This is a genomic window from Yersinia sp. 2541 StPb PI (assembly GCF_052217145.1).
GTDB lineage: Bacteria > Pseudomonadota > Gammaproteobacteria > Enterobacterales > Enterobacteriaceae > Yersinia > Yersinia enterocolitica_E.
The window spans coordinates 3,343,832-3,401,502 of sequence record NZ_JAZGQB010000001.1; the positions used below are offsets into that span (position 1 = coordinate 3,343,832).

The following is a 57,671-nucleotide window of genomic DNA, read 5'->3' on the forward strand; positions in this document are numbered from 1 at the left end:
TCTATTTCTCTTGAAACTAGGGGATATCAGCACCCTCAAGCAGCCCCAAATGCCTTTGGGGCTGTCCGGTCTACCCGGAAAGTTAGATGCTGGCATCCCTGCCCGCTAACGCAAGAAAATCCCTTTGATATCCTCTGGTGTTGACGCTAGAAATAATAAAAAATCAGATTATTTTCATTAACTACTTGAACATAAACATTTTAATCAACTCAACGTCAGTACGAGCACCTAGCTTCTTCATAGCAGAACGTTTTTGTCCGCTAACTGTCTTCTCACTTTTCTTCAAAATTCTGGCGATATCGCCGCCTGAAAAACCTTCATTAAATAGTTTCAACACAATATTTTCATTTGGCGTCAAATATTGCCGCTCTGATGATGCCAGCCCCAACACCTTGGTAACTTTACGTTCGACCAGATTCTCTTTAAGTCCGCGCAGTTTTCGTTTAAATACAGAGGTAATCTTGTTGATTACTGTATCAACCGAATCTTCTCTGAAGATCATGGTTACATTGCTGAACCTAGGAATACCTTGTAAAAAGCTATTCAGTCTGGCATCACAAATCAAAAAAACATCGGCTTCAGAAGGAGCCTTATCCAAACGTTTCAGCGCTTCGAAAAAGCTGAATTCATCAACACCAATAAAAATCACATCTGCTGAATAAAATGCTTTTCGATAGAATTTAATCTCTTTTTTAAAACCTAACGATGCAAATATTTTTTTTACGACAGTTACCATACCCAGTGTTTGATATTTATCGTTATCGACTATCATACAGCTTATCATATTGGCCACACCCGTTAGCGCTTCAGCACCCCATGAATGGTTAACTCATATCTGTTTGCAATGAAATAAATATCATTATAAATCAAATAGATAACACAATATACTTTCCTACTTGTTAGTAGAACATAGGGAAAAGGAGAGCGATATAGGATGTCAACACCGGAGGGTGTAGGAAACGTCTGTTTCTCTGTGGAATATTTCCTTATTTTTTATTTTTGTTTCAGTTTGCCAAACGTGACAGCATTCAGATTGTATGCAAAAATGTAAAAATATTAGTAGTCTGAATAGGAAGGTTCTGATGCAAACCATACACCCTATGAAGCTGCATCTCTCATTTAACCTTATTTTAAGTCAAACTACTTTATGAGAAACGTCGGTTTACATGCCCTAAAAACGTTAAGCTGCTTTTCTGCCGTTACTTTCTACTCTGCAAGTAAAACCTGTACTGACCAGTGTTTTTTAGGCGGCGAAGTAATGAGTGTTCTATACTTTTTATCGATTATTGCTACCCCATTATTTTTCATGATCATCGGTTATATCGACTCTAATGATGAGATAGATCAAAAGGATATCCTCAGTAAATTAAAATCTATAATAACGATTATTATCTTTTGGAACGTCCTTTTCTATTTTATCAATGAGGATGGCTTCAAACGAGGGTATTTCCTACAAAGTTGGCTTTTGTTCAGCATTGCCATTATTTATCTGCTTAACCCGATAATCTCGAAGGTTTTGAAAAGCAACAGAACGGCCATCATAACCCTTTCGTGTCTGGTTATTTTCTCGATTACGATCGATCTGATCAGCGCCTTCACTGAAAGGCCATATTTAATTGATTTCCCACAATATTTTAGATTATGGACTTGGGTTTTCTATTATATAACCGGTAGGTTCCTCTGCTCAAAGATGTGCCAGAAAATAACCAAGTTACCGAGAGTGCGTCTCATCGCTAAAGTGCTGCTGCTGCCAACAGCAATCTCAATGTATTTTTACGAAAGTTTTATGTCGATACATGTATATAAAACAGTGAATGCAGGTTATTTCCTTGATAACTTACACGTTTTAATACTAAGTTTATGTTTATTTGTCATATTTGATAACTTTGACACTAAACACCAATGGATAAAGAAAACATTGGCCTATATCAGCCCCTCAATGATCGGGGTGTATATACTGCATGATGGAATTTTCTATTTCATTGCCAGTGCATATAACTTATCCGACGTCACGCTGAGATTTACGTTACTACTGTCAGTGTTTGCTGCTTCTGTATTATTGTCGCGTATCCTATTACTCAATAAGTACACATCCCGCTTTATCTCATTTTAATTGCTATCGGCTGGCCGACCAAACGTGATAATAGGCCAGCCAGAGCTTTTGATTATGCCTGGTTGTATCTCGTCTTGAGGTCGTTAAGAAGGCAGCAGTGGGGTTGACCGGCTACTGGATTTGAATCACGGTTAGCGTATTGCCAAATACCGCACCGGTATCGATATAAAGCTGATTTTTAAATAGTGAGGGTTTCACCAGCGGTGTATGACCGAAGATAAATTTATCTGCCCCTAAAATTTCGTGGTTTTCCCCTTTCATCGATGCGTTAAGACGCTTACGGTTCCAGAGCACTAATTGCTCACTAACAGCTTTGCCGTAGACATATTCATCTGAAGGATAATCAGCATGAGCAACAACATATTTCGCCTGGTCAGTGTTAACCTCAATAATTAAAGGTAATTGTTCTGCCCGCCTAATGAGTTGTTCTACCAGATGTTTATTACTTACATCTAGTAAAAAAAACCATCGCCCACCATTTGCTATCCAAGTGTCAACCTCTCCACCCGCTAACACATCAATTGCCATCTGTTCATGATTACCACGCACCGCATGAAACCAGCGGCTATTAAGCAGTTCATAACATTCAATATTCTGCAAACCCCGATCAGCCAAGTCTCCGACAGAGACCAGTAAATCAGTCGAACGCTCAAACTGAACACGTTCCAAGGCATCCATCAGTTTTTTATAGCAGCCATGAATATCTCCAACCACGAAGATACGTTGGTATTCGCTGCCGTCTATTTTATGGTACATACCAGGCTCCACAGTCAGTGTATGGCCTGTATTAACCTTAGCTTACTTGAATGTTTTTTGAGCAGTAAATATCTCTATTTTCTGTGGTTCAAGCCGTTACCGCCAACAGGCTGGCACTTATTTCAGTGATTACCAATGAAAGTCTTGAGGAAATGGCGTTGGTTGTAAGAAGTGAGGTAACTGCTCTTTTTAAAGCATCAAGTGTGATCCTCGCCACCAAGCAGACGTAATCACCGATTTGCTTGGTGAGAATGGCATATCATGATCGAATAAGCCGCCCTTAGGCGGCTTATTTAGCATTGAGGCACTGTTACAAAGGCCGGTATATGCCCCTGTAATGCGCTAATCTTTCGTGGAAATAGTCTCGTTCGTCCAACGAAAGGCTGGCCTCAACTTCATCAACATCAATGTTCTTCTTTTGGCTTTCCATAAAAGCAACCGTGGATGCCACAAAGTCCAGGCTGGTATGGCAATATTCAGAAACCAGTTTCTCTAGTGCTGACATTTCACACCCCCTACTTCGCTACCACACAAATATAATTAACACAAATCATCACGCCAATACCGTGAACAAGATCACTAAAAATGACATGCGCATGTTTACTTCAATTGAAACTATCTATCACTATTTTGGCGGCACAGGTAATACCATACTTAAATAGCATCGCTGGGGTGACAGCGATGCCATCCACAGATCAATTTTTCGCAGGGATCATTTCTCATATTGAACTGCACATCAGTGTCTTTTAAGCTATTTTCCGTTATCTTGTTGGATTAACCTCAAAACAAAAACAGACCACAGAATCGGAGCAGGAATGAGAAAGACAACCATGATTATGATAGCCATTGCACTGGCGGTATTCGCTTATACCTACTTTACCGGGGCGTAGCCATCATCCAACAATGAGACAATTGCCAGAGAGCGATCTCTACATAACATTTTCTGGCACCGCGCGTTATTTATCTCCATTGAATCGAGGTTACATAAGTAAAAAATGCTAAAAGTTATTGCCCAAGATTTTATAAAACCGGAACACATTATCGATGTTATGCCGCTGTATAAACAATTAGTGGCCAGTACAAAGCGTGAACCACTTTGTATATCCTATGACTTATGTATCAACCATAAAGACCCTGGCCATTTTATTTTTGTTGAGGAATGGCCAGATCAAGCCGCTTTAGACATACATTGTGCCACTGCGCATTTCAGAGAATTGGTTCCACAAATCAACCGATACCAAAGAAGCGAGGGCACCTTCATCTTAATGCACTCTTTTGAATAACCCTTACGGGCGGCGAGTTACACTACGAGTTGCTCCTCCTCATGATATTGATTTTGCCACATAGCGGCGTAACGCCCATTGGTCAGTAATAGTGCGTCGTGGCGGCCTCGCTCTACAATTGCGCCAGCATCCAATACAATAATTTCATCCGCATCAATGATTGTTGATAGGCGATGGGCAATCACCAACGTAGTATGGTCGCGACTAACTTCTCGCAGATGAGCCTGAATTTCGCGCTCAGTTTGCGTATCTAACGCACTGGTCGCTTCATCGAATACCAATATTGCGGGGTTTTTGAGAATAGTGCGCGCAATGGCTACCCGCTGTTTTTCGCCACCGGAAAGCTTCAACCCCCGTTCCCCTACCCGCGTATCATACCCATCTGGCAGGCTAGTAATAAATTTATGGATATGTGCCAGTTTTGCCGCGCGTTCTATCTCTGCAAAAGTTGCAGACGTTCTGCCATAAGCGATGTTATAACGCAATGTGTCATTAAACAGCACGGTATCCTGCGGTACAATGCCAATCGCTTCGCGCAAACTTGACTGGGTAACCGCCCGAATATCCTGATTATCAATATAAATCGCGCCGCCCGTCACATCATAAAAACGGAACAATAAACGTGAAAGCGTTGATTTCCCCGCACCGGAGGCCCCCACTACAGCGACTGTTTTACCTGCAGGGATGCTGAAACTCACGTTATCCAGAATAGGTCTGCGAGGGTCATAACCAAAGCTGACCGACTCAAAACGGACTTCACCTTGTGTCAGTTTCAAAGGTAATGCATCTGGTCTATCAGTCACTTCTTTCTTAACCATCAGCAGATCGAGCATATTTTCCATATCAATCAGGGCTTGTCTGATCTCAGAATAGATAAACCCAAAGAAATTAAGTGGTTGATATAACTGAAGCAGATAGGCATTAACTAATACGAAATCACCGATAGTCATGTTGCCCTGCGTGATACCTTGCGCCGCCATCGCCATCATGACGACCAATCCAATTGAGATTATTGCAGTCTGCCCAAGGCTCAATGCAGTAAAACTGAATTGATTTTTGATTGCCGCATGTTCATAGAGTTGCCGTGAGGTGTTGAAACGCTGCGCTTCAAACGCTTCATTACCAAAATATTTCACTGTTTCATAATTGAGCAAGCTGTCGATAGACTTAGTGTTAGCATCGGCATTGGCTTTATTTAGCTCACGCCTGAAGCGGGTTCGCCAACTGACGGCCATAACCGTAAACAAGATATAGCACCCAACCGTCACCAAAATCGCGATAGCAAACCAGCCATCTAATAGATGCCACATGATCAACGAAACCAGTGTTATTTCAAACAAAATTGGGAAGATAGAGAACAGCAAGCGCGAAAGTACAGTAGCAACGGCTTGAGTTCCTCGCTCAATTGACAGTGATAAACCACCGGTTTGTCGGTCCAGATGAAAGCGCAAACTTAGTTCATGCAATTGTTTAAATACACGTAAGCCGAGTAACCGAGTCGCATTCTGGCTAACATGTACAAACATCACGTTCCGCAGTTCCTCAAATAAGGAGGCGCTAATTCTGGCGATGCCGTATGCAATAATGAAACCAATTGGAATAGCCAGCATCTTGGCGTTCTCACTGCTTAATGTATCAACCATTGCCTTATAGGCCAGTGGGACCAGAGTGGTACTGACCTTGGAAACCACCATAAATATCACCGCAGCAACCAAATAATAGCGAAGCTTAGGGTTATTTTTAGGCCACAGATAAGGCAGCAGGAACTTTAGTAAGCGTGAACGATCCATATTTATCTATTTGTCATCTCAGGTGAAATAGTTGTATTTATTTTTTTATATTCTGCCACGTATAAGTGGAATGGCCTAATGAGGCTATCAATATCTTGTCGCCGTAAAATTTAGCGACCTATGCTGAGTTGTCCTGCCCCTAGGATGATAGGGAATCAATGGGGGGACTCACTTCACTTGCCCCTCTTTTTTTGATTAACAGACGAGTCTTATAAATCATAAATATTTGTGCACTATAATTAATGCAAATTTACTTAATTTGAGGTTATCTGATGGTGTGGCTGGAACAAGGGCTGTATCTAAGAGTCAGTGAAATGGACAATGGGCCAAGGCCACTACCACTTCAGAGCGGCTTTAATGAAACATCTGCCTATCGAGCATTAGGTCTATTCAATCCATCAGAAACCTCAGATGCTTACTATATATTGTCTAATGACCGCGATGAGATATGGTTTATCTGTAATCGCCATTTACGAACAGTGGCGTTATCCCCACATCCTGAAGATTTTAGAAGACCACTTTCCTCATTCATTGATATGCCTGCGTAAGTACCCTGTTGAGCAACGGTAAAGCAGATGAAACTCATCAATAGTTAGCGAGTTGCGCAACCGCGCGCCTCTTGTTTCTGTGCAGTGATAAATTATGCTCATTATAACAAAGGGTCCATCGCCCTTATTCATTCATTTTTTTTGAACAAGATGAACAATTCTCTTTAGTATTCAAATTCTGTGATCGGAGTAACATTATTCCTATCGAAAGCAACCCGCTTTCACATACACAAATAGAAGAGAATTTATTATGAAAACTACCATCGCAGCAATCGCACTTATCGCAGCAATCCTGGCACCAACTGTTTCAATGGCAAATATCGGCGACAGTGATAGCTATAAAGGGACCTACTCTATCAGCCAGGGCCAGAATACTACCACCACTGATCAGACAGCCAAAAACTAAGACAAAATAATAGCATAAAGTCCCACTTAGATTAAGTGGGGCTATTTATTAATGCCTTTACATTTATCCCTGTAGTATTAAACATCCCCTCAGCCATCCATAATTTATTTTATTATCGTTAAATTATTTCTTATCTTATTCCCCTTCAAATCAAATTAACTTTATAAAAAATCGCCAATAAAAGATCGGTTATAGCCATAAAAATGCCCCGGCTTGATTAATCGTTTGGTTTGTATACAAGGTGGGAAAATCACTGCGGCCTCCGAATCTCATCATGATATTCGCATTCGGAAGCCACTCTTGATTGCATTTTTATTCGTCGAAGAACCAGTAACCCTGATTAATCAATTCGGTTAACTCAGCCATGAAAGCTGGGTTATTTAGTGCCTCACCTAGCTCTTTCTTGCCAATCATGGTGTAACGACACAGTGCGTCAGCAGCTTTAGCATCGGTCGTTTCCAGCCGTTCACTGTTGATAAAGAAACTGTCGCCAACTTGCAGAACACGTAAGCCACTCAGGCGCGTCAAGATCTGACCATCCATCAAAGCACCCACAATTTCATCCTGCTCGTAGGGTGGTTGCGCGGCAGAAATATCCAACTCATGGCGCGGCGTGGTAGCAAAGCGGCCGAACCACTGCTTAAAATCTTCCGGCTGATTAATCATATCAACCATCATCTGGCGCAAGCGATCAAGCTCGTGTTCCTCAACCCGCCCCGGATGTTCCCGGCAGGTTAAATCAGGATCACTGTAGTGCTCACCGCCGAGATCTTTCTCCAGCGCATAGTCAGCAAAACTACTGATCAGATCCCTGCCATTCGGCCCGCGAAATCCGACAGAGTAATTGAGCGCCGTCTCATGGGTGAAACCGTCGTGCGGAAAGCCCGGCGGGATATATAAAATGTCACCCGGTTCGAGGTCTTCATCAATGATTGGTGTGAAAGGCTCAACGTGGAGCAGCGCCGGATGTGGGCAAAACTGCTTCAATGGTAATTTGTCACCCACGCGCCAGCGGCGGCTGCCCATCCCCTGAATGATAAAGACGTCGTATTGGTCGATATGCGGTCCAACACCCCCACCCGGTACGGAAAAAGAGATCATCAGATCGTCTAAACGCCAGTCCGGCAGCACGCGAAATGGGCGCACCAGTTCGGCAGACGGAGCATGCCAGTGGTTAACTGCCTGAGCCAACAACGACCATCCGGTCTCACCCAGATTATCAAAATGCTCAAACGGCCCATTACTGGCCTGCCACTGACCATTACTATGGCTGACTAGGCGGCTATCTACCTCCGCTTCCATCGCCAAACCCGCCAGTTCGTCTGGCGTAATAGGATCAATGAAGTTAGGGAAGGCATTTTTTAATATAACAGGTTGTTTTTGCCAGTATTTCTCTAAAAATTCGGGCCAATTAAGATTAAGTTGATAAGCCATGCTTTAACACCAGTGAGAAGACAAACGGCCCTGATTATAAAGTGGCTGCCCCATAGGCCGCCTTGTCATTGGTCAAGGCTATGTCGAGCGCATCAGCAAATAAGTCTATCCCCCCTCGCAAGATGGGGGGATAACGAACCCTTTCTACATATCGACAGGAATAGTGGTCGGTCTTATTACAATGCGTTAAATCGTGTTTCCACCTCGGTTATGGCGTCTACCCGTGTTTGATGTCGCCCCCCTTCAAATTCTGCATCAAGCCAGGCATCCACAATCATCTTAGCCAGTTCCAACCCTACGACCCTAGAGCCAAAAGCCAGTACATTAGTATTATTATGTTGTCGGGAAAGCTGTGCCGAATAAGGTTCGCTGCACACTACCGCGCGGATACCGGGATGTTTATTTGCCGTAATCGAGATGCCTACGCCCGTACCACAAATCAAGACGCCACCATCAACTTCCCCAGCCGTCACCGCCTCAGCAACTTCATTGGCATAACGTGGATAATCCGTACGTTCTGTAGACCACCAACCTTTGTCAATCACCTTGATGCCACGCGTTTGTAAGTGAGCAACAATATCCGCTTTCAGAATAAATCCAACATGATCGCAACCCAGAGCAATACTTTTCATTGAATAACCTCTCATTCGTCAGTAAGCCAAACTTCACAAATTTCATTTTTATGTGAGCTAAAACGATACTTTTAGTTAAAAACCCCGACAATGGCGCGCAGCAATGTGTCCATTTTACGCACAATAATCATCGAATTTAAATAACTTGTGTAGTAACCATAAAGAACATCCCGTTAAATAACCTCTACGCAATACACACAACCAATTGATTTTAATTATAATAAATTGATTTATAATATTTAACCCCGCCAATGAGAAACTACACAAACCATAGTTACTTTATAAATTATCAAATTCTGTGAAGTTGATTGCATATTTCGTCAACACATTGTGGTGATATAGTGACGTCTTCAATTTTTGGACATGGGACCGAGATGAGTCAGTCAGAGTTTGATCAAGGTATTCCTAACGGGATCGGTATCGCCCCCTACCTACGAATGAAGCAGGAGGGGATGACGGAAAATGAAAGCCGTATTGTTGAATGGTTTCTTACACCTGGGAACTTGAGTGCCGCACCGGCGATTAAGGATGTTGCCGAGACCCTCATGGTGTCGGAAGCAATGATTGTTAAAGTTTCAAAACTGCTGGGTTTTAGTGGCTTTCGCAATCTGCGCAGTACGTTGATTGATTACTTCTCGCAGTCTGAACAGGTGTTACCGGCTGAGTTATCGTTTGATGAAGCGCCAGAGGATGTGATTAATAAGGTATTTAACATCACCCTGCGCACGATTATGGAAGGGCAATCGATCGTTAACGTCGATGAAATCCACCGTGCTGCACGCTTTTTCTATGGTGCCAGACAGCGTGATTTATACGGCGTGGGTGGCTCGAATTCGATTTGTGCCGATATCGCGCATAAACTACTGCGTATAGGCGTGCGTTGCCAGGCTTACCAAGACGCACACATTATGATGATGTCCGCTGCATTACTGAAAGAAGGTGATGTGGTGCTGGTAGTGTCCCATTCCGGGCGCACCAGTGATTTAAAAGCCGCTGTAGAATTGGCAAAGAAGAATGGAGCGAAGATTATATGTATTACTCATAGCTATCACTCCCCTATTGCCAAACTGGCTGATTTTATTATTTGTTCGCCAGCACCAGAGACCCCTTTATTAGGGCGAAACGCCTCAGCGCGTATATTACAACTCACATTATTAGATGCATTTTTTGTTTCTGTAGCACAACAAGATATTGAACGAGCCACGATTAATCTGGAAAAAACCGGCGCTATTGTCGACTTTTTCCGGCGAGATAAATAATAGTAATAAAAAACCGGCATGTCTCTATTTTAAGACATGCCGGAACTCTCTCCCTACAATGAGAAATGAGCCATGAATAAACTTCTAAAACTCTTTAGTGGTGCAGCCATAGGTATGATGTTATCCACCAGTGCGTTCGCTGCCGCAGAGTATGCGGTTATTTTAAAAACGCTCTCTAATCCTTTTTGGGTGGATATGAAAAAAGGAATTGAAGAGGAGGCAAAAGTATTAGGTGTCAGTGTAGATATATTTGCGTCCCCCTCTGAAGGTGACTTTCAGTCTCAACTGCAATTATTCGAAGATCTGAGTAATAAGAATTACAAAGGTATAGCCTTTGCGCCACTGTCTTCAGTTAACCTGGTTATGCCTGTGGCTCGTGCCTGGCAAAAAGGAATTTATCTGGTCAATCTCGACGAGAAAATTGATATGGATAATCTGAAAAAAGCTAAAGGCAATGTCGAGGCCTTTGTCACGACCGACAATAATGCGGTAGGTGCCAAAGGAGCGGCTTTTATTATTGATAAATTAGGCACTACCGGTGGTGAAGTCGCTATTATCGAAGGTAAAGCGGGTAACGCTTCTGGTGAAGCACGCCGTGCGGGAGCAACCGAAGCATTTAAGCAAGCCAGCCAAATCAAATTAGTTGCCAGCCAGCCTGCTGATTGGGATCGTATTAAAGCGCTAGATGTCGCCACCAATGTTTTGCAGCGCAACCCCAATCTGAAAGCTATCTATTGTGCCAATGACACCATGGCGATGGGGGCAGCACAGGCAGTCGCCAATGCAGGTAAAGTTGGCAAGATTCTGGTTGTCGGCACCGACGGAATACCCGAAGCACGTAAGATGGTAGATGCCGGGCAAATGACCGCCACGGTTGCACAAAACCCAGCGAATATCGGTGCTACCGGGTTGAAGCTGCTGGTGGAAGCGGTTCAACGGGGGAAAGTGATCCCATTGGATAAACAGCCGCAGTTTACGCTAGTGGATTCTGTACTGGTCACCAAATAGCATTATAGCCGTACCCACCCGGCTAATATCCGATTAAAGAGCAGAGCCACTCACTCGGTTTTCCTCTTACGGGTTAGGTCGGGTAAGGGTAGATTTCGGTAGGAATAAAAAACTAAGGTGATTATATGGTCACGCCTTATATCTCTATGGCGGGGATCGGCAAATCCTTTGGGCCGGTTCATGCCTTAAAGTCCGTTGATTTAACTGTTTTTACACATGAAATTCATGCGTTATTAGGTGAGAATGGCGCAGGTAAATCAACGTTAATGAAAGTATTGTCAGGTATTCACTCTCCAACGAGTGGCTCAATAACTATTAATGATATTAATTACGACAAACTGGACCATAAACAGGCAGCGCAATTAGGTATCGGAATCATTTATCAGGAACTTAGTGTTATTGATGAATTGACAGTATTAGAAAATCTTTATATTGGCCGTCACCTGACGAAAAAAGTCTGCGGTATAAACATTGTAGACTGGAGAAAAATGCGTATCCAGGCAGCAATAATGTTATTGCGCGTGGGTTTAAAAGTCAGCCTTGATGAAAAAGTGGCTAATTTATCTATCAGTCATAAACAGATGTTGGAAATTGCTAAAACATTAATGCTCGATGCTAAAGTTATTATTATGGATGAGCCAACCTCATCACTAACTAATAAAGAGGTGGATTATCTCTTCTTAATTATGAATCAGTTGCGCAAGGAGGGCACAGCCATTGTTTATATCTCTCATAAACTGAATGAGATCCGCCGTATTTGCGATCGCTATACAGTAATGAAAGATGGTAGCAGTGTGTGTAGCGGCATGATTCAGGATGTCACTAACGACGATATTGTGCGCTTGATGGTCGGGCGCGAATTACAAAACCGCTTTATTGCCTTCAAAGAAAATACCGGCAACGTAGTACGCGACACGGTGTTTGAGGTGAAAAACCTGACCAGTCGCGATAAGAAAAAAGTCCGCGATATTTCATTTGCTGTCAACCGGGGCGAGATCTTCGGGTTTGCCGGTTTGGTGGGTTCTGGCCGCACCGAATTAATGAATTGCCTGTTTGGTGTCGACAAAACCAGCCATGGCGAAGTCTGGCTGAATGGCAAAAATATCACCCCCCGCTCCCCGCTGGATGCACTGAAAAAAGGCATGGGCTATATCACTGAAAGCCGGCGTGAAAACGGTTTTTTCGGCAATTTCTCTATCGCTGAAAACATGGCTATCAGCCATAGCTTAAAAGAAGGGGGTTACAAAGGTGCAATGGGGTTGGTTAAGCCACAGCTTGAGCAGGAAATTGCCGAAGAACAACGAAGCCTACTGGCACTAAAGTGCCATTCGGTGTCGCAAAACATCACAGAACTGTCTGGCGGGAATCAGCAAAAAGTATTGATTTCTAAATGGTTATGCTGTCATCCCGACGTGATTATTTTTGATGAACCCACCCGAGGCATTGATGTGGGTGCTAAAGCCGAGATCTATAAAGTGATGCGCACCCTTGCGGATGAGGGGAAAGTCATTCTGATGGTCTCCTCTGAGCTTCCCGAAATTATTACCGTTTGCGACCGTATTGCGGTGTTTTGTGAAGGACGATTGACGCAAATCCTGACCAACCGCGATGACATCAGCGAAGAGGAGATTATGGCATGGGCATTACCACAAGAGTGAAATCGGATACGGCTGGGAAAAAGCCGTTTAACTTCGCCGCTTTTTGGGATAAATACGGCACTTTTTTCATTCTGGCGATCATTGTGGCTATCTTTGGCTCTATTTCGTCGGAGTATTTCCTTACTACCAATAACATCACGCAAATATTCGTCCAAAGCTCGGTCACCGTATTAATTGGGATGGGGGAGTTCTTTGCCATTTTAGTGGCGGGGATAGACTTGTCTGTTGGTGCGATTCTGGCGCTGTCTGGCATGGTTACCGCAAAATTGATGCTGGCTGGGGTCGATCCAATATTCGCAGCACTGATTGGTGGTGTGCTGGTAGGTGGCGCGCTGGGGGCCATCAATGGCTGTCTGGTCAACTGGACCGGCCTGCACCCTTTCATCATCACTCTTGGCACTAATGCCATTTTTCGCGGTATCACCTTGGTGATTTCTGATGCCAACTCGGTGTATGGCTTCTCGTTTGAGTTTGTAAATTTCTTTGCTGCCAGTGTGTTAGGCATTCCAGTACCGGTGTTATTCGCCCTGTTTATCGCCATAGTACTTTGGTTTCTGACCACCCGTACACGCCTTGGTCGCAATATCTACGCCTTGGGCGGCAATAAAAACTCAGCTTTCTATTCCGGCATCGATGTGAAATTTCACATGCTAGTCGTGTTTATCATCTCGGGTATTTGTGCCGGTCTTGCTGGCGTGGTTTCGACAGCCCGCCTTGGCGCGGCTGAACCGCTGGCCGGGATGGGGTTTGAAACCTATGCCATCGCCAGTGCCATTATTGGTGGTACCAGCTTCTTTGGGGGCAAGGGGCGCATCTTTTCTGTGGTTATTGGTGGCCTGATTATAGGCACCATCAATAACGGTCTAAATATTCTCCAAGTACAAACCTATTACCAACTGGTGGTGATGGGCGGCCTGATTATTGCCGCTGTCGCCCTCGACCGACTTATCAGTAAGTAAGGACTCGATAATGAAGATATCTCCCTCCCTGATGTGTATGGATTTGCTGAAATTTAAAGAGCAAATTGAATTTATTGACCAAAATGCGGACTATTTTCACATCGACATTATGGATGGCCATTTTGTGCCTAACCTGACACTGTCCCCCTTTTTCGTCAGCCAAGTGAAACGTATCGCTAACAAACCACTGGACTGCCACTTAATGGTGACGCGCCCGCAGGATTACATTGCGCCTTTGGCAAAAGCGGGCGCAGACTTTATCACGCTGCACCCAGAAACCCTCAACGGGCAAGCATTTCGCTTGATCGAGGAGATCCGCAGTTTAGGGATGAAAGTCGGCCTGATCCTCAATCCAGAAACACCGGTCGATAGCATGAAATATTACATTCATAAAGCAGATAAAATAACCGTCATGACGGTGGACCCTGGCTTTGCCGGACAGCCATTTATCCCTGAAATGTTAGATAAAATTGTTGAACTGAAAGCCTGGCGTGAAAAAAACCAGCTTAATTATGAAATTGAAATTGATGGTTCTTGTAATCAGGCAACTTACCAACGTCTGATTGAGGCTGGGGCCGATGTGCTAATTGTTGGCTCTTCTGGGCTGTTCAATCATGCCTCTGATATCGATAAAGCCTGGGCGCTGATGTCGCAACAAATCATTCATGCCAAGAGTGAGGTGTTACAGCATGCCTAAATATGACGTGGTGATCGGGGTCGATATGGGGGCGACCCATATCCGCTTTTGTTTACTCAAGCGCGATGGTGTGATGCTTCATTGTGAGAAGTTACGTACCGCTGATGTCATTGCCTCGGGGTTAGTTGCTGGATTAAGCGCCCGACTGCATCAATATCTTGAACGTTATAATGCATGCTGCCAAGGGCTGGTCATGGGGTTCCCGGCACTGGTAGAGAACGACAAAAAGAGCATTATTTCCACGCCAAATTTACCGTTAACCTCGACTGACCTGGCGGGGCTGGCCGATAAGCTGAGTGCGGCGCTACACTGCCCGGTTCAATTCGAGCGTGATGTTAATATGCAACTCTCCTATGACGTACATGAACATCAACTTGAGCGGCAATTGGTGCTCGGTGCTTATCTTGGTACCGGCATGGGGTTTGCTATCTGGATGAATGGCGCCCCCTGGACTGGAGCACACGGCGTAGCAGGTGAATTGGGGCATATCCCCATGGGAGATGATGAAAAGCAGTGTGGATGCGGCAATTACGGCTGTTTGGAAACCACCTGCTCCGGCTTAGCATTACGCCGATGGTATGACAGCACGCCGCGCGAGTTTGAGCTAAGTGAACTGTTTCTCTATGCCACCGGGCAGCCGTTTATTGTGCAGTTTATGCAACGAACGGCGAAAGCCATTGCCACCAGCATTAATCTGTTTGATCCCCATGCGATAGTGCTCGGCGGCGGGGTGATGGATATGCCGGGTTTCCCACTAGAAGCATTGATCCGGCAAATACGAACTTATTTGCGCCGCCCGCTTTCCCATGACGTAGTGCGCTTCGTGCAAGCTTCATCGTCAGCATTTAACGGTGCCAGCGGCGCTGCGACAATAGCCAGTAAACAGTGGTTTATTTGACTGAACCCACGTGTTCTTAAACGATGTCCTCTGCACCAGATATCGGCATATTGAGTCGCATGCTGATTATCTGCCCCGCAGCAGACCGGATTTCAAGTCGCCAGTGTTACCCTCCCTGACTCAGGGCTGCCCACCGCCCATACCGGTTTTAAACAATATTCTCCGTTGCCGACCGGTATAATTTTAACATGCTGGTCTGACTTATTTTAATATCTTAGCTGCCTGTGCAAGGTAGTCGCTCTTCGACAGTCATATTATCAATATATTCTTTAGCTAATTATTTGCTGAAATTGATATTCTATTTTTCGCATATTTAAAGACGAAATTATTCTGTAGAACTGCCATTTCAAATAGTCATCCTCATGATATAGTCAAATCCTATTATTTCACCAATAAGATTCACAATAAGTGTAATTAACCACTCTTTTCATGTTGTTTTTACAAAAAACTATATATTAGATAATTTTATATAACGGGGAAGTACTATCTTATGCGCAAAATAACTTATTTAATAACAACATTAGCTATCACACTGAGCACCTTTGCATTGTCAGCTAATGCTGCGCCGAAAGGCAAAGACGCTCCGGTGACGATTTTAGTTTCAGCATTAACATACAGTTTTCCTCATTTTGTTTTTCTACAAGAGCAACTTGAAGATGAAGCTAAAAAATTAGGTAATATAAAAATCATTCGCTCTGATGGCCAATTAAGCGCACCTAAACAAATTGCCGATATTGAAGCAGCAATTGTTCAAGGGGTTGATGGCATTATTATTGCCCCAGCCGATGCAACCGCTCTGGCTCCCGTATTACGTAATGCGATTAAAGAAGGTATTTCCGTGGTCACTATTGACCGCCCGGTAAATGGGGTACCCGAAGTTATTGCCAATGTAGCCGCAGATAATTTGATTGGTGCACAGCGCCAAGGGGAAGCCGTAGCAAAATTATTCCCTCAAGGAGCCACTATTATTAACTTACAGGGCATTCCGGGCGACAAAACAGCAAATGATCGTAATAAGGGTGTGCATGACACGTTGGATAAGCAGCCTGAACTTTACAAATTTGTTGCCGAGCAAACCGCACGCTTTAACCGTGACCAGGGCTTATCTGTTACAGAAAATCTGTTAACTGGCCTGGCTGAGACCCCAACAGTTATTGTTGCAGCTAATGATGACAGCGCATTAGGGGCCGCCCAAGCGGTTGAAGCTCGAGGCTTAAAAGGCAAGATTGCTATCTTTGGTTACGATGGTTCAACTGATGCATTGAAAGCGGTACGAGACGGTGTACTCACCGCGACAATCGATCAGTACCCAGGGAAACAAGGCCGAGAGGCAGTAAAAATTCTGACCGATTACATCCGTACAGGTGCTCGCCCGGCAACAGCAGATGTCTTGGTTAGCCCTGTCGCAATTACCAGCAAAAATCTTAATGATGCAGAACGAATCGGGCTCGTAAAATAATGTCGTCCGCTATGTTATCACTCTCATCGCCACCCGATTCTCCGGAAATCAATCGGGAAATAGATGAATATATTAGTGTCAGGAATCTGACCAAATTATTTTTTGGTCAGACGGTGCTTGATAACGTCTCTTTTTCTTTGCAGGTGGGGGAAATAAGAGCGTTATTAGGCGAAAATGGGGCCGGTAAATCAACACTAATTAATATATTAAGTGGCGTGCACCAACCTGATGGCGGCACTATTATTTTGCAAGGTCATACGGCCTCATTTAATAAACCACTTGATGCCTGGAAGGCGGGTATTACAACTATTCATCAGGAATTTAGCCTGTTCCCTGATTTAACGGTGGCCGAAACTATTTTCACCGGACATTTACCGGTGAATCGATTTGGTTTTGTCCGTTGGAACACCATAGTGAAAGATGCGCACCACGTATTGGCATTACTTGGCGTGACTATCAATCCCTTACGCAAGATTGCTGAATTAAGCATTGCTGAACAGCAGTTAGTTGAAATTGCACGGGCGCTAACCTCCAAACCCCGATTAATTATTATGGATGAGCCAACCGCTGCATTAAGTCCAACGGAAGTGGATAAATTACAACAGGTGGTACGTACCATTGCTAAAAGCGGAGTGGCTGTTATTTACGTCAGTCACCGCCTTGAAGAAATTAAAACCTTATGCCAAACCTACAGCGTGTTAAGAGATGGTCTACTGGTCGGAGAAGGAGACGTCAAAGATATCTCTATTGAGAGTCTGGTCCGTTTGATGGTAGGGCGCGATTTAGCACAGTTCGACCGCAATGCGAGCCATATTACAGGTAGCAATATTCTGGAAGTCGAAAACCTGTCGAGTGCAGCGACGGGAGCTGAACGTGTCACCGTACGTAATGTCAGCTTTACGGCCAGGGCGGGTGAAATTGTCGGTTTTGCCGGGCTGGTAGGGGCCGGAAGAACTGAGATTGCCCGGCTGTTATTTGGCGCAGACCCAATAGGAAGCGGGACATTACGTATTAAGGGCAAAGCCTACCACCCGGCCTCCCCCCGTGATGCAATTGCTGCCGGTATTGGTCTGGTGCCGGAAGACCGTAAGCAGCAAGCCTTGTTTATGTCGCTCACGGTGGAAGAGAATTTCGCGATTATCTACTCCCCTTTACGCACGAACCGCCACGTCATTGATCGTCAACGTGAACGGATTTCCTTTCTTGATTTTAAAAAACAGCTAAACCTGCGCGCCGTCAGTTTAGGGGCCAATATTGCCACCTTATCAGGGGGCAATCAGCAAAAGGTAGTACTGGCACGTTGGATGGCTCAGCACCCAGCGTTGCTGATTGTCGATGAGCCGACGCGCGGCGTCGATATTGCCGCAAAAGCGGATGTCCACCGGTTGCTACGTGATATGGCGGCAAAGGGTGTCGCTATCATTCTGATTTCCTCGGATTTACCTGAAGTCCTTGCCGTCAGTGACCGTATTCTCACTCTGCGCGCCGGTCAATTGACCGGGGAGTTGTCGGCACAGGAAGCGAATGAAGAAAACGTTATGCAATTAATGACGCGCCCTATTGCGCAAGTGTGAATTAATTTATTGGATTAGAGATATGACTATGAGCTCGACAATCCTGATTAAAAATCAAAACAGCAATAAGAAAAAAGCTCTTCTGGCGCGTTATGCCCCACTTATTTTTCTTGTGTTGCTGATGGCGCTATTTACGTTATTGGCTCCGCGTTTTCTCTCATCAATCAATCTTTTTAATATTGTCAGGCAAGTTTCTATCTACGGCATTATCGCGGTGGGAATGACATTTATTATTCTGACCCGTGGCATTGATTTATCCGTCGGGGCGATTGCCGCTTTATCGGGAATGGTCGCCGCGGTAGTCGCCAAAGGCGGTATTGAAGGCCAGTTTATGCTGTTCTCTGATGGGCGGGAAATTGCCTGGCAATGGGCAGCATTGGCCGCAATTATCACCGGCGGACTAGCGGGCGCATTACAAGGATTGATTATTGCCCGCCTGACTGTACCCGCCTTTGTCGTGACCTTGGGCGGGCTGACCGTATTTCGCGGGCTAACGCTGATGATAAGTAATGGCAGCCCGGTCAGTGGGGTTGATGAAGCCTTTGGTTGGTGGGGGCGTGGCATGGTTGGCCCGGTTCCGGTGCCAGTCATCGTCTTTGCGCTGGTCGCGATTATTGCCTCACTCACGTTGCACTTTACCCGCTATGGCCGATCCATTTATGCCATTGGATCGAATCCTGAAGCGGCACGTTTATGTGGCCTGAATGTGAAAGGCGTGGTGACCAGTGTTTATGCGCTAACCGGATTATTCGCCGGGCTAGGCGGCTTTTTACTCACCGCACGCCTGAATTCGGCAGAAGCCGTGGCGGGTAACCAGTATGAATTGTATGTGATAGCGGCGGTAGTTATTGGTGGCACCAGTTTGTATGGCGGAACCGGCAGTATTTGGGGAACGGTAATTGGCACACTGCTGATTGGTGTGTTGTTAAACGGACTGGTCATTCTAAATATATCCCCATACATACAGCAGTTGCTGATCGGCATCATTATTGTTGCCGCCGTGACATTTGATATTTTCATCAAGAGGCAAAAAAGATGAGCAGAGCTATCTTCCTTACCGGCACCTCTGTCATCGAGGCGGCCAAACAAACTCTGTCCGCAACCTCTTTATCCGCTGAATTTGACAATGGATCTTTACGTTGGATTCGCTGGCATGGCGTAGAAATTTTACGGGCGGTGACCTTCTTGGTTCGCACTCCGGGATGGGGAACGCCAGAACCGCAGATTAGTGGGTTGGATATTCATCAGAGTGATGATGCCTTTGAAGTGAACTATCAGGCACATTACGTTAATGGCAGCGAACAACTCAGGGTCAATATCCACTTTGCAGGCCGTAGCGATGGAACATTGTCAGCAAGCGCCCGTATTGCTGCCGACACCTCTTTTGAAACCAATCGTACCGGTTTTGTTGTACTGTATCCCTTGGTCGGGTTTGCCGGTACCACCGTTCATGTCGAACATGCGACGGGAGAAAGTACCGATTTAACCATCCCTGATGCCATCAGCCCTGGGCAACCTATATTCAATATTCGGGCAATTACCCATCGGCCGATTGAGAATATCTCCGTTGTCACTCGATTTGATGGTGATATTTTTGAAGCCGAAGACCATCGCAATTGGTCGGATGCCTCTTTTAAGATATACAACCGCCCGATTGGTTTGCCTTATCCCTATCGCTTGCTACCAGAGCAGGTGTTGCATCAATCAGTCATCATTCATATCAGCGACAACACCAACCGATCACCAGATAAACCGGTCATTGATGCGGCACCCATTGCCCGCGTGGATGTTGGCGCGCTAACCCAACAATCCATGCCAGCCATTGGCTTGGGGCTGTCTGCTGATGAGAGTGCACAGGCTATCGCTTATACATCACAACTGGCCAATATTGGCCCGGTACATTTTTTGCTGCGCTATGACCCCTCCTCGTCACACAATATTGAACATCTCGCCGCCGCAAGCCAACTGGCTTCCCGCACAACGTTTCCGGTAGCGGTTGAATTACTGTTAACCGCCAGCCATGACCCGGCACCGGAGATAGCACAGGCAGCAAAACTGTTGCAAGATGTTGGCATCTCGCCGGTATCAGTGGCTATTTTCGCCAAAACGGATGAACGCTCATTCCAGCCCGGTGAGGTTCGCCCACCATCCCCCACTGATACCACTATCTATGCTGAAGCTAAAAACGCCTTCCCTGGTATTCCGGTAGGGGGCGGAAGCCCTGCATTCTTTACTGAATTCAACCGCAAGCGCCCTTCTCTTGGTGCATTTGATTTTATTACACATGCGACAACACCCACCGTTCATGCGGCGGATGATGCCTCAGTAATAGAAACCTTGCAGTCATTACCACACATCATTCGCTCCGCTCGGCACATCGCTGGCAATGTGCCATATCGCATTGGCCCTATTGGGATTGGCGCGCGGTTAAACCCATATGGCGAGGGTCCGGTCGTTAATCCGAATTCTGCCCGCGTGGGGCTGGCCGCGAATGATCCTCGCCAGCGCGGCCTATTTGCTGCGGCGTGGCATGTTGGCTACGCCGCCGTAATCGCAAAATATGGCATTGATAGCTTGGTTCTGGCGGCACCGACCGGGCCGTTTGGCGTGATTTCAACTAAACAGCGCTATGCCCGCCAGTGGTGGGATGAACAGAGTCAAGGTAGCGTGTATCCGTTATTTCATGTGGTGGCTGATTTGGCTTCCGCCAGTGGTAAACCGCGCCTTGAGGTGACATCAAGCAATGAAAAACTGGCCGTTATTGGCTGGCAGGAAAACCGTGAAAACATCTTGTTGATTGCCAATCTTGCCAGTGAACCGGTGAATGTCACGGTGGCAGATGTGGATCTTGTAAAGGTTCGTATCCTGGATGTTGCTCACAGTGAGCAGGCCGCACTATCACCACAGCTATTCCGCCAAGCAAGTGAGGCACGGGATATTGGTCAGGGCATCAGTCTGGATGCCTATGCGGTCGCAAGAATCAGTTATCAGAGACCATTAAATAAATGACTTCAAAACTGAAAGGGGCCGTTATTGGCTGTGGCTTTTTTGCCCAAAATCATCTGGCCGGTTGGAAAGATATTGAAGATGTCGACATTGTCGCGGTATGTGATCTGGATATTGAGAAAGCCAAAGCAGCGGCAGAGAAATTCGGCATCGCGCATTATACCGACGATGCTAATGCGCTGTTGGCGGCACAAACATTAGATTTTGTCGATCTTCCCACCACGATGGAAACCCATGAAGCCTTGGTTCGCACTGCGGTGTCACACCATATCGCGGTGATTGTGCAAAAACCGTTTGCGCCCGACCTTGCGGGATGCCGACGGATGGTTGCCATGGCACAAGCCGCGAATGTGCCGCTGATGGTCCATGAAGACTTTCGCTTTCAGAATGTATTCAGGGCCGCCAAAAAAATTATCGACCGTGGTGAATTGGGCCAATTAACCTTTGGCCGGCTCTCCTGGCGAACCGCCATTGATGTCTATTCGAACCAACCTTATCTGATAAAAGTTAAACGTTTCATGATCATGGACGTCGGGATCCACTTATTGGATCTGGCGAGATTCCTATTTGGCGAGGTTCAGGGGGTGTTTTGCCGCACGCAGCAAATCAAGGTGGGTATTGCCGGTGAAGATGCTGCCACCCTCTTGCTCTCACATGAGAATGGCGCAACGACAGTGCTCGATTTCAGCTATGCCTCACAACGCTATCCAGACCCCTTCCCACAAACATTGGTCGAGATTGAAGGTACCGCAGGCACCTTGTTAATTGGCGCCGATCAGGTGCTAACCCTCCATACCCAGGGTGAGTCCCGGCAAGAAAAGATCGAACATGACGCGCGTTCATGGACGAGTGAGCCATGGAAACAGATTCAGGACAGCGTGGTGCATACGCAACGCCATTTTATTGAGTGTTTGCGCCAGAATCGCGAACCGGAGACGTCGGGGCGGGACAGTTTATTAACCTATGGTTTGCTTGAGGCGGCCTATTTGTCAGCGGCCACTGCGCAGCAAGTTCTGCCCGAGAGAGATTAAGTATCACGAGGTGAAATGATGGGATTAGAAAATACACGGCCGCTGGGAAGATCAGGGTTTCAAATACCGACCATTGGGGTAGGAACATGCCCACTCGGCGAATTGTTCGAAGAAATTACTGAACAGGATGCGCAAGCAACACTAGAAACCGCATGGAATAGTGGTATCCGCTTATATGACACCGCACCTTGGTATGGGCGCGGCCAAGGAGAGCATAGAACCGGGCGATTTCTGTATAGAAAGCATCGTGGCGATTATGTGCTGTCAACCAAAGTAGGCCGACGCTTGTTAGCGCCCCGCTCGCGTGACACCTTCCAAACAGCACCCTGGCAAGGTGGCCTGGCCTTTGACCATGTCCATGATTACACCTATGACGGCATCTTGCGCTCGTATGAAGACAGCCTACAGCGATTGGGGATCAATAAAGTCGATATTTTATATATCCATGACTTAGATACTGGCTATTTCCCCCATGAGCAAGCGTTACTTGGCAAGTTAAAAGAGTTGGAGTCTGGCGGTTTCAGGGCATTGGAAGAGTTGAAAGCAGCCGGTGAGATTGCCGCGTTCGGGGCTGGAATTAATGAGCCGGGTATGATTAACCGCTTTCTGGATCGCTATCCCTTAGATGTGTTTCTGGTAGCGTCTCGCTACACCTTACTGGAGCAAGAGATCTACGCTGACGAGCTATTGCGGGCGCAACAACAAGGGGCCGGCATTGTCATTGGCGGCGTATTTAACTCCGGTGTATTGGCGACCGGCATCCATGATGGCGCACGTTATGACTATGGCAAATTACCGGTTTCTGTTGCTGATAGAGTCAAAAAACTGCAAGCCGTCGCGGCTGACTTTGCGGTGCCACTCGCGGCGGCCGCCTTGCAATTTCCGTTAGGATTCAGTGCCGTCACTAGTGTGCTGTACGGCCCCTCCAGATTCGCTGAAGTTACGCAAAATTCATTGAGTTTTCAGCATCCTATTCCAACAGCATTTTGGCATACCTTAAGAACGCAGGGGTTGATTGCGGAACATATTCCACTACCCGGCCTGCCGGTATAAACGCAGACCCGTTATTTTTACCAGGGGGTTTTATGACATACAAAACAATAATTTCTGCCAAAGAATTAGCTGAACATCTACATGATACCGATTGGGTCATTTTGGATGCACGCTTCACACTGGATGATGAAAGTTGGGGGCAAAGTCAGTACTTGGTGGGGCACATCCCCGGCGCTCACTATGCAAATTTGGCCACTGATTTATCTGGCACCGTCATTCCAGGGCATACCGGCCGGCGACCACTGCCACAAATTGATGTGTTTGCAAAAACGCTGTCTCAGTGGGGAATTGGCCCCAACACCCAAGTTATTGTGTATGACGCAAGCGGGGGATTGATGGCTGCATCACGAACATGGTGGATGTTGCGCTGGTTGGGACATGATGCGGTGGCGGTATTGGATGGCGGCTGGCCTTTATGGCTTAAGTCCGGTTACCCAACCACCATCGAGATTCCGCCACCGGCTTTTGCCACCTTCGTTGCGCAAGAGCGCCCTGATTATATCGCGAACGTAACGCTGGTCGATAACGTTCGCCAGAACCCTGAGTGGGCGGTGTTTGATTCCCGCTCGGAAGAAGGTTTCCATGGCGGGGGGGTCTATCATGATCCCGTTCGTGGCCACATTCTTGGCGCCAGGTTGGCTGACCGTGCGAACACGCTCGATAGCAATGGGCAATTTCGCTCACCACAAGAGTTACGCCAGCATTACACCCGCTTATTGGGGGATGTGCCGATTGATCGCACAGTATTTTACTGTGGATCTGGGGTCACTGCGGCACAGAATCTGTTGGCTGTAGCGCATGCCGGTCTGGGGGATGCCAAACATTATGTAGGTTCTTGGAGTGAATGGATTATTGATCCCACCCGTGCCGTTGAATTGTAGCTTTTCGTGGAGATACGGCGTTTAACATTTTATCTCAATGCTGGCTGTCGCGTCAGCAGGTCACTATCTGAAGGTATCTATGAGTAATATTATTGATAAGTTGTTTTCTTTACAGGGCAAAGTGGTGCTGGTTTCTGGGGCTGGCGGAGCGATTGGCAGTGTGCTGAGTAAGGCGCTGGCAAATGCTGGTGCGACCGTGGCATTACACGATATTGACATCGCACGTATCAAACCGGTGCAAGAAGCGATTGAAGCTGAAGGAGGCAACGCCTTATCGATTACCGCTGATTTGAGTGATGTCGCGGCTTGCCGACAGTTGGTCGATACCGTGTATGACAAACTGGGGCAGATTGATGTTTTGCTCACCAGTGCTGGTGTCAATCGCAGAAAACCTATTAAAGATGTCACTGCTGAAGACTTTGATGCCATCATTGATATTAATTTACGTAGCGTCTACTTTTTGGCACAAGCCGTCCAACCCTATATGGCGAAACAGGGTGGCGGTAAAATCGTTAATATCAGCTCACTTAGCGCGAAACATGCATTCAATACGATCTCTGTTTATGCCGCATCAAAAGCAGCCGTCAGCCAATTAACCAAGGCGATGGCCCGCGAATGGGTGGGTGACAATATTCAAGTTAATGCGATTGAACCTGGTTTTATTAAAACCGAATTTACGCGCCCCTTGTGGGATGACGAATATCGTTCAAAATGGTTCCAGAACTTTATTCCGCAAGGGCGTTTAGGTAACCCAGATGATTTGATTGGCGCGGTACTCTTTTTAAGCTCGTCTGCCTCGGCCTATTTGACCGGGCAAGCGATTACCATTGATGGTGGCGTGTTATCAGGTTCTTCATGGGTGAATCCAGAAATAGCCTAAATACCCGCCATCCTTACCAGCAATAAATCTGGTGTTATTTACAAGAATAGTTTTGATGTTATTTGAGACTTTTCTTGATCGTAATCAAGAAAAGTCTCACACAATAGGAACTCACTTCATTCTTTGCCGCATCTATCAAAAAACAGCTTTAATCCTATTATAGTTCCAAGAGAAAATGTGATACCTTCATCGCGCAAAAATATAAGGTAATATTCTTTTATCTGGAGTAAATAACTCTTGAGACTCAGCGTATTTCCTCCCAAGGCATATCACCACGGATAAACATTATATTTAATCTGTTCCAAGGACAGAGCCTCTCTTTTTGCAACGGGTTACATAACATCATTACATTACGTTTAATCTTTTTGAGGTTTTATGGACAAAACATTTTTGGCCGGAGCAATTAGTCTGTCTTTGATTACATTACCTGCTCAGGTATTGGCTTTTACACCGATTGTAGAGGGAATAACCGTCAACAATGAAGTCGTCGATAGTGGCGAACAAATTGTACGTAACGGTGGCGTCATTAATAATGGCTGGGTTTATGGCTCCACCAATAATGGAATAATGACGAGAGTCGCAATTGCTATCACCAACGGGAGCAGTGCCGGTACAGCCAATAATACCACCGTGGGTGATGGCGGTTGGTTACAGGTTACCGATGCTTTTGCAACCGGTACTGTTGTTAATCAGGGCGGGTTGCTTGAGGTTAAAACCGCAGGGATCGTGACAGATAGCCAGATAAATAATGGCGGCTATATGACCCTGGGACTCAATAGCCAGTCGAAAGGTTATCTTAATATCGCGGCGGGTGCGGAACTGTTTATTACCAATAACGATACCTATACCAGCGATGTGACCACCAACAATCCCGCCCTGCCTGCCAATGTCACCATTGAGAACCTCAATGTGGCTGGCTTAGTCGACATTGGCCCTTCCTGGATAGGAGCAAGTGTGGTGCCGGTTTCTCCTCCTGAAGTCTTGGGACCGGTGCTGGTTACCCGCATCAATAATGTGACGATGCAAGGGGGGGATATCAACCTGCTGCCCTATTCTGCCGGCGGGCAATTTAACCGGCTGGAGATAGAGAATCTGTCTGGTCAGGGTAATTTTGCGATGACTACCCAGCTTGCCAGCAATGCCGGTGATTTTATTACGGTCTCGCAGCAGGCGACCGGCCAATTTGGTATTACCGTTCAGGACAGCGGTAAAGAACCGCAATCTGCCAACAGCCTGGCCTTGGTGCATATTAATCGTGGCGATGCTCAGTTCCGTTTGCTTAATGCGGGCGGCGTGGTGGATTTAGGCGTTTACCAATACGGGCTATACAGTCAGGAAAGCAATGGCAGTACTGACTGGTATTTAGCTACCAAGGCAGCCGACCTCCCCGGCATAACGCCGAACAGGCCAAACACGGCGGTTCCCGTGCTCAGCTCTGCGGCACAAGGTGTGTTGAATATGGCGGCAGCACCACGGCATATCCTGAATGCGGAATTGAGTACCTTGCGCCAGCGCCAGGGCGAGTTGAAAACCGATGCTGATGGCACCGTCGGCGTTTGGGCGCGTTATCTCACCGATGATAGCCGCTTGTCCGACAATAAAAACGTCGCTTTCAAGAATACCTTGAACGGTATGGAGATCGGGGCAGATAAACAATTGGGATTGAACCGGGGTAATGTGCTAATTGGGGCATTTACCGGCTACAGTTCATCCGATGTCAAAGCCACTCACAGTGCGGGGGCCAATGGTGATATTCGCAGTTACAGTGGTGGCCTCTACCTAACCTACCTGGATAAAAGCGGACTTTATATTGATACGGTGTTGAAAGCTAACCGTTTTAATAATGAACTGAGTACGCAAAGCGCGCGGGCGGAATACAGCCAGAATGCGTTTACCGCCTCGGTAGAAAGTGGCTATCAGTTACCTGTTTATAACAACCTGGTACTGGAACCCTATGGCAAAGTGAGTTATTCACGTATAGGTAGTGCAGATTATACCCTCAGTAACGGAATGGCTGCGGACGTGGCGAAAGCAGACAGTGTGCAAGGTGAGTTAGGCACGATATTGTCGGCTTCTTATACCGTCAATCAAATGGCAGTCAAGCCTTACGTTAAACTGGCTATTGCCCGTGAATTTATCAAAACGAATACCGTCGCCATTAACGGTATTGGCTTCGATAACAATTTCTCCGGTAATGTCGGCAAATATGGTGTGGGTATTGATGCCACCGTTGCCAGTAACACTTCTATTTTTGCTGAAGTGAATTATCTCAATGGTTCAAAAATTGAAACACCGGTAACAGCTAATATCGGATTCCGCCTACGGTTCTAATTTTTCTGCCCCTCCTCTGAGGGGCATCTTATTTACGGCGATATTTATTACTCCCTCTCTTTTATTTTTTATTCAAAAAAAGACAATCAACAAGATATTTCCCACAAAAACGCCTTTTTGTAGGATATTTCCCATGAATCACACGAGTTATTTCTCATATTTTCTTATATTCTGAAAATAGATTGAAAATAACGTTTACCTAGGCATAATGCGGCGAAATTTTATTCAGCCCTTTTATTCTGCCCCAGCCGGGCAAAGAGGATATGCCCTGTGCTGCGCGCCTGTTATTTCTCCTTTATCGCGAGTGTGTTATTCCCGTTACTGGCTATTTCGCCTGTCAGTTATGGCGCGGAATTCCCCCCCGTTGAGCAAAGTATTCATCAACAGGCCCGGCAACGGGCACTGGAAGAGCGTTTGGCCCCCGCAACACCGGATGTGCGCTTATCAGCGCCAGCGGCCTCTTTGGGCCGTATTGTCTTCCCGGTTGAGCACCCCTGCTTTGCCATTGATCGTATAAAAATCAGTGGCGCAGAGCCATTACCTCGCTGGTTGCCACTGCAACGTATCGCCAATCAGGCGCAAGGACAGTGTTTGGGCGGCCAGGGCATTAACCTGCTGATGAGCCAGATGCAAAACCGCCTGATCGACCATGGCTATGTCACCACCCGGGTACTGGCCCCGCAGCAGGACTTAAACCGCGGCACGCTGGCGTTACACGTGGTGCCCGGCAAAATACGCCATGTTGAGCTGACGCCCGGCAGTGACCGCCATGTCACGTTGTTCAGTGCCTTCCCTGCCCGCCCTGGTAACCTGTTGGATTTGCGTGATATCGAGCAAGGACTGGAGAACCTACAGCGCGTCCCCACCGTGCAAGCCAGCATGGAATTGGTCCCGGGTGATGCCCCCGGCGAGACCGATATCGCCCTGAGCTGGCAGCAGAGCAAAATGTGGCGGCTGGCGGCTTCACTGGATGACTCCGGCACCCGCAGTACCGGCCGTTATCAAGGGGGCGCAACCCTGTTTCTGGATAACCCGCTTTCGCTGAGTGACCTGTTTTATGTCTCGGCTGGCGGTTCAATAAAGAATCGCGGCGATAAAGGCACCAATAACCTGACCGGCCACTACTCGCTGCCGTTCGGTTACTGGACCGCGGGCATCACCGCCAGCAGCTATGACTACCACCAGACGGTGGCGGGCCTCAATGGCGATATCCATTACCGGGGGGAGACGGAGAACGTCACGCTGCAACTCAGCCGCCTGCTGCACCGCAATGCCAGCCAAAAAACTACCCTGACCTACGATGTGCTGACCCGCTCGTCGAAAAACTATATCAATGATACCGAAATTGAAGTGCAGCGCCGCCGTACCTCGGCCTGGCGTGTCGGGCTGGAACATCGCCACTTTATCTCGCAGGGCACACTGGACGCAGGTATCAGTTACCAGCGCGGCACCCGCTGGTTGGGTGCAGTACCGGCACAAGAAGAGTATTTCGGCGAAGCCACTGCCCTGAGCAAAATTCTGCGTTTGAATGCGCAACTGGATATTCCTTTTGTGGTTGCGGCGCAAAACGTCCATTACAACCTGCAATATCAGCGGCAAAGCACCAACACACCCCTGACACCACAGGATCAATTCTCCATCGGCGGCCGCTGGTCGGTGCGCGGATTTGATGGCGAACGCACGCTGAATGCCGATCGCGGCTGGACAGTGCGCAATGATCTCGGCTGGTATACCCCGCTACCAGGCCATGAACTGTATGTCGGCGTGGATTACGGCGAGGTCAGCGGTCGCAGCGACCCTTATCTGCTGGGCCACCATCTGGCGGGCAGTGTCGTCGGTGTGCGCGGCACTGTGCTCAATACCCGTTATGACCTGTTTGCTGGCAAGCCGCTGTCAAAACCTGATGGCTTCAAAGCCGACTCAGTGACGGTGGGCTTTAACCTGAACTGGCAATACTGATGCACCTTATTAACCCTTTAGCTGTTGAGAGTCACCATGAATAAGAACCTGTACCGTATCGTATTTAACAAGGCGCGTGGCTTATTAATGGTGGTAGCCGATATCGCCGCCTCCGGTCGGGCCGCCTCGTCGCCCTCGTCAGGTCTTGGGCATACTCAACGCCGCCGTATCAGTGCCTTATCGTCGCTGAGTTTTAGTCTGTTACTGGCCTTGGGCTGCGTCTCGTTATCCGCGCAAGCCAATATTGTCGCCGATGCCAGTGCGCCGGGTAACCAACAGCCGACCATTATCAGCAGTGCCAACGGTACGCCACAGGTCAATATCCAGACACCCAGTAGCGGTGGGGTTTCGCGTAACGTTTACAGCCAGTTCGATGTTGATAATCGCGGGGTGATCCTCAATAACGGCCACGGTGTCAACCAGACCCAACTCGGCGGTTTTGTCAACGGTAACCCGTCGCTGGCGCGCGGTGAAGCCAGTATTATCCTCAACGAAGTCAACAGTCGCGACCCGAGTAAACTTAACGGTTATATCGAGGTCGCTGGCCGCAAAGCGCAGGTGGTTATCGCCAACCCATCAGGCATTACTTGTGATGGCTGCGGCTTTATCAACGCCAACCGTGCGACCTTAACCACCGGTCAGGCACAGCTCAATAACGGCCAACTCACTGGCTACAATGTGGATCGCGGTGAGATTGTTATTCAGGGCAAAGGTCTGGACAGCAGCCGTCAGGACCATACCGACCTGATTGCCCGTTCGGTTAAAGTCAATGCCGGTATCTGGGCCAATGATCTAAAAGTCACCGCCGGACGCAATCAGGTTGACGCCGCGCACCAAAATATTACCACCAAAGCCGACGATGGCAGCGCCCGCCCTACCGTGGCGGTGGATGTCGCCAATTTGGGTGGCATGTACGCCGGTAAAATTCGCCTGATCGGGACTGAAACCGGTGTCGGGGTGCGCAATGCCGGTGAGATAGGGGCGTCAGCCGGTGATATCACTATCACGGCGGATGGCATGCTGGTCAACAGCGGTCAGATCAACAGTGCTCAACATTTGGCGGTGAATACCGCCGCCGGTATAGCGAACGCAGGTGTGCTCTATGCGCAGGGCAATACCCAGCTCACCACCGCAGGCAAGTTGAATAACACCGGCACTGTCGCGGCGGCGGGTGATACCTCGCTGCGCGCGGCAGAAGTCAATAGTAGCCGCAACTCGGTACTGGGTGCCGGTGTCAAGTCCGACAACAGCGCGATCACCAGTGGCACCTTGCGCGTTGATGCCAGCGGGATGTTAACCGCCCAAGGCAAAAATATTAGCGGGACGGCGCAAGTGCTTAACGCGCACAGTATCGATCTGAGTGGCAGCCAAACACAGAGCCGTGACCTGACACTCACCGCACAAGGTGGCGCTATCGATCTCACCGGCGCTGAACTGTTAGCCAGTGGCAACCTGTCTGCGTCGACCGCCGCGCTGTTACGTACCGACAGCGCCAGACTGATTGCGGATCAAGTGACGCTGAACGCCCAATCGCTCTCCAATGTTGGCGGCGTGATAGCGCAAACCGGTACCACGGACTTCAACCTGAATCTGCCGGGTGATGTCGATAACCGGGGTGGCACCCTGCTCTCTAAAGGCAATGTGGCGGTCAATGCACAGCGCCTGGATAGCAACGGGGGCAGCCTGTTAGCGGCGGGCGTACACAGTGATGGCCGCCTGATGGATAGCGGTGACTTGAGGGTAACCACCCGTCAGGAGCTGATCGCGCAAGGGCAGACCCTCGCCGCCGGTGCAATGACGCTAACCGGTAGCCGGGTTGATTTGACCGACAGCCATACCCAAGCCCGAGAGATAGACATCACCGCCAACAGTGGCGATATCAGTACGCAGCGCGCCAATATTCTCGCCCTTGGAACGCTGACCATTAATGCGGGGGCAAGTGCCGAGCAAACCCTCAATAACCAGAGTGGCACACTGGCGGCGAATAACATCGCATTGAATCTGGGCCAGCTTGACAATAACGCAGGCAAGATAGTTGCCAGTCAGGATCTGACCCTTGATTTACAGCGTGATTTCAGCAATCTGGCCGACTCGACACTGCAGGCCGGACATGATTTAACCTTAACCACCCGCGGCGCGTTAACCAATGACGGGCAATTATTAGCGGGTGGCAAACTCAGCACCGGCTCAAGCAGCTTGCTCAATAGTGGCCATATTATTGCGACGCAAGCCAGCCTCAGCGCAGCGGGCGCATTAATTAACCGTGGTGAGATATTAACCCGCGGGCGACTTGATACCGACTCCAATACCCTGTTCAACACCGGCACCCTGATCAGTGCCGAAGCCACGCTTAAAGCACGGGAGCGTATTACCAACTCCGGCCCTGGTGCCCTGATCGGTGCCACCGATGAAAACGGCACCTTAGCCTTGTTGGCACCGGTAATTGAAAACAGTGATACCGTCACCAACACTGATTCCGCCCCAACCACCACCCTTTTAGGCATGGGCAAGGTTATCTTTGCCGGTGCGTTGGACAATAGCGGCAATTATCTGGCGGCGGCTCAGGTGCTCAATATTTCGGGTTTGATTGAATCCGGCAAAGATATGTTGATTTACGCCACGACGCTGACCAATCGCCGTCATATTCTCACCGCCAATAGTAACTTTGTTGTGGCCGACACCGTGAATGGGTCGGCGGTCTGGACAGAAGAAAACCCTGATATTCCAGGCGGACGCTACAGTGAACCCGAACATGGCGGGGCAAATAATAGCGATTATATCGGCACCGATTATACGTCGACTATTGCCTATAACAGCATTGATCAAATCAGCCCAGAGGCACAACTGCTGGCCGGCGGGAACCTGACGCCGCAGGTCAGCACGCTGGAAAACTTCTGGAGTAAAGTGAGCGCACAGGGCGAGATTTCACTCTCTGGCGTCACGTTGCAACAGGATGGCTGGGGCAGCGCACAACGCCTGATCGAACGCACCACCTCCAGCGGTCAGTGGAATTACCGTAACTATAAAGGCGGCTTGTGGAGCAGAAGTTGGGGGCCAGAGGTCAAAGAGCACGCGACTAACCAATATGCCGCCAGTATTACCGCACAAACCCTCAGCGGCAGTGGCACCACGATCAATAACGGTGCCAACCCCGGTGCCATTGCGCCTCCCCAGAGTAGCGACAATAGCGGAAAAGATCTGGCCATCGAGTTTAACGGTATCTCGCTGACACAGCCCAACGGTGGACTGTATAAGTTCAATACCGACTACACAGTCAGCGGCGGTTATCTGATTGAAACTAACCCGGCGTTTGCCAATCTGAATAACTGGCGCGGATCAGACTACGTGCTCCAGCAGTTGAATAGTAACCCGGATGTGATATTCAAACGCCTGGGGGATAACGCCTATGAACAGCGTCTGGTGCGCGATCAGGTACTGGCACTGACCGGTCAGGCGGTCGCCAGTGATTACCGCAGTGCACAAGAACAGTTCGAACAACTGTTTGCGGCGGGACTCGAGTACAGCAAGACGTTCAATCTTGCCCTTGGCACCCACCTCAGTGCCGAGCAGATGGCGGCATTGACCCGTAACATTGTGCTGATGGAAAGCCGCGAAGTCGCCGGGCAAACCGTGCTGGTGCCGGTGGTCTATCTGGCGGGGGTCAAGCCGGGCGATTTACAGGCCAACGGCGCATTAATTGCCGCCGAGAATATCAGCTTAACCGAGGTTCAGGGGTTCACTAATCAGGGCGCGATGAAAGCCGGCAATAACCTGAGCATTAGCATGGCGCAAGGCATCACGCTCAATAACCGCGGCGGCTTACTTCAGGCCGGTGGCAATATGCTGCTCAGTACACTGAACAGCGATATTGACCTGACCAGCGCGCGGTTAAATGCCACCAACCTGCAACTCGATAGCGGCCGCGATGTGATCCTACGCACCAGCAGTGAGCAACTCACCAGTGATAATGGTGCGGTTCAGCGCAGCCAAACCGTACTGGGGCCGCTGGCGAGTATCAATGTCAGTCATAACGCGACTATCAATACCGAACGTGATTTTATCATGCAAGGTGCCAGCCTCAATGTCGGTCAGGATCTTCAAGTCAATACGGGCGGCGACTGGCTGCTGAATACGGTACAAAGCAGCGACCAGATCAGCACGAATTATGGCAGTGGCAGCGCCACCAGTGAGCATATCCGCCAACTGGGCAGCGAGGTGAATGTCGGTGGTGCGCTGACGGCCAACGTCAACAACCTGACTGCGGTGGGGGCTAACATTAACGCCGGCACGGTGGATGTGCAGGCGCAGAACATTAACCTGAGTGCAGCGACCGACAGCCTGCACGTCACCGGCGAATCGTCGAGCAAGCGCCATACCAGTTCAGTGGATCTCTACGATGAAACGCTGCGCGGCAGCCAGTTGAACGCCACCGGCGATATCAATTTGCAGACGGCAAAAGACATCAATATCAGTGCCAGTGCGGTACAAACCCATGGCGCACTGAATCTGGCGGCGGGCGGTGATGTCACCCTCACCACCCAGACTGAACAGCATGATGCGCAGCGCACTCATACCGGCACCAAAAAAGGGCTGGCCTCCAGCACCACCACGCGTACCGAAGACAGTATTAGCCAGACGCTGGCGGTGGGCTCCATGCTGTCAGCCGGTTCTATCGATGTCAGTGGCAAAAATATCGCGGTCATCGGCAGTAACGTGGTGGCCGATAACGATATTAATCTGCGTGCAAAAGAGAACATCACCGTCGGCACTGCGCAACAGAGCGAGAGCGAATCTCACCTGTTCGAGCAGAAAAAATCCGGCCTGATGAGTACCGGCGGGATTGGTGTCACGGTGGGCAGCAACAGCCAAAAAACCACCGACACTGGCAAATCTATCTCCAACGTGGGCAGCACGGTGGGCAGTGTGTTAGGCAATGTCAGCATGACCGCCGGTGAAGATCTGACGGTGCAAGGCTCTGATGTGTTGGCCGGGAAAGACATCAATCTGACCGGCAAAAACGTCGCTATTTTGGCGGCGGAGAATCAAAGCAGCCAGACCCATACCGTTGAGCAAAAAAGTAGCGGCCTGACACTGGCACTGTCTGGCGCGGTTGGCAGCGCCCTCAATACCGCGGTCACCACCGCCAAAGATGCCCGCGAAGAGAGCAATGGCCGACTGTCTGCGCTGCAAGGGGTTAAAGCGGCACTCAGTGGTGTTCAGGCGGTGCAAGGTGGGCAACTGGCCGCAGTGAATGCCAGTGACCAAAATGCTATTGGCGTGAGCCTGTCTTATGGCAGCCAGTCGTCAAAATCAGAACAAGCCGTCAATCAAACCACCCACCAAGGCAGCAGCCTGACGGCGGGTAATAACCTGAATATCACCGCCACCGGTAACGGCGTGAAAGGGGCGGATGGCGATATTGTGGTGCAGGGCAGCCAGTTACAGGCGGGCAAAGACACCAGTCTGACGGCCAATCGCGATGTGATATTGCAATCAACACAAGAGACCCAAACGCTGGACGGCAGTAATAGCAGCAGCGGCGGTTCATTGGGGATAGGAATAGGTGCCGGTCAGGGCGGTTGGGGGATTAATGTCTCCGCCAGCCTGAACAAGGGTAAAGGCAGCGAAAGCGGCAACGGTGTGACTCACACGGAAACCACGATTAACGCCGGTAACCAGCTCAACATCACCAGTGGCCGCGATGCGGTGCTGCAAGGCGCGCAGGTCAGTGGGGAAACCGTCAAGGTGGATGTGGGGCGTGACCTGCTGCTGCAAAGCCAGCAAGACAGTGACCGTTACGATTCGAAGCAGCAAGACGCCAGTGTCGGTGGCAGCTTCAATTTTGGTTCGATGACCGGCAGTGCCAGCATCAATGCCAGCCGCGATAAAATGCACAGCAACTTTGACTCGGTGCAGGAGCAGACGGGTATCTTTGCCGGTAAAGGTGGCTTTGATATCACCGTGGGCGAGCATACTCAGCTCGACGGTGCGGTGATTGGCTCGACAGCCACTGCCGATAAAAACACACTGGATACCGGCACGCTGGGGTTCAGTGATATCGGGAATAAAGCGGACTTCAAGGTAGAGCATCAAAGTGTGGGCATCAGTACCGGCGGTAGCATCGGCGGTCAGTTTGCCGGGAATATGGCCAACGGCTTGTTGGTTGGCGCTAACAATGAAGGCCACGCCGACAGCACCACCCATGCCGCAGTCTCCGATGGCACTATCACGGTGCGTGACACGGATAAGCAACAGCAAAATGTTGATGACCTGAGCCGTGACGTCGAACACGCCAACAATGCGCTCTCCCCTATCTTTGATAAAGAGAAAGAGCAAAACCGCCTGCGCGAAGCGCAACTTATCGGTGAAATCGGCAGCCAGGTCAGTGATGTTATTCGCACACAGGGGCAGATTATCGCCACTAAAGCGGCGAATGAAAAAATGCAGGATGTGAGTGAGGCTGACCGTGACGCGGCTAAAGCAAGCTGGCAAAAAGCGAATCCGGGCAAGAACCCTACGGCAGAAGAGATTGATGGTCAGGTTTATAAAACGGCTTATGACAAGGCGTTCAATGAGTCAGGCTATGGCACCGGTGGCAAATTCCAGCAGGCGGCGCAGGCAGCAACTGCGGCTATCCAAGGCTTGGCCGGTGGAGATATGTCGAAAGCGCTGGCGGGAGCCTCTGCACCTTATCTGGCTGAAGTCATTCATAATATGACTACCGATCCGGTCACGGGTAAGGTGAATACTGAAGCCAATCTGATGGCCCATGCGGTATTGGGTGCGGTAGTGGCGCAGGTAAACGGCAACAGTGCACTGGCGGGCGCTTCGGGGGCAGTGATGGGTGAGTATATCGCCCAGCAGATGTATCCGGGGATCAAACGTGAAGACTTGACAGAAGAGCAACGACAAACCATCAGCGCATTGGGTACACTGGCAGCAGGATTGGCCGGTGGTTTGACCGGTGACAGCACCGCTGACGCCGTTGCCGGGGCGCAGGCTGGGAAGAATGCTCTGGAGAATAATAACCTTGCTATCTTGCGTACCGGTGCAGCCGCTTGTGCAGAGATAGCCGTTTGTAGCAAAGCGGTCATAGATCTTGGGTTTGGTGCTCTCATCGGTGTTGGTGTTGCCACATCGGCGATTGAAGAACTTTCTGGCGTACAGAAAACCAATGTTATGCTGGCTGCAATGTCAGGTGATCAGGAACAAATAGATAAACTGTCACCTTCCGAGCGAGCAGCCTACGAAGAATTAAAAAATGGTAAGGGTTTAATTACGGGGTTCCCTACTCCAGTTGATGATCCCACAGGCGGTAAGCTGGTAAATCCTGCGCCCGATCAAAATAAGGGAATGGCGTTGGTGACACCAGATAAAAGTGGTGAGAATGGTGCCAGTAATACTGGGAATATTGACGGCAAACCGAATACGGGTGGAAATAGCACGGTAACACCGATCCCAGAACAGAATAAAGATGATTTGGCTTATCTAGCCGAAGGTAGAGATAACCGGTTACCAATTCCTGAACCTATCGTGGCGAGTAATGGATTAAAAGTCGAATCAAATACCAAACATACACCAGGTGCCCAAGGATTCAGGCCAGATGCAGGTATTGAGCCAAGGAATTCTTTAGAGCTATTTGGTAGCTCAGTATCAGTCGATGGAAACAAAGCTCGCTATAGTATGGGAAATGATGGAGCTATTCATCGTTATTTCCCTGATAATGTAGGAACTTACCATTGGTCTGGAAGTACTGGTGATTCAAAAAATGCAATGCAGTTAGATAATAAGACAAAGGCCCAGTTACGTAAGCAAGAGGGATGGAAAATTAAATGATTATTGGTGATCCTTATCGAATTGCTATACAACTTGAGCAGCTAGATATTCTATGCTCCCCTAGTGGGGTTTTTAATTTTATTATCAATGGGTTATTCATCCCAGGCAAAGGGGTAACTATTGATCTTTACATTGTAATTTCCTCTTTGAAGGAGAGTTTAGATTTAGGTCTTAAAAAATATAATGCCGATATTGGCACTATCCCTATTGAAAAAATGGATTTCTCAGAAGGAGAACCTGAAAATTTAATACCGTTGAATGTTGCGGAACTATATGACTACGGTTGTAATTTTTGGCTAGGCTTTGATGGTAATGAAGAACGTTTGATTTATTCATTAGATTTCGAAAATAGTTTTTCCGAGAGTCGTTTTCCCCGAGGAACGGTTGAGGAATTAATTAGGAAGCTGCCTTTAGCTGATAGCTTAATTATGGATAGAAATGACGGTATTATAATCACAAAAATAAACTAATTTGTGAGTTTGATAATAGTAATCTCGGCCTTGGCTGAGATTACTGAAACCTAGTCCTAAATACTTCCATCTTTCACCGATAGCCTACAGGTCACCGGCAAAGTCTCCACCAAACTCCATAACGACTCAGTCGATCTCTATGATGAAACCCTGCTAGGCCGCCAGTTGAACGCCAGGGGCGATATCACTTTGCAGGCGGTGCAAGACATCACCCTCAATGCCAGCGCGGTGCAAACCTATGGCGCGTTGAAGCTGGCGGCGGGTGCGGCCAGTGCGGAGTTAATGGCTCCGGCGATAATCGCGGCAATGGGCTGGGATAAGGATAATCTCAGCGAAGACCAGAAGCAGACCGTCAGTACACTGGCAACACTGGCCGCAGGATTAGCCGGTGGATTGACCGGCGACAACGGTTGCCGGTGCGCAGGCTGGGAAGAATGCGGTGGAGAATAACTTCTTGCTGCAAATGTTGGTGCCGCCTCCACCGGTAGCAGGGCAAGCGCCACAGAGTGAAACCAATGCTGCGATAGCCGCCTAAAATTAGCTCGCCGTTATCCCGTACCGCCGAGTAGCCGCCCGCGACTTGCTGCTACTCGGTGCCGCCAACACGCAAAAAACCGACGGCAGCAACAGCGGCAGCGGCGGAAGCGTGGGTGTCAGTCTGGGGTTCGGTAGCGCTGGCGGTGGCCTGAGTATCTTTGCCAATACCAACAAGGGTCAGGGCAATGAGCACGGCGACGGCACCTTCTGGACTGAAACGCAGATTGACACAGGCGGCACACTGTCACTCAGCAGCGGGCGTGACACGTCGCTGATAGGCGCGCAAGCCAGCGGTGAAACCGTCAAGGTCGATGTCGGCCGTGACTTGCTGCTGCAAAGCCAGCAAGACAGCGATAACTATGATGCGAAGCAGACCAGTACCAGCGGCGGTGTCAGCATGGCGGTGGCTCTGCCAACCTGAGCATCAGTAAAGATAAGCTGCACAGCAATTATGACTCGGTACAGGAGCAGACCGGTATTTTTGCAGGCAAAGGCGGCGTTGATATCACCGTGGGTGAACACACTCAGCTCGATGGCGCAGTGATTGCCAGCACCGCGGACAAGAGTAAAAACAGTCTGGATACCGGCACGCTCGGCTTCAGTGACATTGAAAATAAAGCCGATTTTAAAGCGGAACATCAAGGGGGCAGTCTGAGTACCGGTGGCCCGGTGGGGTCTGACCTGCTGAGCAATCTGGGCGGCGTGGTGCTGTCGGGTTTGGGTAATGACGGCCATGCCGACGGTACCACACAGGCAGCGGTCAGTGAGAGTACCATCACTATTCGTGACACCGATAAACAACAGCAGAATGTCGATGACCTGAGCCGCGACACCGACAATGCCAATGGCAGCATTGCTCCTATCTTTGATAAAGAGAAAGAGCAGAATCGCCTGAAAGAAGCACAGCTGATTGGCGAGATTGGCGGTCAGGCAATGGATATTGCGCGCACGCAAGGGGATATCATCGGTCTGGAAGCAGCGCTGAAGGCCAATCCGACGTTGAAAGGCGATGCGGAAGCCTTGCGTGAGACAAAAGAATACAAAGCCGAAATGCAGAAATACGGCACCGGCAGTGCACTGCAACAAGGTCTTCAGGCCGCAACAGCGGCCATACAGGGCCTGGCGGGTGGCGATATGGCGAAAGCGCTGGCAGGCGCCTCAGCCCCGTATCTGGCGGAAGTGATTAAGAAAAGCACGGGAGATAATCAGGCGGCTAACCTGATGGCCCATGCGGTGCTGGGTGCAGTCGTGGCGCAGATCAACGGCAACAGTGCGCTGGCGGGCGCTTCGGGTGCAGCGATGGGTGAGTATATCGCCCAGCAGATGTATCCTGGTATCAAACGTGAAGACTTGACAGAAGAGCAACGACAAACCATCAGCGCATTGGGTACACTGGCAGCAGGATTGGCTGGTGGATTGACGGGTGACAGCACCGCTGACGCGGTTGCCGGAGCGCAGGCTGGGAAGAATGCGGTGGAGAATAACTTCTTGCTTTCCCTGCTTGCACCTCCTCCGCCAGTAGCAGGACAGACAACGCCTCAAACTGAAACCAACGCTGCAATCGCCCAGAAGTTGGATGCGGCGGTGAAAGAGTTTGGTAAAGATGTTGTGACGAAATGCCTTTCCGGTGGTGATTGTCCAGTTGCCGCACAGCTAGTGATATTAGCGATGCAGGGCATGATAGGCCAAGATGAGTCTGGTTCTAATCCTAATATCGGCAAGGATCTGACGGATGAGCAGAAGAAAGAGCTGGGTGGTTCGGGGTCTGGAACGGGAACACCACCACCGCCAGAAAACGATCCGAACAAATCGGAAGAGAAAAAAGTCGATAAGCTGAATCAGAAGCAAGAAAGTGCCATGAGAAAAATCGACAACCTCATTAAAAACTCTCTGAAAGATCATGATATTACAGGTTCTCTTAAAGATATGGACAACAACCCTATTCCTAAACCTAATGGAAGTGGGGAAAACTGGAACCATATGAAAGAGATGCAAGATACCCTTAATGGTTTAAGGAATCATGCAAACACGCTAAAAAATATTAATAATCCGGAAGCTCAGGCAGCTTACGGAAGAGCAACAGAAGCGATTAACAAAATAGAATCGGCGATCAAAGGGTACGGCATATGACAACGTTTAGGGATCTATTAATAGCAGAAGGCGGTAATTATGAGCCTAACACTAGGTCATCTCTTGATGAGTGGTTTAGCAGTATCGTAGATGCGCCGCTTGATGAGTTGGATGTTGGGGATATTGCTCGAGCTATAAGACAGGATCTGTTTTTAGTTCATGTATTACCAAGAGCAGAATCGATCTTGCAAGGAGATCCTCTAGCCGGAGATGATTACGATGGGCAATTAATATCATCAATCGCATCTTTAAGTCACAAGGAAGCAAAAGGTGTTTTATCTTCTTTAAAAAGGATAAGTCATATTTTAAATCAAGTAGATAAAACTACTCTTGATCAGCAGTTACTGTTAGACATAAAGAAAATAGATAATTTATCTTCTTGTGAGTAATACAGACCCCCGGCCAACTTTATGGGTGCAGTTCAACTGACCGAAGGTATTACTGCTAAGCCCTAAATCCCCCATCTTCCCGCCGTCGTAACTGGATCATTCCGGGTGCGGCGGTGATTTCCAGCTGTTCAGCGCTGGCAATGCCGGACTCGGTCAGCCAGTCGCCGCCGATAATCAGCTCGCCGTTATCCAACACCCAATCCGCCCCTAAATCCTGCCGGTCTTGGCTGGCTTCGCACAGCACTTCCTAGGTGGCTTCGGCAGTGACGACAGTGATCCAGAGCGTGTGATGCTGGCGTGTCAGTTGCAACGGGGTACCAGTGGTAAATCCCAATGCGGCCAACGTGCCGACTGCCAGTGTCAGTTCAGGGATCGGTTCGGGGGTAAAGGTGATGTTCATGCGGTACTGCGGGGAAAAGCAAGAGTGAATCTCACCTGTTCGAGCAGAAAAAATCCGGCCTGATGAGTACTGGCGGGATTGGTGTCACCGTGGGCAGCAACAGCACCAAAATGATCGATACCGGTCAATCGATTTCTACTGTCGGCAGCACGGTGGGCAGTGTACTGGGCAATGTCAGCATGACCGCCGGTGAAGATCTGACGGTGCAAGGCTCCGAGGTGTTAGCCGGGAAAGATATCAATCTGACCGGCAAAAACGTCGCTATTTTGGCGGCGGAGAATCAAAGCAGCCAGACCCATACCGTTGAGCAAAAAAGTAGCGGCCTGACACTGGCACTGTCTGGCGCGGTTGGCAGCGCCCTCAATACCGCGGTCACCACCGCCAAAGATGCCCGAGAAGAGAGCAATGGCCGACTGTCTGCGCTGCAAGGGGTTAAAGCGGCACTCAGTGGTGCGCAGGTGGTGCAAGCCGGTCAGTTGGTACAGGCGCAAGGGGGCGATACTGCCAGCATGTTCGGCGTCAGTGCCTCATTAGGCTCACAAAAATCGGCCTCGCAGCAACATCAGGAACAGACCAGTGTGACAGGCTCGACCCTGACGGCGGGCAACAACCTGAGCGTGACGGCCACCGGTGAGGGGAACCCGGCGAACAGCGGCGATATTGTGGTGCAAGGCAGCCAGCTCAAAGCCGGTGGCGATACCACCCTGGATGCGGCGCGTGATGTGCTGTTGCTCGGTGCCGCCAACACGCAGAAAACCGACGGCAGCAACAGCAGCAGCGGTGGCAGTGTGGGGGTCAGTCTGGGGTTCGGTAGCGCTGGCGGTGGCCTGAGTATCTTTGCCAATGCCAACAAGGGTCAGGGCAATGAGCACGGCGACGGCACCTTCTGGACTGAAACGCAGATTGACACAGGCGGCACACTGTCGCTCAGCAGCGGGCGTGATACTTCGCTGATAGGCGCGCAAGCCAGCGGTGAAACTGTCAAAGTGGATGTCGGCCGTGACCTGTTACTGCAAAGCCAGCAAGACAGCGATAACTATGATGCGAAGCAGACCAGTACCAGCGGCGGTGTCAGCATGGCGGTGGTCGGCGGCGGTGGCTCTGCCAACCTGAGCATCAGTAAAGATAAGCTGCACAGCAATTATGACTCGGTACAGGAGCAGACCGGTATTTTTGCAGGCTCTGGCGGCTTTGATATCACCGTGGGTGAACACACTCAGCTCGATGGCGCAGTGATTGCCAGCACCGCGGACAAGAGCAAAAACAGTCTGGATAGCGGCACGCTGGGCTTCAGTGACATTGAAAATAAAGCCGATTTTAAGGCTGAACATCAGGGCGGTAGCCTGAGCACCGGTGGCCCGGTGGGGTCTGACCTGCTGAGCAATCTGGGCAGTGTGGTGCTGTCGGGTCTGGGTAATGACGGTCATGCCGACGGTACCACACAGGCAGCGGTCAGTGAGGGCAGCATCACTATTCGTGACACCGATAAACAACAGCAGAATGTCGATGACCTGAGCCGCGACACCGACAATGCCAATGGCAGCATCAATCCTATCTTTGATAAAGAGAAAGAGCAGAACCGCCTGAAAGAAGCACAGCTGATTGGCGAGATAGGGGGTCAGGTCAGTGATATCGTACGCACACAGGGCAAAATAGCGGAAGAAAAAGCGCTAAAAGACCCAGAGGCTATTCAGGCCGCCAAAGAGACACTGGCCAAAAAAGGGATATTGACTCCAACGGAAGAACAGCTGACCAACCAAATACGCAGTACCGCCATGGCCCCTTATGGCACCGGCAGTGCACTGCAACAGGGGATTCAGGCGGCAACGGCCGCCATCCAAGGTCTGGCGGGCGGTAACATGGCACAAGCACTGGCAGGTGCCTCAGCCCCGTATCTGGCGGAAGTCATTAAGAAAAGCACCGGAGATAATCAGGCGGCCAACGCCATGGCGCACGCCGTGCTGGGTGCTGTCACCGCCTATGCCAGTGGTAACAGTGCGCTGGCGGGCGCAGCGGGCGCGGCCACTGCCGAATTGATGGCCCCGAGGATTATCGCAGCCATGGGCTGGGACAAAGACAATCTCAGCGAAGACCAGAAGCAGACCGTCAGCGCGCTGGCAACACTGGCCGCAGGACTGGCCGGTGGATTGACCGGCGACAGCACCGCTGATACGGTTGCCGGTGCGCAGACAGGGAAAAATGCGGTAGAGAATAACTTCTTGCTGCAAATGTTGGTGCCGCCTCCACCGGTAGCAGGACAAGCGCCACAGAATGAAACCAATGCTGCGATAGCGCAAAAGCTGGATACAGCGGTGAAAGAGTTTGGCAAAGATGTTGTGACAAAATGCCTCTCTGGCGGGGATTGCCCAATGGCCGCGCAAGTTGCGATATTGGCTATCCAGGCAATGATGGGGCAAGGAGAAAATGGCCCTTCTAATACTGGTGGTGATCAGATCGCCGGTTCGGGCCCAGCCAATACGGGTGGAAACCAATTATCAGAACAGGGTGTGACTCATACAGGTAACAATAATGGTCAGACTGATACAGGGCCAAATAATACAGGTGGAAACCAAACTGTAGACCCATCACCAAACAACACGGGGAATACTGAAGCTGTACCTGACCTACCTAACCATATGGTAAGTGATGGACAGGACAATGGAGCTGAAAAACCCTCCAACATAAAAGTTGCCGATGATAAATTTCTAAAAAATAATGAAATAGATGCTCATCAAATCAAAAAAGACTTCCTAGGTTCTAAAGCGGAAATCAAGCTTTATGATATTTACGTTGATAAAGACAGTGGGCAGCTATGGATTTTTAGAAAGGGCGGTACAGGTGAAGGCATTCCAACTGGCGAATTTATCAAAAAATAGGATAGTTACATGGAAAAAACAACAGTTAAAGCTGAGTTTTCTATTTGTGGAGATGTTTTTGACCCAGAAGAAATAACAGCCATGCTACAAATAGAACCATCTGAAATTTATATCAAAGGTGTTATCAGTGGCACAAGGAAAAGACCTAGTACAGAGACTAGTTGGTCAGTATGTACAGAAAAGGAAGAGTCTTATGATGTTAATGAACAGACCAAAAAGTTGCTTTTTTTATTCAAAGATAAAACTGAAATCCTAGAGAAAATAAAACAAAAATATGCTGTTACGTTCATTTTCTCTCTCTTAATAGAGATAGAAAATGGCGAAAAACCATCCATTTATTGGTCGGCAGAAACGAATAAATTTCTGGGTGATATAGGCGCGGAAAGCTCCATTGACTTATATGTCTACAGCTAAAGCAGTCTGTAGTAGTTTGGCTCTTATCTGACATACAACCCCGGCCAATAGTAACCGGGGTCACTGTCTTTAAGTCCTAAAAACTCCCTCTCCCCGCCGCTGCAACCGAATAACACCGGGCGCAGCTATCACCTCCAGTTGTTCGGCGTCATTGATACCGGACTCGGTGAGCCAGTAGCCGCCTATAATTAGCTCGCCGTTATCCCGTACCGCCGAGTAGCCGCCCGCGACTTGCTGCTACTCGGTGCCGCCAACACGCAAAAAACCGACGGCAGCAACAGCAGCAGCGGTGGCAGTGTGGGGGTCAGTCTGGGGTTCGGTAGCGCTGGCGGTGGTCTGAGCATCTTTGCCAATGCCAACAAGGGTCAGGGCAATGAGCACGGCGACGGCACCTTCTGGACTGAAACCCAGATTGACACAGGCGGCACACTGTCGCTCAGCAGCGGGCGTGATACTTCGCTGATAGGCGCACAAGCCAGCGGTGAAACCGTCAAGGTCGATGTCGGCCGTGACCTGTTACTGCAAAGCCAGCAAGACAGCGATAACTATGATGCGAAGCAGACCAGTACCAGCGGCGGTGTCAGCATGGCGGTGGTCGGCGGCGGTGGCTCTGCCAACCTGAGCATCAGTAAAGACAAGTTGCACAGCAATTATGACTCGGTACAGGAGCAGACCGGTATTTTTGCAGGCTCTGGCGGCTTTGATATCACCGTGGGTGAACACACTCAGCTCGATGGCGCAGTGATTGCCAGCACCGCGGACAAGAGTAAAAACAGTCTGGATACCGGCACGCTGGGGTTCAGTGATATCGGTAATAAAGCGGACTTCAAGGTAGAGCATCAAAGTGTCGGCATCAGTACCGGCGGTAGCATCGGCGGTCAGTTTGCCGGGAATATGGCCAACGGCTTGCTGGTCGGGGCTAACAATGAAGGCCACGCCGACAGCACCACCCATGCCGCAGTCTCCGATGGCACTATCACGGTGCGTGACACGGATAAGCAACAGCAAAATGTTGATAATCTGAGCCATGATGTTGAACACGCTAACAATGCGCTTTCGCCTATCTTTGATAAAGAGAAAGAGCAAAACCGGCTGCGGGAAGCGCAGTTGATTGGTGATATTGGTAGTCAGGCGATAGACATTGCGGCAACGCAAGGTAAGATCCTGGCGACAAACGCCGGTAAAGCGGAGCTGGAAGCGAAAGGCATCAAGGCACCAGGCCAGGACGCGACACCGGAAGAGCGAGCGATGTATGACAAGCTGCTAACCAGCACTTCCGCCTATAAAACCACACAAGCCCAATACGGCACTGGCAGCGCATTGCAGCAAGGCATCCAAGCTGCTACGGCGGCGGTGCAAGGCTTGGCAGGTGGGAATATGGCGCAGGCGCTGAGTGGTGCTGCAGCGCCGTATCTGGCGGAAATCATAAAACAGTACGCGCCGGATGAAGCCAGTCGAGTCATGGCTCATGCGGTTCTGGGCGCAGTGGTGGCGCAGACCAGTGGTAACAGCGGTCTGGCGGGAGCTGCGGGTGCGGCAACCTCGGCGCTGATCGGTGAAAACATCAAGAAATCACTGTACGGTGATATCCCGGTCAGCCAACTGAGCGAAGAGCAGAAGCAAACGCTGGTTGCACTGGGTAGCTTGGCGGCGGGTCTGGCTGGTGGCTTGGCCGGTGGTGATACTGCTGGCGCGGTATCCGGTGCGCAGGCAGGTAAGAACGAACTCAGCAACAATATGACCAGTCTTGGCCTCATATCGCAGATGATGGCGCAAGAAACGCTGAACGCCGCCGCGATGGCCGAAGCAGGCAAAGGCGGAGCTAACGAGCAAGCCGCGCTGGCGCTGACCAAGAAAGTGAAGGAAGGGTTAGACGCGGCCTGTCTGAAAAATGCAAGCTGTGTGCTGTTGGCGGTGGTTGCAGCGCAGAACCAATCAGACTCTAACGGTAGCCAGAATCCGAATATCGGCAAGGATCTGACGGATGAACAGAAGAAAGAGATTGGTGGGGCGGGTTCAGGAACACCGGGAGGGTGGGGGCCAGAGGATGAGGAAGCAGGACGAAATAGTAACTCTTCATCAGACCCTAAAAGTAGGGGGCAGCATGAAGAATATGTGGACTCATTACGTGCATCGATGGAAAAACCAAATGTTAAAGATGAAAATCTTAAAAACTTAATTGATGACTTATACCGACCGAATGCCAAAGTTGGCAGTGGAAGTACAGCGGATGCTGTTCGCTACGAATTAGCTACTGGAGAAAAAGTTGGTGGTAGAGGGCACGTTGAAAAGGCTCAAACATATTCCAAGGCATTGCAAGATTGGCTAAATAAGAATCCTCAAGCTTCTTCAAGTGATAAAGCTGCGGCAGAAAACGTTCTGAAAGACATGCAAAATGCTCTTAAGGGTAAGTAATAATGGATAAATGTGTTGATGATTATCTGAGTGTTTTTGCTCAAACATCAGAGTATATAAAAAATGAAGTAAACAGATGTATCGAATATTGGTTGCCAGAACCTCCGCCTACGATCTTGCTGTTTTCACTAGTGGGTAAAGCACTGGTAAACCAGCTAGGTTCATTAAGCCAGTTGGAGAAATCAACCTTGTTCCAGCACATCGAAACAGGTATGCGGTCTGATAATGATGAGCTAGCTACTGCTGTTGCAACTGGGCTTGTTGAATCGTTAATTACAGCATCTGATGAAAATGAGTCAGTTTGGCAAGAAATTGAAAGTTATCTGCATGTTGAATCAAAAAAGCATGCACTAGCATGGAAATATTTTGGGCAATAATCTTAGACCTATTACACCGGCCAAAGCCGGGGTTACTGCCTTTAAGACCTAAACACTCCAACTCCCCGCCGCTGCAACCGAATAACACCGGGCGCAGCGGTAATCTCCCGTTGCTCAACATCGGTGATCCCGGACTCGGTAAGCCAGTCGCCACCAATCACCAGTTCGCCGCTCTGCCGTACCCAATCCGCGCCTAAATCTTGCCGCTGTTGACTACCCGCAGGAGATCACCTTGGCCTCCAGCACCACCACGCGCACCGAAGATAGCTTGAGTCAGACACTGACGGTCGGCTCCATGCTATCGGCAGGCAGCATTGATGTCAGCGGCAACAATATCGCGGTCATCGGCAGTCATGTGGTGGCCGATAACGACATTAATCTGCGGGCGAAAGAGAACATTACCATCACTATTCGTGACACCGATAAACAACAGCAGAATGTCGATGACCTGAGCCGCGACACCGACAATGCCAATGCCAATGCCAATGCCAATGCCAATGCCAATGCCAATGCCAATGCCAATGCCAATGCCAATGCCAATGCCAATGCCAATGCCAATGGCAGCATCAATCCGATCTTTGATAAAGAGAAAGAGCAGAATCGCCTGAAAGAAGCGCAACTGATTGGCGAAATTGGCGGTCAGGCAATGGATATTGCGCGGACGCAGGGAGATATCCTCGGGCTTGAGGAAGCTTTGAAACGCCATCCTGAGTTGAAAGGCGATGCGGAAGCCTTGCGTGAGACAAAAGAATACAAAGCCGAAATGCAAAAATACGGCACCGGCAGTGCACTGCAACAAGGTCTTCAGGCGGCAACAGCGGCCATACAGGGCCTGGCAGGTGGCGATATGACGAAAACGCTAGCAGGCGCCTCAGCCCCGTATCTGGCTGAAGTGATTAAGAAAAGCACCGGCGATAGATGCATTACAAAACTCAATAAAAAATAAGGAGAATAGCAATGTTAATAAGTAAAAAATCACTACTGGTACTGTTGTATTTATGCGTTGCTTTCTCTTTAATGCTTTTTTTTGTAAGTTTTATTTTTCAAGTGCTTGGGTATTGGATTGGTGATGGTGATGGTGATCAGATGCTAGGATATTTGAAGGATAACTTTCATAAAGCATTGAAGACTAGTTCAGTTGGTGTTGGATGTGCCTACTGGTTCTTTTACTATCGAAAGATCTAGCTCGTTGATTCAAAATATATTTTTAGTGGAAAATAATGCGCTGAATGCGACTAACGAGAAACAACGTCAGGATGCGAAATGGTCACTGCCGTATCTGGAAGGTGAGAAGAAAATTCAGACTGAGAATCTGGTAAGTGACCTTGATGCGAAGGATAAAGCTTTTGATGCTGCAATTGATGCAACATGTCAAAATCTGTCGTCCGCACAGTGCTCGGGAATGCGCCAGGAACTGGCGGCAATGGGTAAGAGCTATGATTGTAGTGGTATAGTGAGTTTATGCTTCCGTATGATTAATACGCCGTGCTTGCTCATACCGCGCTCCCCAGTATTTATTATCAAGCTTTGAGATGGTCACACCCACGCTGCTCGAGGCATGGATAAATTTGCCCTCCCCGATGTAAACACCCACATGTCGTGTTTGTCGTGAGGTTTTGAAAAAAACCAGATCGCCAGTATCTAAAGCTTCCTTGGTGATCCGAGAGCCTTGTTTCATTTGTTCCTGGGCACTTCTTGGCAAACTCAGGGAAAACTCATCTTCAAAAATGCGCTGCATATAAGCAGAACAATCGATACCTTTACGTGTATTCCCGCCAAGCTTGTAACTGACACCTTCCCACTCATCATAATGGGTCAGGATTTTTTTGAGTTTTTGTGTCTCATGACGCCCAGACGCAGACTGGATTGACGCATTTTGTAAGGATGATGAGCTCACCAATTTCCCTGAGGGTTCGGCAAGCGCGGGAAATGTAAATAAAGAGACAATCGCAATCATAACGGGGGTTATAGTCTTAAACATAAGGGTATCTGAAATATGAGGTGAATGGCTTTCCTTGGTTAACACATTGACTAAAATCCTTCTGGAGAGCGGCATTCTACACATTAAAGCTCATAAAAGAAGCACTAATAGTGCATTTAATGAGCTAATTTGTGGTGCGAAAGTCTGACTTTTACTGTAACTCGTTAATGAATATATAAACTTCAGACAATTATTAATTTTTAATTAGCAGTAAATACTCACATCGCTGAATCATATTCAATGGTTTATTTAGAGCGCTTGGATGAAAAGTATTTCCATATGTAAGTAGTGGTTTTTATATGTTTATTGTTATTCAAGTCTTCTCCCACATTTTATATCCCAGCCTTTGCTCCTCATTATGGACTCCGTTTGGGAAACGGAAAATATTGTACGTTAAGATGATTTTTTGTACTGCAAAGGCCAAGGTTGGGATTGCCCGGGCCAATTGGGACAACTGCTAACCATCGCCGAGGATAACCGAAATATCAAACGTCGGATACGCATGATGCTGGGATTCACATCGTTCCGGCGGGCATCGAATTAATCCACATGATACGTAAAGGGCAATATCAACATCCGCAAAGTGAGGGATTGCCACCTGCAGAACAATTTTATCTGTTGGCGGCCTAAACAACTCGCAGCGCCACTTTTGCTAACTTCTTACGCTAATGCGACAGAGCCTTAATGGAGGCTGACAAACAGTTGAGCCCCTTTAGCAGGAGCTCACAAAAGATTAAGTGAATTCTAAAGTCATTTCTCGCAGATATAATCCTGAGTTACTGTCGTTTGCAAACAATTGTACTTCCCCATAGTCTTGCAAATAGATTTCTCAGTACCCGACTTCAATGCACTCTTATATCCCCAAAATTTGCAACGCTCTGTGGCTACTGTTAAACCTTGGGAGTCTGAACTTTGTCCGTTTTCAAACTGGCCTTGTTCATAAGAAATCTGAACGATCCCATCAGACTTTCCACCTCCAGTTGCTTCCCATTGTTTAGGCGTAGCACACCCGGATAGGGTTATAACCCCGAGAATGAGAGCTACCATTGGAATTTGCATAGTGACTAACCTTCCTTGTATTTGTATATTGATATGGTAAAAATAAGTTAAAAAAAAGTTGGAACTGAATTATTAAGATCGCATAATTTGATACTCTTGAAAAGAGATAACTTACAATTTTATTTAATTTTTTACATATCATTGGTTCAGTTATTTTACTATCAACATCAACGCGATAGCTGATATTTTTGGGTTTTTCGTCGGTACCCATAACCCATATAAACTCTTACAGCCGAGTAGTGTTGATTGCTCACATTTCCTTTAACCAGTATGGTTACCCCATCTAAATGGGCTTGTTGCAAATAATGAGAGTCGGTGATTTTACTCATTGATGGGTGGAATCATTAGGCTAAAACCGTCTCAATGTTAAAGAGCCGATTCATAAAGGCGGATCTTTCCCGCACTCGACATTCAGGTTCGTCACCGCGTAGCCAAATATCAAATTGACCTTTATTCAGTCGTCGCAATGTTTCAAATCCCTGAAGCGTTGACCAGGTTCGATTTGGCCGTTTGAACCCCCCGGCCGCTTTTACCAATTTTTTGATGGGGACATGGTCAGACTTGATACGATTATTCAGGTATTTGACTTGCCGCTGCTTCTCATCATCCCGTAGCTTTCCTTCTTTCATCAAACGAGTAATAGCGTAACCGTATGACGAATGTTTATCGGTATTGAGTATTTTCTGCTGTCTTTCAACAGGATAGGGTTTTAACACCCGTTTAAGGAATTGATAGGCAGCATTTTTATGGTTCTGTCGCATTAGCGTAGGCCAGTCAGCAAAGGTTGGGCTGCCGTTTTTTTAGGCAGCCAACAGATAAAATTGTTCTGCTGGTCACAATCCCTCATTTTTCGGAGGTTGATATTGTCCTTTGCGTATCATATGTATCAGTTCGATGCCAGCCAGGATCGTCTGTGCCCGTCGAAACGATTTGAATCCCAGCATCGGGCGTATGTGGCGTTTAATATTCAGGTGATCTTGTTCAACCAGATTATTCAGATACTTGTTCTGCCTGACAGTAATGATTTCTTCTTCTGGTTTGTCGGCGTTGAGTATAGTCAGCGCTGCCGTGTTGGCACCACTTTTAACCCAACGATGCAGCGTTGAATGGTCAACGACAATACCACGCTCTGCCATTATCTCTTCCAGGTTGCGTAAACTCAGTGAGTAAGCCAAATACCAGCGGACACACTGAGCAATAATATCGACGGGATAATGCAGGCGGCTGAAAGCGTTTCGGATCAGAGACATGAGCAGGTAACATCTCAAAAAAACAGCATGTTACCGAACGGCACCTTAATGCGACAGAACCAGAAATAGTTATTGAGAAAACGGTAAGTTTCGGCCAGTAAACTAAACATTGAAATATACCTCTCTAGCATAAATCATTTCTATGAAGGTTTAGGAATATTCTTTTTCAAAAGTTTGCGTTGTAATGTTCGTCGATGCATATTCAACGCTCTTGCCGAAGCAGAAATATTACCAAGATGATCATCCACAACTTTATTTATATACTCCCATTCCATTTGTTCTAGTGAGGGGTAGGTAAATGGGCTACCCTTATCATTTTTTAATGTTGGTATTTCATTACGAAGACTTAATAGAATGTTATCCACACTCACTGGCTTTTGCAGAAGATTATCAGCCCCTTTCTTTAACGCAATGATGGCTGAAGTGATGCTAGAGTAATTTGTCAGAATTAAAATTCTAGATAATGGGTTAAGATGTCTTAATGCAGAAACCCATGCTAGCCCAGAGTCATCTTTCAACTGCAGATCTATCACAATATACATATGCTGAGTAGATTCGGCCATTCTGACGGCCTGCACTCCAGTGGTTGCTATATTAACAAAGAATCCTTTTCTAAGCAGAATCGTTGATAGCGTATTAGTAAATACATCATCATCATCCAAAATTAAGATCTTTTCCATCATAACAATCTCACCCTAATAGTGGCTGTTGTTCCGGTATAATCTGAGTATAGTTTTATTTTAGCACCAATTCTGACTGCATTAGAAAAGGCTAACATCAAGCCAATACCATATCCAGAGGTTGTGCTTTTTACCGGTTGTTTTCCTAGGAGGTTGATTAAATCATTTGGTATACCACATCCATTATCAGTTATGCTTATAATTGCATTACCATTTTCTATCTTACAACCACATTGAATGAAACCATTGTCACTGGGAATAGCCGAATTAGCATTCTCAAGTAAATTAACAATAATAGTATGGAGAATGCCAGCATTTTTGATATATACGCAGGTGTTGGGTAATTTATAAATTATATTTTTATCACACTTAAGTTTAAATGAACCAAATACGCCGTCAAGCCATAAACATAAGTTGATAGCTTCTTCATTTTCAAACTCATTAAATCCTAATGAAAATGACATATTAGCTAATTTTTTCGTACACTCTTTTGCTTGTTCCAAGGCTAAATTTAAATACTCATCAAACTCTTTACCCGATCGCTCCCCTGGTTTAAATAGCTTAATCTCCTCTAAGGCCAGAACCGCTGTTGATATAGGTTTTGATATGTCGTGGGCAGAAGACGCAGCTTGCAGACCAAAAGAAAATATTATATCCGACTGTTTTTGATATTCTTTTGAGCGAATTAAATCATTATTGTATTCAATTGACACGTCATTCATCTTTTTTATAAAGAAAATGATAATAAATGTGGACATTAAAAAACTCACCCACGGAGCATAGTATTCTATACTTTTAGGTCTATGCGTAATTTCGAGATGATTTGATAATGTTAACTTAGATGAAATATAAAATAAAATAGCAGAGTAAATCACTATGAATGCAATGTTTTTATTAGATAGAATAGCAAAGGCCATTACTACACTTGGAAGGTAAAATGAAACACTTAATATTTCTCCATGGAAATTCAACTCCTCCCAGAGAGTAAATAAAAGTAAGTCAATACAAATCTGAGCAACAAGTTCTCTTTCTTCTAGTGGTGAAGGAAGCCTCATCCTGTATAATGTCACAACGATACTGAGTAACAATAAAAATAAAATAATAGCAATGGGGAATACAAATGAATAGATGTAGTTTGATTTTCCTTTAAATAAAATAACACTTAATAGAAGTTGACTACATATTGCAAAAATCCTAGCCCAAGTAATGATAGCTAGCTTCTTATGCTGAGGTAGTGCCTGTAATATTTTCATTTTAATCAGTCACGTATATATATAAAATGAAACATAGATTACAAAATTGCTTAGATCAACATAAAATATAAATTAACTTAACTTTTGTTTAACTCTTGTTTAACAATGCATTTATATTTCATCTATGGCTATTAATTCCCAGGCGTAATTGATATCCCCCCAATAAGGGGGGATTCGTTATTACATACTTCCGTTGCCCGCGTTACCATTCCCACCGCTACCATTCCCCCCATTGCCGTTACCACCATTACCACTACCACCATTGCCCCCGTTCCCCCCATTACCTCCATTGCCGCCGTTGCCATTACCACCGTTACCATTACCGCCATTACCACCATTGCCACCGTTACCATTACCACCGTTGCCGTTACCGCCGTTACCGTTGCCTCCGTTTCCATTCCCTCCATGACCACCACCATGGCCGCCGTGCTTAATCAACATCAAGTCTGAGGTCATGGACGTATTTTGTGTGTAACTTGTATCCTTCATCAATTTCGATACATCAACCGTAGCGGCTGATACATAAAAGGAACATGCTGATAATACTGAGGTTGCAGCTAACATAATTACGTTAATCTTTTTCATAGGAATATCCTTTAATAGAATTTAGATAATATAATTTAAGATTTCAGCATGGATAAACCTCTCGGCCAATCCACGATTAAAACATAGAGCACATATTAAAAAAATAAAACAAGAATTTAATGATATTGAAAATATTTTCAATTTTTAATGATAAGTCATTTTGTTTTAAAATAATGATGATATTATGTTTAAATATTCATCATAAAGTGAGGCATTATGTCGCACTATAAAGACGATATATCCTATTTTAATTTTTTTTAATATGTGATAGATGAGGTTAACAATAAAAACAAATATTTACATTTAATACTAAAATCCCACAATCTAAACTAAAAACTCATTTATCCATTTTATAGGGGGTTAAGTAAAACATTATGATTCTGGATAATAATTTTAGAGACTGAAGAAGGTTATTTGCAGAGATAGGTTCACAGCAGGATAGAATGGCTTAGTGATAGTGGAAATTTGACCATTTTAATTAACATGGTATGCATATCATTTTTAGGAAAACAATGTGTATCGATGGAGTAATAAAGATGGATGTCATAACATGTCACTCTTACATCCATCTTAAAATATGAAATAAATAATATTGATGAAATTTTGCCAACTCAGGGCTTTTGACTAAACTATTGAGTAATTGCAAATAGCATCCCCATTGCACCAATAAAAACAAGTACAATACCTAAAGCCAGTTTACCTCTGGTGCCAGCGTTAACATCTTTACATAAAAAACGTCGTCTCACTTTCCTATCCATAATAATTTCGCTCATTGTTAGTGCCTTAGTTTCCCGATATCTAAAACGTGATATAAATTTAATACTTATTGTTTTCAAAAGAAAGAAACACAGTCTTAATCAAATTGAATTAAGAGTTAACCATTTGTTTTAATTGATTAAATCAAGCTTCCTCAAGTGTAAAATCCGACTGTATTACTGTTATTTTAAAGCTCAGAATCTCTTCATTTCGCCTATTATCTCTATAATAATTGAGTGGCCTAAATAGTTTTTTAGGCCGATTCAATGATACAGGTCGTCTAAACCTAAGGTATTCCATACTCAAATTTCTAATGAGTATGTCACTGACTGTCTCGATGAGAATAACTTCTTAGCCTCAATGAAGGATTTTCATACAAGAATACGACACGGCATGCTGATCCCAACATGCCACCACTTCAGTTACTTGTTTATTTATCTATAAATTAGAATATTTTTATATACTGTAGATTAAATATAATAATATATGTTCACTAGACTTATTCGACTATCAGTTGAAAATAACATCGACAGTTGCCGAGGCGGTAACGTTACCAACAGGTAATGTGTCGCCACCGGAACATAGTCGCCAGGTGAGTTCATTTGAGAAAACTTCACTAGATTCACCCGCATTAATTGAACCTAATTTCATTGGTTCACCATTAAACTTCAGACCTTGCGTGAGATTACATGTTCCAGCTCCTGTAACTCCCGTTATTTCACCTGTGATATAGCCGCCTCCCTCATTGAGGGATAATCGAGTCGTCTCACCATCATAAAGCCCTGAATTAGCCTGAAATTTTATATTAATATTAGCGGCAGGATTAGCGCCATTTTGGGTACATCCCACCACCAGACTATCCTTCACTAGTTCTAATTCAGCCCCCAAAGTCGAATTATGTTCTACTTCGCCAAAGTTGATCGATTTGTTAATATTGATCGAGCATTGCCGTGTGGAAACTTTAACCTGATAGCCAGTAAGAATACTTGCCTTCGTAGCACTCGATAATGCACTGCTGCTAAAATACATCTCAGGAATGGGGAATACTCCATCTTGCTGGGTCCCATCGGTGATAATGACCCAATCGCCCGTTATTGATCCACTGCGGACGCTATATTCCTCGAAAAAAGAGGGTGTCGAGATTGCCCGGGGTGATAAACACCAGGCAGAATTTGCAGGCGTTGCAGCAGCATTTCCAGATCCAGAGACTGTCCCCTGGACTCCCGAATTGCTAAAAGTTCCGCTCATGGTTTCTGATAAGCCAGCATTTAACTGATAAATCATAGTGAAAGATGCCTGCGGTACCAAAAAAATACCTTGAGCAATCTTATACCCTTGAATTCCACCAACATCACTTAGGGCGGTGTTATTAATGCAACCCAAGGTTTCAGGAATTCCCGCCCCCGTGATGGCAACAAGACCATAATTTGGATTGAGCGTCATATAGTAGTCACCAAAACTGGTGGAAATATTCTGATTAATGGCTGGGCCTGCCCATTGTTGGCTACCACTACCAATCTCAATGATAGCTGCCTGTAATGGCATAATAACGCCCAACGACAGCAGACAAAGCCCTATTCGTAACCGCGTAAAACCAGTGGTGCTTATTTTATCTATCACGGTGTTTACCCCTCTATTGGGTGAATTCTCGGTGCTCAACATGTTAAACCTCACAACGTAATGGCAAATGACGTATCGGATTAGCCGCTGACGGGGCTGGAGTGTTCGCCAAATTGAACGCTACATTGCATTGCTGGCTAGTATCCCCCCCCCACTTCACTTTTAGACGACCACTTTCTGGTAGCCCGCTGAGATAGACCTGCCCTGCATCTCCAACAATGCTGGTATTCGGCTCTTCACCCGCACTCCCTTCAACGGCAACCACGGCACCGAAAGGTATTAATCCGCCACTTTTACTCAAAGTAACCAATACTTGATAACCGACGCGCGTTGCAAAGTTAGCCTTAACCACTGCACCTTTAGTTGGGTAGAGATTTTGGCTTGACTGCGTTATGTCAACCCCTTCAGGCAGGGTTGCCGGATCCAGGCTAATATTATTGCGCTGATAGTTTGAGAGATAAGGCACTACCGCATAACCACGACTGTCCACCTGATTATTGCCGCTCATCACCTTACTTCCTCTGGCACCTGGTGCACTGACTAATGCAACGGTATCGCCCAAAGGTTGACTCAATGTGACTCCGTCGGCATGTGCCACCACCCCGCCACTGGCATTCATATTCACCGCGCGGTAGCCACTACCATAGCTATATCCCATACTCGCCATGCCCTTGCTGCCACGGTAACCAGTATTCACCGACCCCATGTCACTGCTGCCGTCGTTAGACCAGCCTTGTGTCACATTGTAAGAAAGACGGTCATCCATTGATGTTCCGTTAATACCCGCCTGATTCTGAACACTACCTTGGTTGTTATTTGTCATCTGATAACTGGCGAAGCTACGGTTAGCAAGTGATGAGCCACTCAACAAACTTAATGGTACTTGAACGTTCATGGATAACTGTCTGTTCTCCGGCCAGTTATTGTCCCCTTTAATGCGGTCAATACTGTAATTCATGCCGTAAGTCACCCCGTGGTAGCTGTTGCTATAGCCCGCAGTAAGGTTGTTATTGACCTTACCGTTGTCC

At 47.6% G+C, this 57,671-nt stretch carries 42 protein-coding genes and 10 pseudogenes (1 of these 52 cut by a window edge); 35 read left to right on the plus strand and 17 right to left on the minus strand.

Going from position 1 to position 57,671, the window contains the following annotated elements; all coding sequences use genetic code 11:
* Positions 1–181 precede the first annotated feature (181 nt).
* Positions 182–772 carry a helix-turn-helix transcriptional regulator gene (locus tag V1953_RS15130; RefSeq protein ID WP_102970450.1) on the minus strand — a complete coding sequence of 197 codons (591 nt, stop codon included), beginning with the start codon at positions 770–772 and terminating at the stop codon, positions 182–184.
* Positions 773–1,147: 375 nt separating this feature from the next.
* On the opposite strand from V1953_RS15130, the gene V1953_RS15135 reads away from it, so the two are divergent.
* Positions 1,148–2,113, plus strand: a complete 966-nt coding sequence (locus V1953_RS15135; RefSeq protein WP_083159698.1) for an acyltransferase — start codon at positions 1,148–1,150, stop codon at positions 2,111–2,113.
* Positions 2,114–2,224: 111 nt separating this feature from the next.
* Here V1953_RS15135 and V1953_RS15140 read toward each other — a convergent pair whose 3' ends face one another.
* Positions 2,225–2,869: a metallophosphoesterase gene (locus V1953_RS15140; protein ID WP_442851087.1), complete on the minus strand. Its 645-nt coding sequence runs from the start codon at positions 2,867–2,869 to the stop codon at positions 2,225–2,227.
* 80 nt (positions 2,870–2,949) lie between these two features.
* Here V1953_RS15140 and V1953_RS15145 point away from each other — a divergent pair.
* A pseudogene (locus tag V1953_RS15145) lies at positions 2,950–3,099 on the plus strand (TOBE domain-containing protein); the annotation flags it as partial.
* An 80-nt stretch (positions 3,100–3,179) separates the two neighbouring features.
* Here the strand turns inward: V1953_RS15145 and V1953_RS15150 are convergent.
* A complete protein-coding gene (locus V1953_RS15150) occupies positions 3,180–3,374 on the minus strand; it encodes a glycogen synthase (protein ID WP_083159702.1) in 195 nt (64 codons plus the stop codon).
* 490 nt (positions 3,375–3,864) lie between these two features.
* On the opposite strand from V1953_RS15150, the gene V1953_RS15155 reads away from it, so the two are divergent.
* Entirely contained in the window at positions 3,865–4,152 is a 288-nt protein-coding gene (locus V1953_RS15155; protein WP_083159704.1) for a putative quinol monooxygenase, read from the plus strand.
* A gap of 17 nt (positions 4,153–4,169) precedes the next feature.
* On the opposite strand, the gene V1953_RS15160 is transcribed toward V1953_RS15155, so the two are convergent.
* A complete protein-coding gene (locus V1953_RS15160; protein WP_083159706.1) occupies positions 4,170–5,942 on the minus strand; it encodes an ABCB family ABC transporter ATP-binding protein/permease in 1,773 nt (590 codons plus the stop codon).
* Positions 5,943–6,214: 272 nt separating this feature from the next.
* Between V1953_RS15160 and V1953_RS15165 the strand changes: the two genes are divergently transcribed.
* Together V1953_RS15165 and V1953_RS15170 are read left to right on the plus strand one after the other, a co-directional pair.
* The gene (locus V1953_RS15165; protein WP_083159708.1) at positions 6,215–6,490 is read left to right on the plus strand and encodes a hypothetical protein; all 276 of its coding nucleotides are present in this window, start codon (positions 6,215–6,217) and stop codon (positions 6,488–6,490) included.
* A gap of 250 nt (positions 6,491–6,740) precedes the next feature.
* Positions 6,741–6,896, plus strand: a complete 156-nt coding sequence (locus V1953_RS15170; RefSeq protein WP_193784700.1) for a hypothetical protein — start codon at positions 6,741–6,743, stop codon at positions 6,894–6,896.
* A gap of 312 nt (positions 6,897–7,208) precedes the next feature.
* Here the strand turns inward: V1953_RS15170 and V1953_RS15175 are convergent, their stop codons facing one another.
* Both V1953_RS15175 and rpiB read right to left on the minus strand, forming a co-directional pair.
* Entirely contained in the window at positions 7,209–8,330 is a 1,122-nt protein-coding gene (locus V1953_RS15175; protein WP_083159711.1) for a ribosomal protein uL16 3-hydroxylase, read from the minus strand.
* 176 nt (positions 8,331–8,506) lie between these two features.
* A complete protein-coding gene (gene rpiB, locus V1953_RS15180) occupies positions 8,507–8,962 on the minus strand; it encodes a bifunctional allose-6-phosphate isomerase/ribose-5-phosphate isomerase RpiB (protein ID WP_050286045.1) in 456 nt (151 codons plus the stop codon).
* A 374-nt stretch (positions 8,963–9,336) separates the two neighbouring features.
* Between rpiB and V1953_RS15185 the strand changes: the two genes are divergently transcribed.
* The 22 genes and pseudogenes from V1953_RS15185 (at position 9,337) to V1953_RS15290 (ending at position 40,977) form a co-directional block, all read left to right on the plus strand.
* Positions 9,337–10,221: a MurR/RpiR family transcriptional regulator gene (locus V1953_RS15185; RefSeq protein WP_442851088.1), complete on the plus strand. Its 885-nt coding sequence runs from the start codon at positions 9,337–9,339 to the stop codon at positions 10,219–10,221.
* A 72-nt stretch (positions 10,222–10,293) separates the two neighbouring features.
* On the plus strand, positions 10,294–11,229 hold the full coding sequence (alsB, locus tag V1953_RS15190; RefSeq protein WP_050081748.1) for a D-allose transporter substrate-binding protein: 936 nt from the start codon (positions 10,294–10,296) through the stop codon (positions 11,227–11,229).
* Positions 11,230–11,354: 125 nt separating this feature from the next.
* Complete coding sequence (gene alsA / locus V1953_RS15195) at positions 11,355–12,887, plus strand: D-allose ABC transporter ATP-binding protein AlsA (RefSeq protein ID WP_372568852.1); 1,533 nt, start codon at positions 11,355–11,357, stop codon at positions 12,885–12,887.
* Positions 12,866–13,846, plus strand: a complete 981-nt coding sequence (alsC, locus tag V1953_RS15200) for a D-allose ABC transporter permease (protein WP_049605299.1) — start codon at positions 12,866–12,868, stop codon at positions 13,844–13,846. Before alsA ends, alsC begins: the two co-directional genes overlap by 22 nt.
* 10 nt (positions 13,847–13,856) lie before the next feature.
* Complete coding sequence (gene alsE, locus V1953_RS15205) at positions 13,857–14,543, plus strand: D-allulose 6-phosphate 3-epimerase (RefSeq protein ID WP_083159717.1); 687 nt, start codon at positions 13,857–13,859, stop codon at positions 14,541–14,543.
* Positions 14,536–15,441: an allose kinase gene (gene alsK / locus V1953_RS15210; protein ID WP_083159719.1), complete on the plus strand. Its 906-nt coding sequence runs from the start codon at positions 14,536–14,538 to the stop codon at positions 15,439–15,441. Before alsE ends, alsK begins: the two co-directional genes overlap by 8 nt.
* A 490-nt stretch (positions 15,442–15,931) precedes the next feature.
* Positions 15,932–16,900: a substrate-binding domain-containing protein gene (locus V1953_RS15215; protein WP_083159721.1), complete on the plus strand. Its 969-nt coding sequence runs from the start codon at positions 15,932–15,934 to the stop codon at positions 16,898–16,900.
* Positions 16,900–18,474, plus strand: coding sequence for a sugar ABC transporter ATP-binding protein (locus tag V1953_RS15220; RefSeq protein ID WP_442851089.1), 1,575 nt, complete (start codon positions 16,900–16,902; stop codon positions 18,472–18,474). Before V1953_RS15215 ends, V1953_RS15220 begins: the two co-directional genes overlap by 1 nt.
* A 28-nt stretch (positions 18,475–18,502) precedes the next feature.
* Positions 18,503–19,513 carry an ABC transporter permease gene (locus V1953_RS15225; RefSeq protein ID WP_083163817.1) on the plus strand — a complete coding sequence of 337 codons (1,011 nt, stop codon included), beginning with the start codon at positions 18,503–18,505 and terminating at the stop codon, positions 19,511–19,513.
* A complete protein-coding gene (locus tag V1953_RS15230) occupies positions 19,510–21,483 on the plus strand; it encodes a hypothetical protein (RefSeq protein WP_442851090.1) in 1,974 nt (657 codons plus the stop codon). Before V1953_RS15225 ends, V1953_RS15230 begins: the two co-directional genes overlap by 4 nt.
* Positions 21,480–22,511: a Gfo/Idh/MocA family protein gene (locus V1953_RS15235; protein WP_083159725.1), complete on the plus strand. Its 1,032-nt coding sequence runs from the start codon at positions 21,480–21,482 to the stop codon at positions 22,509–22,511. Before V1953_RS15230 ends, V1953_RS15235 begins: the two co-directional genes overlap by 4 nt.
* Positions 22,512–22,526: 15 nt before the next feature.
* Positions 22,527–23,564, plus strand: a complete 1,038-nt coding sequence (locus V1953_RS15240) for an aldo/keto reductase (protein ID WP_442851091.1) — start codon at positions 22,527–22,529, stop codon at positions 23,562–23,564.
* Positions 23,565–23,596: 32 nt separating this feature from the next.
* Complete coding sequence (locus V1953_RS15245; RefSeq protein WP_083159729.1) at positions 23,597–24,445, plus strand: sulfurtransferase; 849 nt, start codon at positions 23,597–23,599, stop codon at positions 24,443–24,445.
* A gap of 79 nt (positions 24,446–24,524) precedes the next feature.
* Positions 24,525–25,325 carry an SDR family NAD(P)-dependent oxidoreductase gene (locus tag V1953_RS15250; RefSeq protein ID WP_227746551.1) on the plus strand — a complete coding sequence of 267 codons (801 nt, stop codon included), beginning with the start codon at positions 24,525–24,527 and terminating at the stop codon, positions 25,323–25,325.
* Between the two features lie 375 nt (positions 25,326–25,700).
* On the plus strand, positions 25,701–27,656 hold the full coding sequence (locus V1953_RS15255; protein WP_442848015.1) for an autotransporter outer membrane beta-barrel domain-containing protein: 1,956 nt from the start codon (positions 25,701–25,703) through the stop codon (positions 27,654–27,656).
* A 273-nt stretch (positions 27,657–27,929) separates the two neighbouring features.
* Positions 27,930–29,615: a ShlB/FhaC/HecB family hemolysin secretion/activation protein gene (locus tag V1953_RS15260; protein ID WP_442851333.1), complete on the plus strand. Its 1,686-nt coding sequence runs from the start codon at positions 27,930–27,932 to the stop codon at positions 29,613–29,615.
* Positions 29,616–29,651: 36 nt separating this feature from the next.
* A complete protein-coding gene (locus V1953_RS15265) occupies positions 29,652–37,451 on the plus strand; it encodes a hemagglutinin repeat-containing protein (RefSeq protein WP_442851092.1) in 7,800 nt (2,599 codons plus the stop codon).
* Positions 37,448–37,921, plus strand: a complete 474-nt coding sequence (locus V1953_RS15270; protein WP_019081662.1) for an Imm42 family immunity protein — start codon at positions 37,448–37,450, stop codon at positions 37,919–37,921. The genes V1953_RS15265 and V1953_RS15270 overlap by 4 nt, the downstream gene beginning before the upstream one ends.
* Before the next feature lie 243 nt (positions 37,922–38,164).
* Positions 38,165–38,378: pseudogene (locus tag V1953_RS15275) on the plus strand (VENN motif pre-toxin domain-containing protein); the annotation flags it as partial.
* Positions 38,379–38,489: 111 nt separating this feature from the next.
* Positions 38,490–39,424 (plus strand): annotated as a pseudogene (locus tag V1953_RS15280) (hemagglutinin repeat-containing protein); the annotation flags it as partial.
* 93 nt (positions 39,425–39,517) lie between these two features.
* Positions 39,518–40,588: pseudogene (locus tag V1953_RS15285) on the plus strand (VENN motif pre-toxin domain-containing protein); the annotation flags it as partial.
* Positions 40,585–40,977, plus strand: a complete 393-nt coding sequence (locus V1953_RS15290; protein ID WP_442821136.1) for a contact-dependent growth inhibition system immunity protein — start codon at positions 40,585–40,587, stop codon at positions 40,975–40,977. The pseudogene V1953_RS15285 and the gene V1953_RS15290, both read left to right, overlap by 4 nt.
* Before the next feature lie 55 nt (positions 40,978–41,032).
* Here the strand turns inward: V1953_RS15290 and V1953_RS15295 are convergent.
* A pseudogene (locus V1953_RS15295) lies at positions 41,033–41,377 on the minus strand (hypothetical protein).
* Between the two features lie 5 nt (positions 41,378–41,382).
* On the opposite strand from V1953_RS15295, the pseudogene V1953_RS15300 reads away from it, so the two are divergent.
* The 7 genes and pseudogenes from V1953_RS15300 to V1953_RS15330 form a co-directional block, all read left to right on the plus strand.
* Positions 41,383–44,253: pseudogene (locus V1953_RS15300) on the plus strand (hemagglutinin repeat-containing protein); the annotation flags it as partial.
* 9 nt (positions 44,254–44,262) lie between these two features.
* Complete coding sequence (locus tag V1953_RS15305; RefSeq protein WP_442821135.1) at positions 44,263–44,667, plus strand: DUF4279 domain-containing protein; 405 nt, start codon at positions 44,263–44,265, stop codon at positions 44,665–44,667.
* Between the two features lie 219 nt (positions 44,668–44,886).
* A pseudogene (locus V1953_RS15310) lies at positions 44,887–46,407 on the plus strand (hemagglutinin repeat-containing protein); the annotation flags it as partial.
* Between the two features lie 677 nt (positions 46,408–47,084).
* Complete coding sequence (locus V1953_RS15315) at positions 47,085–47,459, plus strand: DUF7674 family protein (protein ID WP_442851093.1); 375 nt, start codon at positions 47,085–47,087, stop codon at positions 47,457–47,459.
* A 400-nt stretch (positions 47,460–47,859) separates the two neighbouring features.
* Positions 47,860–48,375: pseudogene (locus tag V1953_RS15320) on the plus strand (hypothetical protein); the annotation flags it as partial.
* A gap of 41 nt (positions 48,376–48,416) precedes the next feature.
* Positions 48,417–48,644 (plus strand): hypothetical protein, encoded by a 228-nt coding sequence (locus V1953_RS15325; RefSeq protein WP_442851348.1) that lies wholly within the window; start codon positions 48,417–48,419, stop codon positions 48,642–48,644.
* Between the two features lie 25 nt (positions 48,645–48,669).
* Positions 48,670–48,990, plus strand: a complete 321-nt coding sequence (locus V1953_RS15330) for a DUF6862 domain-containing protein (protein ID WP_442851334.1) — start codon at positions 48,670–48,672, stop codon at positions 48,988–48,990.
* On the opposite strand, the gene V1953_RS15335 is transcribed toward V1953_RS15330, so the two are convergent.
* Entirely contained in the window at positions 48,919–49,485 is a 567-nt protein-coding gene (locus tag V1953_RS15335; RefSeq protein WP_372568841.1) for an NlpC/P60 family protein, read from the minus strand. The two genes, V1953_RS15330 and V1953_RS15335, sit on opposite strands and share 72 nt — an antisense overlap.
* Before the next feature lie 418 nt (positions 49,486–49,903).
* Here V1953_RS15335 and V1953_RS15340 point away from each other — a divergent pair.
* Positions 49,904–50,070 (plus strand): annotated as a pseudogene (locus V1953_RS15340) (IS6 family transposase); the annotation flags it as partial.
* A gap of 120 nt (positions 50,071–50,190) precedes the next feature.
* Here the strand turns inward: V1953_RS15340 and yecR are convergent.
* From yecR to V1953_RS15385, 9 genes and pseudogenes are all read right to left on the minus strand, one after another.
* Complete coding sequence (gene yecR / locus V1953_RS15345) at positions 50,191–50,499, minus strand: YecR family lipoprotein (RefSeq protein WP_083159751.1); 309 nt, start codon at positions 50,497–50,499, stop codon at positions 50,191–50,193.
* 344 nt (positions 50,500–50,843) lie between these two features.
* Positions 50,844–51,254: pseudogene (locus V1953_RS15350) on the minus strand (DDE-type integrase/transposase/recombinase); the annotation flags it as partial.
* 78 nt (positions 51,255–51,332) lie between these two features.
* Positions 51,333–51,749, minus strand: a complete 417-nt coding sequence (locus V1953_RS15355) for a DDE-type integrase/transposase/recombinase (RefSeq protein WP_442851094.1) — start codon at positions 51,747–51,749, stop codon at positions 51,333–51,335.
* 140 nt (positions 51,750–51,889) lie between these two features.
* Positions 51,890–52,432, minus strand: coding sequence for a response regulator transcription factor (locus tag V1953_RS15360; protein ID WP_083159755.1), 543 nt, complete (start codon positions 52,430–52,432; stop codon positions 51,890–51,892).
* Positions 52,429–53,682: a sensor histidine kinase gene (locus V1953_RS15365; protein WP_442851095.1), complete on the minus strand. Its 1,254-nt coding sequence runs from the start codon at positions 53,680–53,682 to the stop codon at positions 52,429–52,431. Before V1953_RS15365 ends, V1953_RS15360 begins: the two co-directional genes overlap by 4 nt.
* Positions 53,683–53,862: 180 nt before the next feature.
* A complete protein-coding gene (locus V1953_RS15370) occupies positions 53,863–54,267 on the minus strand; it encodes a hypothetical protein (RefSeq protein WP_372558303.1) in 405 nt (134 codons plus the stop codon).
* Positions 54,268–54,896: 629 nt separating this feature from the next.
* Complete coding sequence (locus V1953_RS15375; RefSeq protein ID WP_193784703.1) at positions 54,897–55,040, minus strand: hypothetical protein; 144 nt, start codon at positions 55,038–55,040, stop codon at positions 54,897–54,899.
* A gap of 493 nt (positions 55,041–55,533) precedes the next feature.
* Entirely contained in the window at positions 55,534–56,643 is a 1,110-nt protein-coding gene (locus tag V1953_RS15380; RefSeq protein ID WP_442851096.1) for an adhesin, read from the minus strand.
* A gap of 43 nt (positions 56,644–56,686) precedes the next feature.
* Positions 56,687–57,671 carry the 3' end of a fimbria/pilus outer membrane usher protein gene (locus V1953_RS15385; protein ID WP_442851097.1) on the minus strand. It continues 1,601 nt past the right edge of the window, so the window shows 985 of its 2,586 coding nt (coding positions 1,602–2,586); its start codon lies beyond the right edge, outside the window; the stop codon is at positions 56,687–56,689.

Excerpts from the sequence above, each read along its gene's own strand:
- V1953_RS15130 (WP_102970450.1), bottom strand. The coding sequence starts at position 772 with ATGATAGTCGATAACGATAAATATCAAACACTGGGTATGGTAACTGTC.
- V1953_RS15135 (WP_083159698.1), top strand. The coding sequence starts at position 1,148 with ATGAGAAACGTCGGTTTACATGCCCTAAAAACGTTAAGCTGCTTTTCT.
- V1953_RS15140 (WP_442851087.1), bottom strand. The coding sequence starts at position 2,869 with ATGTACCATAAAATAGACGGCAGCGAATACCAACGTATCTTCGTGGTT.
- V1953_RS15150 (WP_083159702.1), bottom strand. The coding sequence starts at position 3,374 with ATGTCAGCACTAGAGAAACTGGTTTCTGAATATTGCCATACCAGCCTG.
- V1953_RS15155 (WP_083159704.1), top strand. The coding sequence starts at position 3,865 with ATGCTAAAAGTTATTGCCCAAGATTTTATAAAACCGGAACACATTATC.
- V1953_RS15160 (WP_083159706.1), bottom strand. The coding sequence starts at position 5,942 with ATGGATCGTTCACGCTTACTAAAGTTCCTGCTGCCTTATCTGTGGCCT.
- V1953_RS15165 (WP_083159708.1), top strand. The coding sequence starts at position 6,215 with ATGGTGTGGCTGGAACAAGGGCTGTATCTAAGAGTCAGTGAAATGGAC.
- V1953_RS15170 (WP_193784700.1), top strand. The coding sequence starts at position 6,741 with ATGAAAACTACCATCGCAGCAATCGCACTTATCGCAGCAATCCTGGCA.
- V1953_RS15175 (WP_083159711.1), bottom strand. The coding sequence starts at position 8,330 with ATGGCTTATCAACTTAATCTTAATTGGCCCGAATTTTTAGAGAAATAC.
- rpiB (WP_050286045.1), bottom strand. The coding sequence starts at position 8,962 with ATGAAAAGTATTGCTCTGGGTTGCGATCATGTTGGATTTATTCTGAAA.
- V1953_RS15185 (WP_442851088.1), top strand. The coding sequence starts at position 9,337 with ATGAGTCAGTCAGAGTTTGATCAAGGTATTCCTAACGGGATCGGTATC.
- alsB (WP_050081748.1), top strand. The coding sequence starts at position 10,294 with ATGAATAAACTTCTAAAACTCTTTAGTGGTGCAGCCATAGGTATGATG.
- alsA (WP_372568852.1), top strand. The coding sequence starts at position 11,355 with ATGGTCACGCCTTATATCTCTATGGCGGGGATCGGCAAATCCTTTGGG.
- alsC (WP_049605299.1), top strand. The coding sequence starts at position 12,866 with ATGGGCATTACCACAAGAGTGAAATCGGATACGGCTGGGAAAAAGCCG.
- alsE (WP_083159717.1), top strand. The coding sequence starts at position 13,857 with ATGAAGATATCTCCCTCCCTGATGTGTATGGATTTGCTGAAATTTAAA.
- alsK (WP_083159719.1), top strand. The coding sequence starts at position 14,536 with ATGCCTAAATATGACGTGGTGATCGGGGTCGATATGGGGGCGACCCAT.
- V1953_RS15215 (WP_083159721.1), top strand. The coding sequence starts at position 15,932 with ATGCGCAAAATAACTTATTTAATAACAACATTAGCTATCACACTGAGC.
- V1953_RS15220 (WP_442851089.1), top strand. The coding sequence starts at position 16,900 with ATGTCGTCCGCTATGTTATCACTCTCATCGCCACCCGATTCTCCGGAA.
- V1953_RS15225 (WP_083163817.1), top strand. The coding sequence starts at position 18,503 with ATGAGCTCGACAATCCTGATTAAAAATCAAAACAGCAATAAGAAAAAA.
- V1953_RS15230 (WP_442851090.1), top strand. The coding sequence starts at position 19,510 with ATGAGCAGAGCTATCTTCCTTACCGGCACCTCTGTCATCGAGGCGGCC.
- V1953_RS15235 (WP_083159725.1), top strand. The coding sequence starts at position 21,480 with ATGACTTCAAAACTGAAAGGGGCCGTTATTGGCTGTGGCTTTTTTGCC.
- V1953_RS15240 (WP_442851091.1), top strand. The coding sequence starts at position 22,527 with ATGATGGGATTAGAAAATACACGGCCGCTGGGAAGATCAGGGTTTCAA.
- V1953_RS15245 (WP_083159729.1), top strand. The coding sequence starts at position 23,597 with ATGACATACAAAACAATAATTTCTGCCAAAGAATTAGCTGAACATCTA.
- V1953_RS15250 (WP_227746551.1), top strand. The coding sequence starts at position 24,525 with ATGAGTAATATTATTGATAAGTTGTTTTCTTTACAGGGCAAAGTGGTG.
- V1953_RS15255 (WP_442848015.1), top strand. The coding sequence starts at position 25,701 with ATGGACAAAACATTTTTGGCCGGAGCAATTAGTCTGTCTTTGATTACA.
- V1953_RS15265 (WP_442851092.1), top strand. The coding sequence starts at position 29,652 with ATGAATAAGAACCTGTACCGTATCGTATTTAACAAGGCGCGTGGCTTA.
- V1953_RS15270 (WP_019081662.1), top strand. The coding sequence starts at position 37,448 with ATGATTATTGGTGATCCTTATCGAATTGCTATACAACTTGAGCAGCTA.
- V1953_RS15290 (WP_442821136.1), top strand. The coding sequence starts at position 40,585 with ATGACAACGTTTAGGGATCTATTAATAGCAGAAGGCGGTAATTATGAG.
- V1953_RS15305 (WP_442821135.1), top strand. The coding sequence starts at position 44,263 with ATGGAAAAAACAACAGTTAAAGCTGAGTTTTCTATTTGTGGAGATGTT.
- V1953_RS15315 (WP_442851093.1), top strand. The coding sequence starts at position 47,085 with ATGGATAAATGTGTTGATGATTATCTGAGTGTTTTTGCTCAAACATCA.
- V1953_RS15325 (WP_442851348.1), top strand. The coding sequence starts at position 48,417 with ATGTTAATAAGTAAAAAATCACTACTGGTACTGTTGTATTTATGCGTT.
- yecR (WP_083159751.1), bottom strand. The coding sequence starts at position 50,499 with ATGCAAATTCCAATGGTAGCTCTCATTCTCGGGGTTATAACCCTATCC.
- V1953_RS15355 (WP_442851094.1), bottom strand. The coding sequence starts at position 51,749 with ATGTCTCTGATCCGAAACGCTTTCAGCCGCCTGCATTATCCCGTCGAT.
- V1953_RS15360 (WP_083159755.1), bottom strand. The coding sequence starts at position 52,432 with ATGATGGAAAAGATCTTAATTTTGGATGATGATGATGTATTTACTAAT.
- V1953_RS15365 (WP_442851095.1), bottom strand. The coding sequence starts at position 53,682 with ATGAAAATATTACAGGCACTACCTCAGCATAAGAAGCTAGCTATCATT.
- V1953_RS15370 (WP_372558303.1), bottom strand. The coding sequence starts at position 54,267 with ATGAAAAAGATTAACGTAATTATGTTAGCTGCAACCTCAGTATTATCA.
- V1953_RS15375 (WP_193784703.1), bottom strand. The coding sequence starts at position 55,040 with ATGAGCGAAATTATTATGGATAGGAAAGTGAGACGACGTTTTTTATGT.